Annotated in this window: 44 protein-coding genes, 1 tRNA gene and 4 pseudogenes (2 of these 49 running past the window's edge); 22 read left to right on the top strand and 27 right to left on the bottom strand. The window is 61.5% G+C overall.

Going from position 1 to position 57671, the window contains the following annotated elements; genetic code table 11:
* From SINAR_RS0124615 to SINAR_RS0124595, 5 genes are all read right to left on the bottom strand, one after another.
* Positions 1 to 1857: the 5' portion of a glycogen/starch/alpha-glucan phosphorylase gene (locus SINAR_RS0124615; RefSeq protein WP_419761331.1), read on the bottom strand. 621 nt of this gene lie to the left of the window's left edge; the window shows 1857 of its 2478 coding nt (coding positions 1–1857); it begins with the start codon at positions 1855 to 1857; the stop codon falls past the left edge of the window.
* 191 nt (positions 1858 to 2048) lie between these two features.
* Positions 2049 to 3278 carry a vWA domain-containing protein gene (locus SINAR_RS0124610; protein ID WP_028001549.1) on the bottom strand — a complete coding sequence of 410 codons (1230 nt, stop codon included), beginning with the start codon at positions 3276 to 3278 and terminating at the stop codon, positions 2049 to 2051.
* Between the two features lie 210 nt (positions 3279 to 3488).
* Entirely contained in the window at positions 3489 to 4367 is an 879-nt protein-coding gene (locus tag SINAR_RS0124605; protein ID WP_028001548.1) for a transglutaminase family protein, read from the bottom strand.
* Between the two features lie 13 nt (positions 4368 to 4380).
* A complete protein-coding gene (locus SINAR_RS0124600) occupies positions 4381 to 6780 on the bottom strand; it encodes a circularly permuted type 2 ATP-grasp protein (RefSeq protein WP_028001547.1) in 2400 nt (799 codons plus the stop codon).
* A 179-nt stretch (positions 6781 to 6959) separates the two neighbouring features.
* Positions 6960 to 7994 carry an aldo/keto reductase gene (locus SINAR_RS0124595; RefSeq protein WP_028001546.1) on the bottom strand — a complete coding sequence of 345 codons (1035 nt, stop codon included), beginning with the start codon at positions 7992 to 7994 and terminating at the stop codon, positions 6960 to 6962.
* 105 nt (positions 7995 to 8099) lie between these two features.
* Between SINAR_RS0124595 and SINAR_RS0124590 the strand changes: the two genes are divergently transcribed.
* A complete protein-coding gene (locus SINAR_RS0124590; RefSeq protein WP_028001545.1) occupies positions 8100 to 9062 on the top strand; it encodes a LysR family transcriptional regulator in 963 nt (320 codons plus the stop codon).
* Between the two features lie 149 nt (positions 9063 to 9211).
* On the opposite strand, the gene SINAR_RS0124585 is transcribed toward SINAR_RS0124590, so the two are convergent.
* Together SINAR_RS0124585 and SINAR_RS0124580 are read right to left on the bottom strand one after the other, a co-directional pair.
* Positions 9212 to 9973: a VOC family protein gene (locus tag SINAR_RS0124585; protein WP_028001544.1), complete on the bottom strand. Its 762-nt coding sequence runs from the start codon at positions 9971 to 9973 to the stop codon at positions 9212 to 9214.
* A 91-nt stretch (positions 9974 to 10064) separates the two neighbouring features.
* Complete coding sequence (locus tag SINAR_RS0124580; protein WP_028001543.1) at positions 10065 to 10538, bottom strand: DUF1579 domain-containing protein; 474 nt, start codon at positions 10536 to 10538, stop codon at positions 10065 to 10067.
* A gap of 132 nt (positions 10539 to 10670) precedes the next feature.
* Here SINAR_RS0124580 and SINAR_RS0124575 point away from each other — a divergent pair, with 132 nt between their 5' ends.
* From SINAR_RS0124575 to SINAR_RS0124545, 6 genes are all read left to right on the top strand, one after another.
* Positions 10671 to 11120, top strand: coding sequence for a MarR family winged helix-turn-helix transcriptional regulator (locus SINAR_RS0124575; protein ID WP_028001542.1), 450 nt, complete (start codon positions 10671 to 10673; stop codon positions 11118 to 11120).
* Positions 11121 to 11323: 203 nt separating this feature from the next.
* Positions 11324 to 11860 (top strand): RNA polymerase sigma factor, encoded by a 537-nt coding sequence (locus SINAR_RS0124565; RefSeq protein WP_028001541.1) that lies wholly within the window; start codon positions 11324 to 11326, stop codon positions 11858 to 11860.
* Positions 11857 to 12630 carry an anti-sigma factor family protein gene (locus SINAR_RS0124560; RefSeq protein ID WP_028001540.1) on the top strand — a complete coding sequence of 258 codons (774 nt, stop codon included), beginning with the start codon at positions 11857 to 11859 and terminating at the stop codon, positions 12628 to 12630. Before SINAR_RS0124565 ends, SINAR_RS0124560 begins: the two co-directional genes overlap by 4 nt.
* A gap of 144 nt (positions 12631 to 12774) precedes the next feature.
* Positions 12775 to 13974, top strand: a complete 1200-nt coding sequence (gene sorT, locus SINAR_RS0124555) for a SorT family sulfite dehydrogenase catalytic subunit (RefSeq protein ID WP_028001539.1) — start codon at positions 12775 to 12777, stop codon at positions 13972 to 13974.
* A gap of 77 nt (positions 13975 to 14051) precedes the next feature.
* The gene (sorU, locus tag SINAR_RS0124550) at positions 14052 to 14393 is read left to right on the top strand and encodes a SorU family sulfite dehydrogenase c-type cytochrome subunit (protein ID WP_028001538.1); all 342 of its coding nucleotides are present in this window, start codon (positions 14052 to 14054) and stop codon (positions 14391 to 14393) included.
* A gap of 46 nt (positions 14394 to 14439) precedes the next feature.
* Positions 14440 to 14883, top strand: a complete 444-nt coding sequence (locus tag SINAR_RS0124545; protein WP_028001537.1) for a pseudoazurin — start codon at positions 14440 to 14442, stop codon at positions 14881 to 14883.
* A 155-nt stretch (positions 14884 to 15038) separates the two neighbouring features.
* Here SINAR_RS0124545 and SINAR_RS0124540 read toward each other — a convergent pair whose 3' ends face one another.
* Entirely contained in the window at positions 15039 to 15506 is a 468-nt protein-coding gene (locus SINAR_RS0124540; RefSeq protein WP_028001536.1) for a MarR family winged helix-turn-helix transcriptional regulator, read from the bottom strand.
* Between the two features lie 146 nt (positions 15507 to 15652).
* Here SINAR_RS0124540 and SINAR_RS0124535 point away from each other — a divergent pair, with 146 nt between their 5' ends.
* Entirely contained in the window at positions 15653 to 16057 is a 405-nt protein-coding gene (locus SINAR_RS0124535; protein WP_028001535.1) for a GFA family protein, read from the top strand.
* A 67-nt stretch (positions 16058 to 16124) separates the two neighbouring features.
* On the opposite strand, the gene ilvD is transcribed toward SINAR_RS0124535, so the two are convergent.
* The 5 genes from ilvD to cpdR1 all read right to left on the bottom strand — a co-directional run bounded on the left by ilvD (position 16125) and on the right by cpdR1 (position 19629).
* Positions 16125 to 17963 carry a dihydroxy-acid dehydratase gene (gene ilvD / locus SINAR_RS0124530; RefSeq protein WP_028001534.1) on the bottom strand — a complete coding sequence of 613 codons (1839 nt, stop codon included), beginning with the start codon at positions 17961 to 17963 and terminating at the stop codon, positions 16125 to 16127.
* A 238-nt stretch (positions 17964 to 18201) separates the two neighbouring features.
* Complete coding sequence (locus tag SINAR_RS0124520; RefSeq protein WP_028001532.1) at positions 18202 to 18447, bottom strand: hypothetical protein; 246 nt, start codon at positions 18445 to 18447, stop codon at positions 18202 to 18204.
* On the bottom strand, positions 18444 to 18653 hold the full coding sequence (locus tag SINAR_RS1000000135765) for an SEL1-like repeat protein (protein WP_084617623.1): 210 nt from the start codon (positions 18651 to 18653) through the stop codon (positions 18444 to 18446). Before SINAR_RS1000000135765 ends, SINAR_RS0124520 begins: the two co-directional genes overlap by 4 nt.
* A 256-nt stretch (positions 18654 to 18909) precedes the next feature.
* A tRNA-Val gene (locus SINAR_RS0124515) sits at positions 18910 to 18984 on the bottom strand.
* A 282-nt stretch (positions 18985 to 19266) separates the two neighbouring features.
* Positions 19267 to 19629: a response regulator CpdR1 gene (gene cpdR1, locus SINAR_RS0124510; RefSeq protein ID WP_003531148.1), complete on the bottom strand. Its 363-nt coding sequence runs from the start codon at positions 19627 to 19629 to the stop codon at positions 19267 to 19269.
* A gap of 191 nt (positions 19630 to 19820) precedes the next feature.
* Between cpdR1 and SINAR_RS0124505 the strand changes: the two genes are divergently transcribed.
* The gene (locus SINAR_RS0124505) at positions 19821 to 20702 is read left to right on the top strand and encodes an N-formylglutamate amidohydrolase (RefSeq protein WP_028001531.1); all 882 of its coding nucleotides are present in this window, start codon (positions 19821 to 19823) and stop codon (positions 20700 to 20702) included.
* A gap of 307 nt (positions 20703 to 21009) precedes the next feature.
* Positions 21010 to 21789, top strand: coding sequence for a histidinol-phosphatase (hisN, locus tag SINAR_RS0124500; RefSeq protein WP_028001530.1), 780 nt, complete (start codon positions 21010 to 21012; stop codon positions 21787 to 21789).
* Here the strand turns inward: hisN and SINAR_RS0124495 are convergent.
* Positions 21786 to 22769: an alpha/beta fold hydrolase gene (locus tag SINAR_RS0124495; protein WP_028001529.1), complete on the bottom strand. Its 984-nt coding sequence runs from the start codon at positions 22767 to 22769 to the stop codon at positions 21786 to 21788. The genes hisN and SINAR_RS0124495 overlap by 4 nt on opposite strands.
* A 385-nt stretch (positions 22770 to 23154) precedes the next feature.
* On the opposite strand from SINAR_RS0124495, the gene SINAR_RS0124490 reads away from it, so the two are divergent.
* Complete coding sequence (locus SINAR_RS0124490; protein WP_028001528.1) at positions 23155 to 23616, top strand: Hsp20 family protein; 462 nt, start codon at positions 23155 to 23157, stop codon at positions 23614 to 23616.
* Between the two features lie 122 nt (positions 23617 to 23738).
* Here the strand turns inward: SINAR_RS0124490 and SINAR_RS0124485 are convergent, their stop codons facing one another.
* The 5 genes from SINAR_RS0124485 to SINAR_RS0124465 are packed head-to-tail and all read right to left on the bottom strand — an operon-like array spanning position 23739 to position 29700.
* A complete protein-coding gene (locus tag SINAR_RS0124485) occupies positions 23739 to 25253 on the bottom strand; it encodes an ABC transporter substrate-binding protein (RefSeq protein ID WP_028001527.1) in 1515 nt (504 codons plus the stop codon).
* A 15-nt stretch (positions 25254 to 25268) separates the two neighbouring features.
* A complete protein-coding gene (locus tag SINAR_RS0124480; RefSeq protein WP_028001526.1) occupies positions 25269 to 26975 on the bottom strand; it encodes a dipeptide ABC transporter ATP-binding protein in 1707 nt (568 codons plus the stop codon).
* Positions 26972 to 27823: an ABC transporter permease gene (locus SINAR_RS0124475; RefSeq protein ID WP_028001525.1), complete on the bottom strand. Its 852-nt coding sequence runs from the start codon at positions 27821 to 27823 to the stop codon at positions 26972 to 26974. Before SINAR_RS0124475 ends, SINAR_RS0124480 begins: the two co-directional genes overlap by 4 nt.
* On the bottom strand, positions 27820 to 28758 hold the full coding sequence (locus tag SINAR_RS0124470; protein WP_018096760.1) for an ABC transporter permease: 939 nt from the start codon (positions 28756 to 28758) through the stop codon (positions 27820 to 27822). Before SINAR_RS0124470 ends, SINAR_RS0124475 begins: the two co-directional genes overlap by 4 nt.
* A 51-nt stretch (positions 28759 to 28809) precedes the next feature.
* On the bottom strand, positions 28810 to 29700 hold the full coding sequence (locus SINAR_RS0124465; protein WP_028001524.1) for a proline iminopeptidase-family hydrolase: 891 nt from the start codon (positions 29698 to 29700) through the stop codon (positions 28810 to 28812).
* 125 nt (positions 29701 to 29825) lie between these two features.
* Between SINAR_RS0124465 and SINAR_RS0124460 the strand changes: the two genes are divergently transcribed.
* Both SINAR_RS0124460 and SINAR_RS0124455 read left to right on the top strand, forming a co-directional pair.
* Entirely contained in the window at positions 29826 to 30608 is a 783-nt protein-coding gene (locus tag SINAR_RS0124460) for a helix-turn-helix transcriptional regulator (RefSeq protein WP_018096762.1), read from the top strand.
* Positions 30609 to 30661: 53 nt separating this feature from the next.
* Positions 30662 to 31585: a proline iminopeptidase-family hydrolase gene (locus SINAR_RS0124455; protein WP_033057556.1), complete on the top strand. Its 924-nt coding sequence runs from the start codon at positions 30662 to 30664 to the stop codon at positions 31583 to 31585.
* A gap of 30 nt (positions 31586 to 31615) precedes the next feature.
* Here the strand turns inward: SINAR_RS0124455 and SINAR_RS0124450 are convergent, their stop codons facing one another.
* Positions 31616 to 32611 carry a bile acid:sodium symporter family protein gene (locus tag SINAR_RS0124450; protein WP_028001522.1) on the bottom strand — a complete coding sequence of 332 codons (996 nt, stop codon included), beginning with the start codon at positions 32609 to 32611 and terminating at the stop codon, positions 31616 to 31618.
* A 154-nt stretch (positions 32612 to 32765) separates the two neighbouring features.
* On the bottom strand, positions 32766 to 33812 hold the full coding sequence (locus SINAR_RS0124445) for a threonine aldolase family protein (protein WP_028001521.1): 1047 nt from the start codon (positions 33810 to 33812) through the stop codon (positions 32766 to 32768).
* 575 nt (positions 33813 to 34387) lie between these two features.
* On the opposite strand from SINAR_RS0124445, the gene gltB reads away from it, so the two are divergent.
* Positions 34388 to 39112 (top strand): glutamate synthase large subunit, encoded by a 4725-nt coding sequence (gltB, locus tag SINAR_RS0124440; protein ID WP_028001520.1) that lies wholly within the window; start codon positions 34388 to 34390, stop codon positions 39110 to 39112.
* 100 nt (positions 39113 to 39212) lie between these two features.
* Entirely contained in the window at positions 39213 to 40670 is a 1458-nt protein-coding gene (locus tag SINAR_RS0124435; protein ID WP_028001519.1) for a glutamate synthase subunit beta, read from the top strand.
* A gap of 98 nt (positions 40671 to 40768) precedes the next feature.
* On the opposite strand, the pseudogene SINAR_RS0124430 reads toward SINAR_RS0124435, so the two are convergent.
* Positions 40769 to 41062 (bottom strand): annotated as a pseudogene (locus tag SINAR_RS0124430) (DUF459 domain-containing protein); the annotation flags it as partial.
* 174 nt (positions 41063 to 41236) lie between these two features.
* Positions 41237 to 41494, bottom strand: a pseudogene (locus SINAR_RS1000000138510) (ArsR family transcriptional regulator); the annotation flags it as partial.
* 197 nt (positions 41495 to 41691) lie between these two features.
* Between SINAR_RS1000000138510 and SINAR_RS01000000133835 the strand changes: the two are divergent.
* Positions 41692 to 42603, top strand: coding sequence for a DMT family transporter (locus SINAR_RS01000000133835; RefSeq protein WP_050577543.1), 912 nt, complete (start codon positions 41692 to 41694; stop codon positions 42601 to 42603).
* Positions 42604 to 42629: 26 nt separating this feature from the next.
* Here the strand turns inward: SINAR_RS01000000133835 and SINAR_RS1000000134735 are convergent, their stop codons facing one another.
* Entirely contained in the window at positions 42630 to 43409 is a 780-nt protein-coding gene (locus SINAR_RS1000000134735) for a 4'-phosphopantetheinyl transferase family protein (RefSeq protein WP_158500204.1), read from the bottom strand.
* Between SINAR_RS1000000134735 and SINAR_RS0124415 the strand changes: the two genes are divergently transcribed.
* The 5 genes and pseudogenes from SINAR_RS0124415 to SINAR_RS1000000138340 all read left to right on the top strand — a co-directional run.
* On the top strand, positions 43401 to 48689 hold the full coding sequence (locus SINAR_RS0124415; protein WP_158500203.1) for a type I polyketide synthase: 5289 nt from the start codon (positions 43401 to 43403) through the stop codon (positions 48687 to 48689). The two genes, SINAR_RS1000000134735 and SINAR_RS0124415, sit on opposite strands and share 9 nt — an antisense overlap.
* Before the next feature lie 21 nt (positions 48690 to 48710).
* Complete coding sequence (locus SINAR_RS0124410; protein WP_028001516.1) at positions 48711 to 49766, top strand: glycine betaine ABC transporter substrate-binding protein; 1056 nt, start codon at positions 48711 to 48713, stop codon at positions 49764 to 49766.
* 34 nt (positions 49767 to 49800) lie between these two features.
* Positions 49801 to 52815, top strand: a complete 3015-nt coding sequence (locus tag SINAR_RS0124405; RefSeq protein ID WP_028001515.1) for an AMP-binding protein — start codon at positions 49801 to 49803, stop codon at positions 52813 to 52815.
* A gap of 136 nt (positions 52816 to 52951) precedes the next feature.
* Positions 52952 to 53236, top strand: a pseudogene (locus SINAR_RS0124400) (Ros/MucR family transcriptional regulator); the annotation flags it as partial.
* A gap of 69 nt (positions 53237 to 53305) precedes the next feature.
* Positions 53306 to 53485: pseudogene (locus SINAR_RS1000000138340) on the top strand (Y4oE-related protein); the annotation flags it as partial.
* Positions 53486 to 53621: 136 nt separating this feature from the next.
* Here the strand turns inward: SINAR_RS1000000138340 and SINAR_RS0124395 are convergent.
* Together SINAR_RS0124395 and SINAR_RS0124390 are read right to left on the bottom strand one after the other, a co-directional pair.
* Positions 53622 to 54884: an SGNH/GDSL hydrolase family protein gene (locus SINAR_RS0124395; RefSeq protein ID WP_028001513.1), complete on the bottom strand. Its 1263-nt coding sequence runs from the start codon at positions 54882 to 54884 to the stop codon at positions 53622 to 53624.
* A 103-nt stretch (positions 54885 to 54987) separates the two neighbouring features.
* Positions 54988 to 56205 carry a lytic murein transglycosylase gene (locus SINAR_RS0124390; RefSeq protein WP_028001512.1) on the bottom strand — a complete coding sequence of 406 codons (1218 nt, stop codon included), beginning with the start codon at positions 56203 to 56205 and terminating at the stop codon, positions 54988 to 54990.
* Between the two features lie 299 nt (positions 56206 to 56504).
* On the opposite strand from SINAR_RS0124390, the gene galU reads away from it, so the two are divergent.
* Complete coding sequence (gene galU, locus SINAR_RS0124385; RefSeq protein WP_028001511.1) at positions 56505 to 57392, top strand: UTP--glucose-1-phosphate uridylyltransferase GalU; 888 nt, start codon at positions 56505 to 56507, stop codon at positions 57390 to 57392.
* A gap of 87 nt (positions 57393 to 57479) precedes the next feature.
* On the opposite strand, the gene SINAR_RS0124380 is transcribed toward galU, so the two are convergent.
* A protein-coding gene (locus SINAR_RS0124380; RefSeq protein ID WP_028001510.1) for an outer membrane beta-barrel protein crosses the window boundary here: on the bottom strand, positions 57480 to 57671 show its final stretch. 1245 nt of this gene lie beyond the right edge of the window; only the last 192 of its 1437 coding nucleotides appear in the window; its start codon lies beyond the right edge, outside the window; the stop codon is at positions 57480 to 57482.

Below are 57671 nucleotides of genomic sequence, written 5' to 3'. Positions count from 1 at the left end.
AAGTTTGATGATCAGCTTGGCGTTATGATAGCTCGGTGCCGCCTTGCCGGCGAAGAGCTTGACGCGCGGCACCCAGTCGAGTTCGGGATGCGAGCGGATCTGATCGTAAAGCGCCACCGCCTCGATGAGGTTCAGCAATTGCCGCTTGTATTCGTGGATTCGCTTGATCTGGATGTCGAACATCGCCGAGGGGTCGAGCCGGATTCCGAGATTGGCCTGGACCAGCTTAGCCAGCCGCACCTTGTTGGCACGCTTCACGGCTGCGAACTGCTCCTGGAAATCCGCCTTGTCTGCAAAGGCGTCGAGGGCCTGAAGCGCCTCGGTATTGTCCATGAACTCGTCGCCGATCGCCTCCCGGATCAGGCCGAACAGGCCCGGATTGCACTGCATCAGCCACCGCCGCGGCGTGATGCCGTTGGTCTTGTTGTTGATGCGGTCCGGATAGAGCCGGTGCAGGTCGGCGAAGACCGTTTCCTTCATCAGTTCGGTATGGAGAGCCGATACGCCGTTGATCGAATGCGAACCGACAAAGGCGAGATTGCCCATGCGCACGCGCCGATCGCCGGTTTCGTCGATCAGCGAGATGTTGCGGATCGCTTCATCCGTCGCATGCTTCTCCCGCCGTGCCTCGATCAGGATCTTGGCGTTGATGGCGTAGACGATCTGCATGTGGCGCGGCAGCAGCCGCTCGAAGAGCGGAACCGGCCAGCTCTCGAGCGCCTCGGGCAGCAGGGTGTGGTTGGTATAGGCGAAGGTCCGCCGCGCGATGTTCCAGGCGTGCTCGAAATCGAGCCCGTGGACATCGGTCAGAAGACGTACGAGCTCGGCCACGGAGACGGCAGGATGCGTATCGTTGAGCTGGATGGCGACGGCGTCCGGCAGTGACGTAAAGTCCGGATATTGCTGCAGATGTCTGCGCAGGATGTCCTGGAGCGAAGCGGAGGAGAAGAAATATTCCTGCCGGAGCCTCAGTTCCTGGCCGGCCGGCGTGGCGTCGGCCGGGTAGAGCACACGGGTCAGGCTTTCCGCCTTGTTGCTTTCGCGCAGCGCCCCGATATGGTCGCCTGCATTGAAGGCGTCGAGCAGGATCGGGTCGATCGGCTGCGCGGTCCAGAGGCGAAGCGTGTTGACGCGCGTCGCCCGCCAGCCGACGGCAGGCGTGTCGAAGGCGGTGGCGATGACGCGCTCGGCCGGCTTCCAGACGTAGCGCTGCACTTCCTCGTCGATATTGACGGTTTCGACGCTGCCGCCGAAGCCGATCTCGTATGAGCTTTCGCGGCGCTCGAACTCCCAGGGGTTGCCGTGCGCCAGCCAGGTTTCCGGCAGTTCCACCTGCCAGCCGTCGGCCATCTGCTGGCGAAAAAGGCCATGCATGTAGCGTATGCCATAACCATAGGCAGGCACGTCGACGGTTGCCATGGATTCCATGAAACAGGCGGCGAGCCTCCCGAGACCGCCATTGCCGAGCGCCGCGTCCGGCTCGAGGGCGGCAATCACGTCGATATCGACTCCGAGCGAGCCGAGCGCATCGCGCATCTCGTCCATAAGCCCCAGATTCGTCATCGCGTCGCGCATCATGCGGCCAATTAGGAACTCGAGCGACATGTAATAGACGCGCTTGGCGCCGGTCGCATAGGTCTTGCGGGTGGAGTCCATCCATTTGTCGGTGATGCGGTCGCGCGCCACGAGAATGGCGGCGGTAAGCCAGTCATGCGGCTTGGCGACTTTCGGATCCTTGCCGATACGGTATTTCAGGCGCTCGAGAATCTCGACTGCAAGCTGACTGGGTTCCGAGGATCTGGGGGCGGGTTGCGGCAGTTCGGTTGTTGAGAGCCGATTCATCATGAGAACTGTCATACCCTTATTGCATTTCGGAAACCCCCAGGCCGAACCCGGTTCAATGGCAATTTATGCATCGATCCGAAGCGCTTGCAACAGGTGTTTTTAAAAGGATTAAAACAGCAGATGCTTGTCGGCGCCGCTCCCGGCAGCAGTTGAAGCAAAAGGCCGCCCGAAGGACCGGGCGGCACTTCAGCCGGACTCCCGGCTCATTTCGTCAGGCGGGAAGCCAATGCGGCTGCGCGCTCGCCAATCGCCTTGAAGGCGGCGACAAGATCGGACGCTTCGTCCGCTTCGAAATAATGGGAGGAGGATGAGGCGCAATATTTCAGCAGCTTCTGGCCGCGATCCGGCGCCATGAAGGCAACGCTATAGATCTGGACCTTGTTCGCCTTGGCGGTGTCGCACCATTGTTTGGTGACGGAATCGTCATTGGCGTAGTTGTTTTCGCCGTCGGTCATGAAGACGATGTATTTCGTAGGCACCTGGCCGTTCTTGGCGCTGTGCGCGCTGTCTTCCGTCCCGGCGATCACTTTCTGATAGGCCGTCTTGAAGGCGCCGCCGGAGGCCGTCCCGCCCGTGGCCACCAGGGCGTCGACATAGTCCGCCGCCCCTTTCGTTCCCCAGGAGAGATTGCTCGCGGCGTCCTGAGCGGAGTTGTACGAAACTGCGCCGGTGCGAACATAGGTCGCTTGCGGGTCCGCCGTCACCAGCTGTGCCAGGAGATCGCCGACGGCCGCCTTCAAGGCGTCGACCTTGGTGACATAGCAGGGGCTGGTCGCACCGAGCTTCGGAAATTTGCTCCAGTTCGCTTCCGTGTAGTTGGGGCAGCTCGCTTTAGCCGTGTTGACCGTGTTGGTTTTCCACGCCATCGAACCGGACCGGTCGAGCACCAGATACATGGACAGGGCGTTCTTGCTCTCCGTCGCACTTTCGGCGACCGACCGGGTTTCGAGTTCGATAGAATCCTGACCGAGCAGACGCGTCATGGCATTGAACTGGAGCAGGTGTTTGTTGGCGACGGCAACCTGGAACGTCTTTCCCTTCGCACCGTTCGGCGTTTCGGTGATGACGATTTCGGTCGTGTTGGTGTCGTCCCATTGGGGCGCGGCGGCCGCCGCTGCCTCGCCGTCCGGCGCCCGGCGCGTGGCCGTTCCACCCTTTTCCTCGCCTGGCAGATCCGTCCCGGATGCCGTCGCAGCCTGGCTCTTCAGAAATTTGCGCGCGAGCGCCTTCGCCTCTTCGATATCCGGCTTCGCATCGGATACGAGCGCGGAAGCCGCCGCGAGCGCTGCCGCGTCGGTTGCGTCCTGAAGCTGGCTCTTGGTCATCAGCATGTTGGCGACGTCGACGGAAACCCCGCCGACGGCCAGGAGCAGCGGCGCGACCAGCGCCGTCATCATCCCGAAATTTCCGCCCCGATCCCGCAGCATCGTCATCAAGGATCGGGTCATGGTGGATCGTCTGCGCATCTCTGCATACCCCAGCAAATACATTGCAAGCCCGGGGCCACAATTAGCGGCGATACCTTACCCGCATGTTCAGGAAATCGGTTCAATTTTAGCGAAGTGCCGGAAAAACCAATGGCTTCTATGGGGATTCCGTCGGGCGCGGACTGTCCGGAATCGGGATATGTGTGCCGTTTCGGCTCAGCCGACTGGAACGACGTCGACGGCCTGTTCCGTCGTGTGACGGCCGTAGCCTTTCAGCACGCCGATCACGGGCGCCACGTCGCCGTAGTCACGGCCATGGCCGACGACGATGTGGTCGGTGCCGGCCGGAATATTGTTCGTCGGATCGAGCTCCCTCCAGCCGCCCGTGGCGCCGCACCAGAAGCGGACCCAGGCATGCATGGCGTCGGCACCTTCCAGCCGTTCCTGGCCCGGCGGCGGCAGGGTCCTCAAGAACCCGCTGACGTAGCCGGCCGGAATGCCGAGGCTGCGCAACGCCACGATCATCACGTGGGCGAAGTCCTGGCAAACGCCGCGCTTGAGCTCGAAGGCCTCGGCGGGGGTGGTGCTCACGGTGGTCGCTTCGGCATCGTAGGCGAAGTCGCGATGGATGCGATCGCAGACGGCGGCTCCGATCTCTTCGACCGTCATGGTCTCGCCGGCGATCGCGTGCGCATAGGCCGCGATCTCCGGTACGGCCGGGAGAAGCGGGCTCGGACCGAGGAAATGATGCGGGGATTCGGCGCCGACCGACCAGCAGGCGGCAAGCTCAGACGCAAGATTGGCGAGCGGAGGCGACAGGTCGGCCGTGAGCGCCGGCACCTCGGCCTGAACACGCGCCTGCATTCGGATGACGAGATTGTCGTGCACCGAGCGGAACAGGATGGATGTCATGTGATTGGCGAAGAAATCCCTGCCTTCCCGGCGCTCGAAGGGCGCCGGCTGGCACGTCACCGATCCGGCCACAAGACGTTGTCGCCCGGGAATGGATGCCGGCAGGACACGCACGAGATGCCTTCCGCCGCTTACGGGAGCCTCGTAGCCGTAGGTGATCTTCAGGCTGACGTCGTAGAGCACGGCAGCGCCTCCTTCAGGCGAGATAAGTCTGCGCCAGCAGGTCGGACAGTCTTTCGAGGTCCTGCCCCAGCCGCCTGTAGACGCTCACGTCCATCGCTTCCGGCGTCATGACCGCAAGCCCCGAGTGGAGCCGCATAGTCTCGCGGTAGAAGGGCGACATCTGCCCGTTGACGAAGGCGTTCGGCAGGAGCTCGACCTCCTTCTTGATTTCGTTGAGCTGATAAAGGACCGAGCGCGGATTGAGCGGATCGAGCGCCAGGAGATCGGTGACCGTTGCTGCCGCCGTGCTGACGTTATAGCGGCGGCGATGGGTCATGACGCTGTCGCCGATTTCCAAGAGCATGTCGTAGGCCCCATCGGGTGCCTGCGGTCCGGACATGTGGCCGAGCAGCCCGGTCATATGCAACCCGCGCTCGAGATAGCGCCCGATCGACAGGAACCGCCAACCGGTGAAGCGGTACATGTTTTCGTGCACCAGACCCGCAAAGCCGGCGAGCTTTCGCAGCAGGATCGTCATCGCATGGGTGGCGTCGTCGCCCGCCTGTACGGTCGCGTGGAACTGCTGCGCCGTTTTCGACAGGTCCTTGAGCGCGAGCCAGCCGTCGGGCGAAAAGCGGTCGCGGATGTTCCCGGCGCTGAAAAGGGCGCTGTCGATACTGGAAAGCAGGCTGTCGGGCACCGGCTGGCGCGTGCTGACACCTACGGCGGCGAGATAGTCGCTCACATCTTTCAAGAGGGGGGTGTTCGGGTCGGCGGCTTCGGCAAAGCGCCCATGCCAGGCGCGCAGCACCCGAAGGGCGCCTTCCGCCCGTTCGATATAGCGACCGAGCCAGAAGAGGTTGTCGGCAGCCCGGCTGGGCAGGCTACCGGGCAGGTTGCGGGTGAAGCTTTCCTCCGCCGGAAGCAAGGTCGTGCGGTCGACCGGCCTGTCGCTCACGATCCAGACGTCGGCGGCAGTGCCGCCGGCCTGCATGGCGATCGCCGCCACGTCGTCGCCGGAGCCGATGCGAGCGAAGCCGCCCGGCATGATCTGCCAGCCGTCGCGCGTGCGCGCGGCGAAGACCCGGAGGCTCATCGGTCGGGGTGTGAGCCGGCCGCGCACCCATGCCGGCGTCGTCGACAGCGTGACGACCTCCTGGCCGACCAGCTTGCCGCCGTCCGCGGCGAACCATTCGCCGATGGAGGTTCCGGCGCTCTCGCGGAGGGAGGTGCCGAGGATCGACTGGCCGTCGTCGTCGAAGAAGGGACGCGTTGAATAGGCCGGGCCGATGACCATGCGCTCGATATTGCCGGCGACATGCCGGCGTTCGGTTTCCTGCCCGCACCACCAGGTGGCGATCGACGGCAGCTTCTGCTCCTCGCCGAGCAGGTGACGGCAGATCGCCGGCATGAAGGCCATGAAGGCGCGCGTTTCCAGGATTCCGGAGCCGAGTGCATTGACGATCGAGACGGAGCCGGCCCTCAACGCCTCGACGATCCCCGGTGTGCCGATATGCGAGGACTGATTGAGTTCCAGCGGATCGGCGAAGGATGCGTCGAGGCGGCGCCAGAGCACGCCGACCGGTTTCAGGCCGGCCACCGTACGCACCATGATCCGTCCCCCGACGACCGTCAGGTCTTCGCCCTCGAGCAGCATGAAACCGAGATAGCGGGCGATGTAGGCATGCTCGAAATAGGTTTCGTTGGCGATGCCCGGTGAGAGCACGGCTATGCGATCGTCTGCATGCCGCTTGCGCGCCTGCAGCGTGTCGCGGAAAGTGCCGAAGAATCCCGCCAGGCGATGGACATGGCTTTCGGCATAGAGGTCGGAGAAGGCGCGCGTCGTTGCCACCCGGTTCTCGAGCGCGAAACCGGCGCCGGAGGGGGCTTCGGTCCGGTCGGAGAGCACCCACCAATTGCCGTCGGGGCCGCGCCCGATCTCGAAGGAACAGAAGTGCAGATAATGTCCGTCGGCAGGGTCGACGCCGACCATCGGGCGCAGGAATTCCGGATTGGAGGCGACGAGGGCGGGAGGCAGCAAGCCCTCCCTGACCAGCCGGTTCCCACCATAGATGTCGGCCAGCACCCGCTCGAGCAGTTCGGCCCGCTGGACGAGACCCTCGGAAACGGTGGCCCATTCCGCCTCGTCGATCAGCACGGGGATGTGCGAGAGCGGCCAGCTCCGCTCGGAGCTCTCCTTGCCGTAAGCGCGGTAGAAGACTCCCGCGTCGCGCAGATACCGGTCCGCCCGGGCGAAGCGGTTGGCCAGCTCCGCCTCGTCCATGCGGCCGAGCGTCGCGAGCAGTCGCTGCCATACGGGCCGGACGCCTCCGCGCGCGTCGAGCATTTCGTCGGCGACGCCCGGCAGGGCGCGATAGCCCAGGGCCGGAGCGTCGTCGAATCGACCCATCTGTTCTGCCTGCTTCTTCGCCATTCGAACTCCTGCCGGACGCCCCCGACCGTGCAACATCATCGGCTGAGCTGCCGATCCCCGATTCGATCATGTATCATAAATCTCGGATGTTTCGCTGGCGAAGCTTTCGGCAGATGGCCGGCAGGCTCTTTTTCAAGGCACTGCCGGCTTCGGTCGCTTGCGTGCATATCTCGCCGGTTTCAGACGACCGGCGGGTTGATCCGCGCGAAGCCTTCCTGCCGGTAATAGGGGAAGTAGGGGTAGGGAGCAGTCGTCACACTCGCAGCGTCGAGCCGGGCGACTTCCTCGGCGGTGAGGGACCAGCCGACGGCGCCGAGATTCTGTCGTAACTGCTCTTCATTGCGCGCGCCGATGATGACGCTCGAAACGGTCGGCCGCTGGAGAAGCCAGTTGATCGCGATTTGCGGCACGGTCTTGCCGGTTCCCTGCGCGATGGTTTCGAGAACCTCGACGATATCGTAAAGCTTCTGCTCGTCGACCGGCGGCCCGAATGCGGCAGTGTCGTGCAGGCGGCTCCCCTCGGGCCAGGGTTCGCCGCGGCGAATCTTGCCGGTGAGGCGCCCCCAGCCGAGCGGGCTCCAGACCAGCGCGCCGACGCCCTGGTCGAGGCCGAGCGGCATCAGCTCCCATTCGTAGTCACGGCCGACCAGCGAATAATAGACCTGGTTGGCGACGTAGCGCGGAAAGCCGTGACGGTCGGCGGCGGCGAGGGATTTCATCAGCTGCCAGCCGGAAAAGTTGGAAACGCCGACATAGCGCAGCTTGCCCGAGCGCACCAGCGTGTCGAGGGTCGACAATACCTCTTCGACGGGTGTTCCGGCATCGAAGGCGTGCAGTTGCAGCAGGTCGATATAGTCGGTTCCGAGCCGTTTCAGCGCTTTTTCCACACCGCTGATCAGGCGCGAGCGCGACGATCCGGCGGCGTTCGGTCCGTCGCCGACGGGAAGCGACAGTTTCGTCGACAGAATGACGTCGTCGCGCCGGCCCCTGATCGCCGCCCCGAGGACCTCTTCCGAAGCGCCGTCGGAATAGACATCCGCCGTGTCGAAAAGATTGACGCCCGCCTCGAGGCAGATGTCGACGAGGCGGCGCGCCTCGGCCGCATCCGAGCTGCCCCAGGCGCCGAAGAGCGGCCCCTTGCCGCCGAAGGTGCCCGCTCCGAAGCTGAGGACCGATACTTTCAGTCCAGAGGAACCAAGCCGTCGATATTCCATAGTCGCAACTCCACTCTTGCTCATGAATTGGTCACCCGAAGATGGAGCTGTAGCCGCTTTGGATATAGACTGCAGCCGGGAATATTAACTGTGAGCTGAATTCATATGTCGCGACCCTTGGCCAATCGCTCGGGTGAAATGGAGATCTTTGCGAAGGCGGTGGAGCTGGGCGGCTTTTCGGCGGCTGCCCGCCATTACCGCATGACGCCTTCTGCCGTCAGCAAGCTCGTGCTGCGTCTCGAAGAGCGGCTCGGCGTGCGATTGGTGAACCGCTCGACGCGCAAGCTGCAGCTGACGCCGGAGGGACATGCGTTCTACGAGCGTACGCTGCGCATCCTCGCCGATATCGACGAGGCGGAGCGCTCGGCATCTGCCGGCGAGAGCCCGACCGGCCTGGTCCGGCTGAACGTCAACGCCTCGTTCGGCACTCACGTCCTGATGCCGCTTGTGCCTGAATTCCGGGTGAGCTTTCCCTCCGTCAACCTCGACATCGTGATGACCGATGCCGTCGTGGACCTGATGGAAGCGCGCGTCGATGTGGCCATCCGCGCCGGGCCGTTGAAGAGCTCTACGCTGATTGCGCGCGAGCTCGGTGCGACGCGAATGATGATCGTGGCGGCACCGTCCTACATCGAACGATTCGGAATGCCGTCGTCACTGGAAGATCTCAAGGGCCATGAGCGGCTCGGCTTCTGCTACGTGCGCGCCGTCGACGGCTGGCCGCTGAAGACGGAAGGGCAAACGATCGTGCTGCCCGCCTCGGGTGCGGTGCAGGTGAGCGACGGCGAGGGGTTGCGTCACTTGGCGCGTGCCGGCGCCGGGCTGGCGCGGCTTGCCGAGTTCACCGTAAGAGAAGACGTTCGCGCCGGGAGGCTCGTGCCCGTTCTGGAAGACCTCAATCCGGGTGATCTCGAGGAGATTCACGCCGTCTATCTCGGTCAGGGCGGCGCGCTTCCCGCGCGTGTGCGCGCCGTCCTGGATTTTCTCGCCCGCCATGCCCGCGTCACGCCGCAGCAGGACGGGGGCGAGCGCCTGATTTCGCCTGCCGGCGAGCGGACACCGGCATGAGGATGTTCGCTTCCGGAGCGGGATGAGGAAGTGTGCGCGGTTTTTCGCCCGCATCCCGCGCCAACCCATTGGTGTCGACCACGATCATGATTTCAGGTCGACCCGACCTGAAATCAGCGTGACCTATCCGCACCTGAGAGGCGTCGATCTCAGCGTTTCGGTGCGACCAGCGCGAAGAGCGCCCCTTGAGGGTCGGTGAATTGCGCGATCCACGCTCCGCCGGGCACTTCCATCGGACCCGTCAAAAGCTTCGCGCCGCCGGATTGCGCCCGGTCGATTGCCGCGTCGATCGCCTCGACATTGAAGTAGTACAGCCAGAAAGGATTGGGGACCTCCCTCGGCTTGGTCATCATCCCGCCTGTCGGCTGGCCATTATGGGCGAAGATCTGGTACACGCCCATGTCGCCCATATCCATGGCCTGATCCTTGGTCCAGCCGAACAGCTTGGAATAGAACGCGAAGGCCGTGTCGAGGTCGCCGGCCATCAGCTCGTGCCAGCCGACATTGCCCGCAGCCATCTGCTCCATTGCCGGTGGCGGTTCGCCGTCGCCCTTGAAGAGGGCGAAGGCAGCGCCGTGAGGGTCGGTGACGATCGCGAAGCGGCCGATATTGGGAATGTCCTCCGGAGCGCGATGGACCGTTCCGCCCTCGGCGGCAAGTCTGGCGGCGGTCTGGTCGACATCGTCGACCGCGATATAGCCGAGCCAAGCCGGCGGTATCTGCATGTCGAGCGCGCCTTCCGGCATCGTCATCAGGCCGGCTATCTGGTGGTCGCCGGCGGAAAAAAGCGTGTAGTTCATGCCGGGCATTCCCGCGTCGCGCGCGCTCCAGCCAACAATGTCCTTATAGAAGGCCTCAGCCGCCTTTGTGTCGGTCGTCATCAGTTCGTACCAGACGAATTTCCCATGCATTGTCGGTCCTCCGTTTTTCTGGATGTGTCGTTGCGGTCGGCGACGCACGGTCGCATGAGGGTACGCGAACGCAATCGAACTTTGGCGTGCGCTAGCGGCGGTGGTATTCCGCCCTCATCATTTCTTTCCAGTCGCCGCGTTCGGTCTGGACGCGGGCAGTCAGGAGCCTGCGATTCGCGTCGATAAGCGTTATTCTATCCTGATACCGGGCCGTCTTGCCGGGATTTTCGAAGTCGGGCCCTTCACAATTGAGGGCAAGCGTCTTTCCGTCGTCCTCGATAACGCCGTCATAGACCCACATATGCGTCATCATGGAGCCGATCCACGTACCGAGATAGCGCTTCGTCTCGGGATTGTAGCCGAGCGTCATCAAAGTCTGGCCGGGGCTGCCTCCGGGCATGATGCCTTCTCCCTCGCACACGACCCAGAGGCCTTGCATGGAGCGAACACTTTCGATCCATGGCTGGCTTTCCTCGCCGCTTCCCGTCGAATCCCCGGAGGTGACCGTCCACTCGCCGAGCAGCTGCTCCAGCCATCGGTGCTCTTCCTGCGGCTCTGCTTTCATTGATTCCCTCCCGTGGTCGTGTGAAGCCATCCCTCGCGGCCGCCGTGAAACGCCGCGCAGCGCTCGGCGGTTCCTCCGCGCCCGCCTCAGGTCGCGCTTGACTAATTATGTTGATATCAACATTACTATTTTATGTCAAAGCCGCCACCAATACCCTTTTCCACCACTCTCTTCGTCAGGGACACCTGCCTTTGCCTGCACGTCCAGCGCGCCGCCCGGGCGCTAGCCCGTCGTTTCGACGAGGCGCTGAGGCCGCTTGACATTACCAACGGTCAGTTTTCGCTGATGATGTCGCTCAACCGGCCGGATTCACCGAGCATGAATGCGGTGGCCTCCGTGCTCGCCATGGACCGCACAACGTTGACGGCGGCATTGAAGCCGCTTGAACGACGGGGCCTTGTAGAGTCCTTCGCCGATCCCGGCGACAGGCGTCTGAAGCGCCTGCGGTTGACGGCAGAGGGCGGCCGGCTGATCGCCGAAGCCCTGCCGATCTGGAAGGCGACCCACGAAGCGCTTGACGACCGTCTTGGCGAAGGCGGCGCGGATCGCTTGCGTGCGGGTCTCGTGCCCCTAACCTTTTGAAACTATGCGCTTCCGAACGAAAGCCGTTAAGCATATTTCCCGGAAGCGCTCCGATCAGGCCCACGAAGCGGGCCGGAAAATCTCAAGCGAAGGCACGAAGATGGAATAAATGAGGCAAGCCGCTCGTCTCTGCGTTCGCGGAGGGAAAATGGAACGAACCGGAGGCAGAGGCGCGGGAAGGCATGCATTCCCCATTGGGTATCATGTTGGGCATCATGCACTCGCGCATTGAACGGAGACTGGAGCCCCACTATGCGCGGCTTTTCGCTTATGCCGTCGCATTGTCGCGCGATCGGGACGGTGCGCAGGACGTCTTTCAGGAGTGCATCGCTCGCGCCCTGGACGCGCGAAGCGTTCCTGACACGGAGCCTGCCTTCCGCGCATGGCTGTTTGCCATTCTTCGCAACATCTGGATCGACCAATCGCGCTCGCGCCGCCGCCGGTCCGACCTGGAACAGGAGTTCGTCGCCGACCTGGTGCCCGCGCCGGTTGCTCCGGAACCCGTGCTGGTCGATGCATTCTCGGTTCGCCAGGCGTTTACCCGCCTCAGCACCGAACACCGGGAGATACTCGCGCTGGTCGACATATCCGGTTTCAGCTACGAGGAGGTGGCGATGATGATCGCCGTGCCCAAGGGTACCGTCATGAGTCGGGTCAGCCGTGCGAGGCGGGCTCTGGCGTCGCACCTCGGCGATGCCAATGTCGTAGAACTCGCTCGGCATCGAGAAGGCCGAAAATGATAGAAAACGAAATAGATCCCGATATTTTGAGTGCCTATATCGACGGCGAGCTCGAGCCGGGGGAGGCTTCGCGGGTCGCACGGCTGATCGCCTCCGACGAGGCGGTTGCGCGGCGCGCGGCCAAGCTGTCCGAGATGAAGGCGGCAGTTGCGGGAATGGCTCCGGCCATCGTGGTGGTGACGGTGCCGCGCCCGCGGCCGGCCAACAGATGGATGCTGTCGTTTGCCGCGGGTGCGTGTGCCAGCCTGCTGGTCTTCGCGGTGGCATGGTTCGGCCTGGCAAGGGCACCGGTGTGGGTGCCGGCGGGGCTGCCGGGGGACGCGGCGGTTCGCGATGCCGCGCTGGAGCATGCGGCCTGGCTCGGAGGTTCTTTCACGCCGCCCATGCTTCCGGCCTCCGCACCCGCTGATGTGTTCGCACCGGAAATGATCGCGGCCGGATTGACGCCCGCCTTTGCGCGCGAAACCTCCGTGAATGGCGAAGCCGCATTGCATACAGGCTATGTCGGCAGCTCTGGCTGTCGGCTGAGCCTGTTCCGGATCGGTCGCCCGGAGGCTGAGCACGGTTTCGAAATGTCGATCGATGACGGCCTGCTTCATGCCTCCTGGTCGGGCGACGCCGCAAGCTTTCTGCTTGTCGCCCGAGGGATGGACGAAGCCCGCTTCGCCCTTCTCGCCAGCGCTCTGAAACTGGCGAGCGAAGGGGATGGCGGGGGAAAGCAGAAAATAATCGCAGGACTCGGCGCAATGCGTGAGCCGTGCATCGGCTGACGTTGCGCCGGATCGGACGCGCGACGCTGCCGGTTCAGAAAAATGATCGGCGCGAGGGAATTTTCCGAGGCGTCAGTCGTCTCTTCCAGTCATTTCGAGGACGATCGGATCGGCATGCTGCCATCCGGGAAAAGGAGACGCGACTTGACTGAGATGCTGACCCTGAAACGGCGGAGTTTTCTGACCGGGAGCGCCGGAGCTGTCGTTGCCGCCGGAACCGGTGGGCTTGCAGAGGCCAAGGAGACGAAGCCTCTGCCCGACTACATCGCCTGGAAGGACGCCGATGCGCTGATCGTCCATAGCGACAAGACGCTGGAGACGAAGCGAAGCGAATTCGGCACGAGCATCATTACGCCGGAAAAGAAGCTTTACATCCGCAACAACGTCAACACGCCTCCGGAATCGATTCTCGCCGACCGCGACGGATGGAAGGTGGAGATATCAGGCGTAAAGGAGCCCCGGACGCTCACTGTCGCCGAACTGAAGACTCTGGGTCTGGTGACGGCGGCGACTGTACTGCAATGTTCGGGTAATGGCCGCAAATACTTCAAGGATCAGCTGACGGGTGACCAGAAAATGAGCGGCACGCCCTGGACCGTCGGCGCCGCGGGCTGCGTCATCTGGAGCGGCGTACCTCTCAAGGCGGTCATCGATGCTCTGGGCGGTCCCGCCGAAGGCGCCCGGTTCATTACCGGAACGGGAGGTGAGGAGCTTCCGGCAGGGCTCGATCCCAAGCTTCTGGTGGTCGAACGTTCAGTACCGATCTCGAACCTCGACAATGTGATTCTCGCATGGGAAATGAACGGGAAGCCTCTTTCTCTCGCACATGGGGGGCCGCTGCGCATGGTCGTCCCCGGCTATTCCGGCGTCAACAACATCAAATATGTCAAGGCCGTCGCCCTGACCGAGGCCGAGACGGACGCGAAGATCCAGAAGACCAGCTATCGCTTTCACGCGCTCGGAGAAAAAGGCTCTCCCGACCAGCCGTCGGTCTGGGAACAGCCGGTGAAGTCATGGATCACCGCGCCGCATGAGGCCGCAAAGGCGGGGCCGGTCCAGATTGCGGGCGTCGCCTTCGGCGGCATGAATGCCTGCAAGAGCGTAGAGGTTTCGGTGGATGGCGGTCAAACGTGGCAGGAGGCCGAATTCATCGGGCCCGACCTTGGCCGTTTTGCCTGGCGCGTCTTTGTCCTGCCGGCCGAGCTGGTGCCGGGCACCTACACGCTTGTCAGCCGTGCGACCGATACGGAGGGCAACGTACAGCCCGAGGAGACCGAAATGAACGGAGCCGGCTATGGCCATAACGGCTGGCGTGCGCCCGCCGTCAAGCTCACCGTCGCCTGATCGCTACCGAAGGGTTCCGCTGCGCCTGTCGCGGACCCCTGTCTCACGATCTTCTCCCATCAGTTTCGGATCAGAACATGACCTATGCTTCAACCCGCCGGATCGCGGCCGTGCTCACCGGTGTAATCATCTTCCTGTCGCCGATCCCGGCATCCGCCGACGAAGACAAGCTTGCGCTCGGGAGAGAGATATTCCTCGAACGGTCGGAACCACAATGCGCGCTCTGTCATACGCTGGCGGATGCTGAGGCTGTCGGGGAGGTTGGACCCAATCTCGACGAACTCAAGCCCGACGCGGAAAGGGTCGCTACGGCTGTCACCAACGGCATCGGGCCGATGCCGGCCAACGAGATCCTTACGGAGAAAGATATCGAAGCCGTCGCGCTTTATGTCTCGACGGTTGCCGGAAGGGCCGAGTGATCGGCGTTACGCGAGCGTTGACGCTCGCCAAGGAGAGGAGAATGCGTTGAAGAGGAAAACGATGCTTTTGGCGATGTTGTGCATGACCGCCGCAGGTCAGGCGCATGCGGAGGAATATCGTATCGAAATGCTGAACAAAGCCCCTGATGGCCGCGTAATGGCATTCGAGCCCGCCGTCGTCCGCGCCCAGCCCGGTGACACCGTTACCTTCGTGGCCAAGAATAAGGGTCACAATTCCGCGCTGATGAAAGATGGCGGCCCCGAAGGGGCGGAGAACTGGAAGGGCAAGATCAACGAAGAGATCAGCGTGACGCTGAGCAAGTCCGGCGTCTATATGTATCAATGCACGCCGCATGTCGGCATGGGCATGATCGGCGCCATCGTCGTCGGAGACCCGACGAATCTCGAAGCCGTCAGAGGTCTCAAGTTTCCCGGAAAATCGAAAGCGGCCGCGGAGAAGATCTTCGCGGAAATCGAAAGCGGCGGCTGACAGAGCCGTGTCTGCGGCCGAGGCCTCTTCCAGCCCAAGGAATTGGGCTGGACGAAATCTTTTGACGGGCACAGGAACGAGGAAAGCGTCGCGATAGCGCAGCCGGCGAGGTTGCGACTGTCTTGCGCCCGCAGGATGCCTTGCCCGGACGTCGCTTACGGCGGGGACGCCGTGACGCGCTCGCGGAAGAGGGCGATCGTCTCCGTGACGAGCACAGTCGCCTGCCGCAGCTTTTCCTCTCCTATGGCGCTGCCAAGCTCATTCGCCCAGACCGCCTGGCGCGCGCTGATCTCGGCGAGAGCCGTCTCCCCGCGTTTCGTCAGCACAATCAACTTAGCGCGCTGATGCGCGGGATTGTCCCGATACTCGATCAGGCCCTCGGCCTTAAGGGCGTCGGCAATGCGTTGCACTCCTTGGCGCGCGAGCCCAAGCGCACGGGCCGTATCCGCGACCGACAGTCCGGCATGCCGGGCAGCGGCCAGAACCTGCCAGCGGGCGCTGGTCTGGCCGGATGGTTGCGCGAGCCTATCTCCTTCGGAGGTCAGGTGCCCGGCGAGACGAAGGACGGAAATGGCGAACTCGGCGAAAGCATCGCCTGACGGTGTGCGAGAGCTTGGACCCATATTGACAACATGTTGTCGTACTGTTTATTGTGACAACACGTTGTCATATTGGGCGACATTTGGCAAGCCTGCGACCTTGAACACCTTCCAGAAAAGAAGTGCATAGTTTCGTAGGTTTAGGCTAGATCTGAACGGGAGAAACGAGGATGAAAAAGACCCATAGGGGTAGCTGCCACTGTGGACGCATCCGATTCGAAGTCGATATCGATCTCGAAGCGGGAACCAGCCGCTGCAACTGCTCATACTGCTCGAAATTGCGTTATTGGGGCGCAAGCGTGAAGCCGGAGGATTTCCGGCTCCTGTGCGAGGAGGCAGGCATCGGCGACTATCAGTTCGGCACGTTGAGCGGCCATCACCGGTTCTGCACGGCGTGCGGCGTGACGCCCTATGGCCACGGCTATGTCGAAGAGATCGGCGGCGCCTTCGTTTCCATCAACGTCGCATGTCTCGACGATACGGATCCGGCCGAGCTTGCGGCCTTGCCGATCCAATATATGGATGGGCTCCACAACAATTGGTGGAATGCACCGGCCGAGACGCGGCACATGTGAATGCACAGCTCCGAAACGAAAAGGCTCCCGTTGCGGCGGGAGCCTCTTTCGACGGCTGCTGTTCTGGTTAACGGTCGCCCAGATCTCTCACGGCGCCGCGGTCGGCCGAAGTCGCGAAGGCCGCATAGGCCTTGAGCGCGGTCGTCACCCGGCGCCTGCGCTGCTCGGTCGGCTTCCAGCCCTTGGCATCCTGCTCTTTGCGGCGAGCGGCAAGCTCGGCCTCGTCTACACGCAGGCTGATGGTGCGGTTCGGAATGTCGATGTCGATCATGTCGCCCTCGCGCACGAGCCCGATCGTTCCGCCATTCGCCGCCTCCGGCGAGACATGGCCGATCGAAAGACCGGAGGTACCGCCGGAGAAGCGCCCGTCGGTGATCAGCGCGCAGGCTTTGCCGAGACCCTTCGATTTCAGGTAGCTCGTCGGATAGAGCATTTCCTGCATGCCCGGCCCGCCCTTCGGCCCCTCGTAGCGGATGACGACGACGTCGCCGGCCTTGATCTCGTTGGCGAGGATGCCCTTCACGGCTGCGTCCTGGCTCTCGAAGACGCGCGCCGGACCCGAGAATTTCAGGATGCTCTCGTCCACGCCAGCGGTTTTCACGATGCAGCCGTCGAGCGCGATATTGCCCTTGAGGACGGCAAGACCGCCGTCCTTCGAGAAGGGATGTTCTACAGAGCGGATGACGCCGTTTTCACGATCGGTGTCGAGTTCGTCCCAGCGTGCCTCCTGGCTGAAGGCGACCTGCGTCGGAATGCCTCCGGGAGCGGCGCGGAAGAAGTTTCGGACCGTGTCGCTCGACGTGCGGGTGATGTCCCAGCGGTCGATGGCGTCGCCGAGCGTCTCGGCGTGGACTGTCGGGCAGTCGCGGTTGATAAGGCCGCCCTTGTCCAGTTCGCCGAGGATCGACATGATGCCGCCGGCCCGGTGTACGTCTTCCATGTGCACGTCGGCTTTCGCCGGAGCGACCTTCGACAGGCACGGGACCTTGCGCGACAGCCGGTCGATATCGTCCATGGTGAAGTCGATCTCGCCCTCATAGGCGGCGGCAAGGATGTGGAGCACCGTGTTGGTCGAGCCGCCCATGGCGATGTCGAGCGCCATTGCGTTCTCGAAAGCCTGCTTGGTGGCGATACTGCGGGGCAGCACCCGCTCGTCCTCCTGCTCGTAATAGCGGCGAGCCAGGTCTACGATGAGGTGCCCGGCCTCGACGAACAGGCGCTTGCGGTCGGCATGGGTCGCGAGCGTCGAGCCGTTGCCGGGCAGCGACAGGCCGAGTGCCTCGGTCAGACAGTTCATCGAGTTGGCCGTGAACATGCCGGAGCAGGAGCCGCAGGTCGGGCAGGCGGAGCGCTCGATGATCTTGACGTCCTCGTCGGAAACCTTGTCATCCGCGGCCGCGACCATCGCGTCGACGAGATCGAGCGCATGCGTCTTGCCGTGCAGCACCACCTTGCCGGCCTCCATCGGACCGCCGGAGACGAAGACGACGGGAATGTTGAGGCGCAATGCCGCCATCAGCATGCCCGGGGTGATCTTGTCGCAATTGGAGATGCAGACCATGGCGTCGGCGCAGTGGGCGTTCACCATATATTCGACGCTGTCGGCGATGATCTCGCGCGAGGGCAGCGAATAGAGCATGCCGTCATGGCCCATGGCGATGCCGTCGTCGACCGCGATCGTATTGAATTCCTTGGCGACGCCGCCGGCCGCCTCGATCTCGCGCGCGACCAGCTGGCCGAGGTCCTTCAGATGCACATGGCCCGGCACGAACTGCGTGAAGGAGTTCACCACCGCGATAATTGGCTTGCCGAAGTCGCTGTCCTTCATGCCCGTCGCGCGCCAGAGGCCGCGGGCGCCGGCCATGTTGCGGCCGTGGGTGGTGGTGCGGGAGCGATAGGCAGGCATGAACGGATTCCTTCACGGACGAATGTCATTGGGCGGAATATGGCGATCGCAGAGCGCCATCGCAGGGGTAGTAGCGCAAAATTGCGCGCGCGTCATCTTCCGCGCCAGATTATTTCCGGCGGCGCAACTGGCGCCGGCGCGGCTCCGCGCAAGAAAAAAGGCCGGGCTGAACCCGACCTTCCTCAACACCTTCAGCCAATGCCAGTACATCCGTGGTCAATGGCGAGGTGGGTATCTCCTAACAGGCGAACATGAAGAACGCGTGACAACGCTTCGGAAAACCCGCGCGCACTTTCGACAGGCCAGCAGAATCGCCGCCGTTTATAGGTTCCGGTCTCGGCTTCGGTTGCGCGTGCCGGCCGGGCGCGTGCAGCGGAACGCCCGCCTTTTCGATGACAAACTCTACGCCAGCCTGCTGACCGGCGGACGCGGCGATCAGGCGGCGCGGACTGCCTTGCTTGATCCCACATCTATTCTCCGTCATCCCCGGGTTCGAGGGGGGGACGGATGCCTTGCCGATAGGAGTTCCCGGACGGCATCCTTTTCGTCGTCGGACAATTTCCGCCAGCGTGAATGATAGAGCGCATCACCTGCCACGTGTCCGGCCTCACAGCTTAGATACATCCAATAGAGCGCTTCTATGCGATCCTTAGGCACCGAAATTCCGAGTTCGTAGCATAAGCCCACCATCGATTGCGCACCGGAATGGCCTTGCTTTGCCGCCGCGTTTCCGGTCCTCTCGGGCCTTTCGGTCATAACACTTTATGATTGTGATGGTGCCCGCGCATTTACGTCCGAAAGGAGACCATCGGGCCGATATGCCAGGGCGGGTCGGTCGGAGTCCAAGGACAAGGAGGCACGGCAGAAAATGCTCTGCTCGGAGCAGCGGGGCCGGAGAAATTGAAAAAGGGCTTGCGGTCTCCCGCAAGCCCTTTTGAAACTGGGATGGTGGGCGTGACAAGGATCGAACTTGTGACCCCTACGATGTCAACGTAGTGCTCTCCCGCTGAGCTACACGCCCATCCGATGCGGCGCATAGACCACAAAACCGGCGCCCGCGTCAATAGGCTATTCGAAGGTTTTTTGACAGAAATATCGCAAGGTCTGAGCGGCGTGATTTCAGGCGTATCGGCGTCTCTTCGGACATTCCGAAGTTCCGGCGAGCGCGCTAACGCGTTGAAATAACGAAGCCGCCATCGATGCTTGGCGATCGAGGGCGGCTTCGAGGCAATGCTTGCGCGGAGCGGGTCTTAGGCCTCCGGCGAAGGGGCGCCGAAGGCTGCGGCGCACATATGTTCGCTGCTCAGGCGGCCAGCATCTTGTTGACCTCGTTGACGAGGTCGCGCAGGTGGAAAGGCTTGGAAAGGACCTTGGCGTCTTTCGGCGCCTTGGAATCCGGGTTCAGCGCAACGGCGGCGAAGCCCGTGATGAACATTACTTTCAGGTCGGGGTCGAGTTCGGTCGCGCGGCGCGCGAGCTCGATGCCATCCATCTCCGGCATGACGATATCGGTCAGGAGAAGCGAAAAGGGTTCTTCGCGAAGCCGGTCGTAGGCGCTGGCGCCGTTGTCATAGGAAAGGACCTTGTAACCAGCCTTTTCCAGCGCCTTCACAAGAAACCGGCGCATGTCGTTGTCGTCTTCGGCAAGGAGGATTTTCGCAGTCATTATGTGGCCGTGGCTACTTCTTCTGGATGCTGGTGAATTGCGGCAGCTCAGCAAACCGCAACATGGTAAATTTCTGGTGAACGGGCGCGATCAAGTCCCATAACCCAGCGGGCGGCCACTATGGACACAGAGGCGACCAACTGGCAACATGATCTGAATAGCAAGAACCGGACATGGTAAAAAGGGTTCCGATGGGGGAAGCGGTTAAGTGGGAGTTTTTCGAGGTTCTGGAACCTGCAAGCCAGAGGATACCTTTCGTTTTCAACTCTCCGCATAGCGGCCGGTATTATCCCCAGTCCTTTCTCGACCAGTCGCGGCTCGATCCGCATTCCATCCGCCGCTCCGAGGATCATTTCGTCGACGAACTGTTCCGCAGCGCCACGTTTCTCGGGGCGCCCCTGCTCCGGGCGCATTTCCCTCGCGCCTTCCTCGACGTAAACCGCGAACCCTACGAACTCGACCCGCGCATGTTCCAAGGCGTCCTGCCGCCGCACGCCAACATCAGTTCGATGCGCGTCGCCGGCGGGCTCGGCACCGTGCCGCGCCTGGTGGCCGAGAACATGGAGATATATCGCGGCCGTTTTCCGGTCGAGGAGGCGCTCGAGCGGATCGAGACGATCTACAAGCCCTATCACGCGACGCTTAGAAAGCTGATCGCCCGCACCCATGTCCAGTTCGGAATGTCGATCCTCATCGACTGCCACTCGATGCCGGGCAATGTGCACCTCCCGGGAAGCGGCCACCGCCCGGACTTCATCATCGGCGACCGCTACGGAACGAGCGCAGCGGCGGAACTGTCCCGGGTGGCGGTGGAACTTCTGGAACAGCTCGGCTATGCGGTCGCACGCAACAAGCCCTATGCTGGCGGCTTCATCACCGAACATTATGGCCGCCCGACGCGCGGGCTGCATACGCTGCAGATCGAAATCAACCGCAGCCTCTATGTCGACGAAGCGACCCTGATCAAAAAACCGGGATTCGCGGCCCTCGAAGCCGACCTCGCGACCTTCATCGCGGCGCTCGCGCGGCATGTCGAGGATTTCGGCGCCTATCTGCCGCTGGCTGCGGAATAGCAACCCGAAAGGGGCTTTTGCGCGCCCGGCCGCGGCGGAACGCTGCTCAAAAAGAACCGCGCCAGCGGCGCGGTCAAGTCTAGGGAGGAAACACCCAAGGAGGGTATTTGCAGCCACGAATGACTGCAGACAGATCGTAATGCTGCGGTGCACAATTGTCAAGATTCGCAGATGCAGACTTTCGTATCGGTGCAGGGCGCCGTCCTTCCGGCATGTGTCGTTCGACGTTTGCTGACGTGAGCCTGGTCGTTGCCTTTCCCTGAATTTCGTCTATTCAGATCGAACCTCCTCCTTCGCAGAGAGCGACATGCTGCCCGACCGTTCCTTTTTCGACCGCCTTGCCGACGCCGCCAAAGCCGAAACCATGCCGCGCTTCCGGGTCGGCACGAGTGTCCTCAACAAGCTCGAAGGCGGCTTCGACCCGGTTACGGAAGCCGACAAATCGGCGGAAGCCTCGATCCGCGCGCTGATCGAGGACGCCTTTCCGCAACACGGCATTCTCGGCGAAGAGCACGGCAATATCGGTCTCGACCGCGAGCATGTCTGGGTCATCGACCCGATCGACGGCACGCGCGCCTTCATTTCCGGGTTGCCGGTGTGGGGCACGCTGATCGGTCTCTATCGCAACGGCAAAGCCATAATGGGTCTGATGGACCAGCCCTTCACCGGCGAGCGCTATTTCGCCGACGGCGAGAAGGCGCTTTATCGCGGCCCGGACGGAGAAAGGGTGCTCGCCACGCGGCCGTGCCGTGCGCTTTCGGATGCCGTCCTGTTCACGACATCGCCGCACCTCTATACCGGAGAGCTCAAGCAGCGCTTCGAGAGGTTGCAGGAGAAGGTGCGGCTCTTCCGCTACGGTTGCGATTGCTATGCCTTCGCGTTGCTTGCCGCCGGCCATGTCGATCTCGTCATCGAATGCGGTTTGAAGCCCTACGATGTCGGCGGGCTTATCCCGCTGATCGAGCAGGCGGGTGGCATCATCACCGACTGGCAGGGCGGGTCGGCGGAAATGGGCGGCGAAATCATCGCCGCCGGCAGCCGCGAAGTGCACGCGCAGGCGCTGGAGATGCTCCAGGGCCGAGGTTAAGCCTCTTCCAATTGCCGCGGCAGGGAGGCGGGGTCCTCAGTATCGGCACCGGGCAGGAAGGCGAGGATCGCCGCCATCGCCTGGGCGCGATAGCGGTCCGCCTCCTGCAGGAGTTCGTGCCGCGCGCCGTCGATCGGGATCAGATGCCCCGCACGGAAATTGCTGGCCAAGCGCTCCACCGGGAGATACGGCACGAGCCTGTCGGCCGTCGGGGCGAGGATGACGGCCGGTATGGTGATCCTCGTCAGATGATCGTGCTGAAGAACGCGCCGGATGGTGGCGAAGGCCTCGCTCAGCCAACGCGCCGTCGGCGGTCCCACCCGCAGTTGCGGACGCGTATCGATGAGTGCCAGGTTGCGGGCGTAGCGTCGCTCGTCAGCGGTCAGAACATTGCCGTTGAACGGGGTACGATTGCCCTTGTCGGCACTCAGCGGAAGCCTCCCGAGGCCGAGCCAGCGCATCGCAGCCGCGATCGCCGCAATGCCCCGTTCGCCGATCGCCTGGCCGCCCAGACCGACGAAGGGGGCAAGCAGCACCATCCGGTCGATGCGGCTCGCGAGCAGGGGGGCGAGCGAAAGGGCGACGAGCGCCCCCATGGAATGGGCGAGGATCGAGAAGGGCAGGCGAGTGTCGGGCAGGACGATTTCATCGAGGAAAATCGTCAGGTCGCGCTCGTAATCGGCGAAATTTTCCACATGGCCGTGGGTCCATCGCGGCGACAGCCGCTCGGAGCCGCCCTGTCCGCGCCAGTCGAAGGTGGCGACCCAGAAACCGGCCGCCATGAGGTCGCCGATCGTTTCGAAGTATTTTTCGATCGACTCGTTGCGGCCCTGCAGCAGTACGATCGTGCCGCGAATGACCGGCTCCTTCGACTTGAACACCGCATAACGGATCTTGCGGCCGCCGGCTCCGTCGAAAAAGCCGGCCACGGGATCGCCCGGCATCGGATTTTCCGGCATCGAATGAAGGAGCGTGGTCATGGAGCGCGAGCCAGAAGGAACATGCAGTAGGGATAGGCGGCGGCCCGCCGCCCGTCAAAGAAAAAAGCCGGAAACGGTGGATGAAATCCGGACGATCACCGTTTCCGGCCGCTGAAGGGAGAAGGGACATGTCACTTCAGCCCTGGGGAAACCCAGTGTCTCCCTTCTACCCCACGGCGGCTGAATGGCGGCCGAACCCGCCGTTCATCCAACGTTCAGGAAACGCTTGACGCATCCAGCGCCGGCTCCCTCTTGAACTCGTGCGCGGCCGTTCCCATGTCTTCGGCACGGACGCCGACGAAGGGTCCGTTCGCCGGTCGAGCCACAGCCGGAACGGGGTGGCAGGCCAGACATCGCAACCGTTGCTCTTATGGAGGACGACACTATGCGTCACTTTGATTTTTCTCCCCTCTACCGCTCCACGGTCGGCTTCGATCGCCTGTTCACCATGCTCGATAGCCTTGGTCAGCCGGATCAGTCGCAGACCTACCCGCCCTACAACATCGAGCGCACCGGCGAAAACGCCTATCGCATCACCATGGCCGTTGCCGGTTTCGACGAAAGCGAGCTTTCTGTCGAAGCGCGCGAAAACACGCTGACGATCAAGGGCGAGAAGAGCGAGGAAAAGGGTGAGGAGACCCAGTTTCTCCATCGCGGCATCGCCAAGCGCGCCTTCGAGCGCCGCTTCCAGCTTGCCGACCACGTCGAGATCAGGTCCGCTTCGCTGAAGAACGGCCTGCTCCACGTCGATCTCCTGCGCGAGATTCCGGAAACGGCCAAGCCGCGCCGCATCGAGATCACCGCGGCGGCTTCGCAGCCGAAGCAGATCGAGGCGCAGACCGCCTAGAGCGCTTCCATGTTTCATGGAAGCATTGAAAGGCTCTAAAGTCTTTGAAGCTGCGCACTAATGAAAAGACGGCGTCCAAAAGGGCGCCGTCTTCGTTTTGCAGGGATGCCTGTGACGGGCCGTCAGTTCTTCACCGTATCTTCCAGGAAAAATCGGCCGAGCGGATTCTGGTAGAAATTCTCGATGTTCTTGCGCGAAACGTTGAGATAGGGGCTGTAGTAAAGGTCGATCCAGTGGACGTCGTCCTTCGCCGTCTTCTGGATTTCGACATACATGGCCTCGCGCTTCGCCGGATCGAGTTCCAGACGTGCCACTGCGACAAGTTCCTTCACTTTCTCGCTGTTGTAGCGGGTCATGTAGTTCATATTGGTGTCATGGCCGAGCACGAAGGTGGTCTTCTGGTCCGGATCGAGGACGTCGTTCGTCCAGTACATCACCGAGATATCGTAGTCCCCGGCGACGAGCATGTCCCAGCTCTGGCTCGCGTCGACCTTCTGCAGATTGACCGTGACGCCCGCCTTTGCAAACTGCTGCTGCAGCAGCACGGCGATCTGCTCGTCGACCTCGTTGCCCGCGTTTACGACATAGTTCAGCGTCAGGTCCGATGCCCCCGCCTCGGCCAGCATCGCCTTGGCCTTCTCCGGATCGTAAGGATACTGGTAGTTGGCGTCGTAGTGATAGAGCGAGCCCTTTGGGATGTAGGAATTTGCGACCGTGCCGATGCCGAACGTGACCGTGTCGACGATCGCCTTCTTGTCGATCGCCATATCCAGGGCCTGGCGCACTTCCTTTTCGGCAAGCATGCCGTGCTCATGGTTGATGAGCAGATGGTCCTCGCGGGTCGAGGTGTCGATGTGGACCGTTAGGTTCGGGTCCTTCTTCAATTCCTCGACGCGCGAGAAAGGAACGAAGATCGCCGTGTCGAGCTGGCCGGCCTGGACGTTCAGCATGCGCGTGTTGTCGTCCGGAACGGAAATCCATTCGACGCCGTCTAGTTTCACACGATCCGCCTGCCAGAAGTTCGGATTCTTTTCGAGGATGACCCGGTCGCCGCGCCGCCATTCCTTGACGGTGAACGCGCCGGACGATGCCGTTGGCAGTTCGGCGAAAGCGTCCTCGCCAGCCTCGACGGCTTTCTTGGAAAGCACCGAGACGTTCGGAAGGGCAAGCGTCGACAGGAAGGGTGCGGAGGGCGTCTTCAGCTTGACGACCAGTGTCTTCGGATCGGCCGCCTCGGCGGTTTCGACGATCTTGTAGCTGTCGCTCCACAGAGAGCCTTCGTGGTCGCGTATGCGCAGCAAGCTGAAGGCGGCATCCTCGGCCGTTATCGGCGAGCCGTCCGAGAACTTCGCGTCGCGGATCTTGAACGTGTAGGTCAGGCCGTCGTCGGAAAGGGTCCAGCTTTCGGCGAGGCCGGGCTCCAGCTTGGTGCCGGTCTTGTCCACCCGGACAAGCACGTCGAAGACGTTGGAGAACACCCAGTTGTCGACGTTCTGGGCCGACTTGATCGGATCGAAAGTCGTCGAATCTTCGCGACGGCCGATGGAGAGGATACCGGCGGCCTCCGCATAACCGGCACTGAGCATAAGGGCGGCTGCGAAAGCGGCCCGGCCGATATTGTTCCACCTTTTGATCATTGTTTGTTCCCTTCGTTATTGTGGCAGGCGTTTGACGGACAGGATCGGTTCCACTGGCGCCGCATCGGTATGGCCGAGCAACGACCTGTCGGGATCGATGTCGGGGATCGCAGCGATCAATGCGGCGGTGTAGGGATGTTTCGGCCGGGAGAAGACGTCCTCGGAGCGGCCCTCCTCGACGATCTCTCCGCGATGCATCACCACGGTGCGTTCGCACAGATTGCGCACGATCGCGAGGTCGTGGGCGATGAAGATCAGCGTGAGGTTAAGGTCGCGGGCGAGCTTGCGGAAGAGGTCGACGATCTGCGCCTGGATCGTGACATCGAGTGCTGCGACGCATTCGTCGGCGATGATCAGCTTCGGATCGACGGCAAGCGCACGGGCGATGCCCGCCCTCTGGCACTGGCCGCCGCTCATGCTGCGCGGCTTGCGGTGGGCGAATTCGCGCTCGAGGCCGACAAGGTCCAGCAGCTCGCCGATGCGTGCCGGAATGTCGGCTCCGCCGATCTTTTTCTGCACTCTCAGAACTTCAGCAAGAGTCTGGCCGATGGTCAGACGCGGGTTCAGTGCATTGAACGGATCCTGAAAGACCATGGCAGACTCGTGTCGCAGCCTGGCGAGACCCGCACCCCTCTGCTGAGAAAGATCGATACCATCGAAGCTGACGTGACCGGCGGAAATCGGCGTCAGGCCCAGCATGGCGCGGGCAAGCGTACTCTTGCCGCTGCCGGATTCGCCGACGATACCGACCGTTTCGCCGGGCATGATCTGCAGGTTGATCCCTGAAACGGCGCTGACGGTCCTGGCGTTCTTACCCTTGAAAAGACTGCCGCCCGACGGGAAGCGCACATGCAAGTCATCGATCTCCAGAAGCGGCCTTGTCGTTTCATGCAAGGGCGTTGGGAGACCGATGGCGGGGGGCACCGCATCAGGCATGGATGGATGGCTGTGGATGAGGCGAACCGTGTACGGGTCCCGCGGTGCGGCCAGGATCGTCCGTTTAGAACCCTGTTCCAGCAGCTTTCCGCCGCGCATCACGGCAATGCGGTCGCAGGTCTGCGCCACGATGCCGAGATCATGGGTGATGAGAATGATCGACAGGCCGCGTCTGTCGCGGATGTCCATCAGGAGTTTCAGGATCTGCGCCTGGATCGTGACGTCGAGGGCGGTGGTCGGTTCGTCGGCTATGAGGATTTGCGGATTGCAGGACAGGGCCACCCCGATCATGGCCCGCTGACGCATGCCGCCGGAAAGCTCGTGCGGGTAGCTGTCGTACTGGCGGGCGGGGTCAGGGAATCCGACCTGCCCCAGTATCTCGGCCGCTGCCGCCCGCGCATCGCGGCCGCTCAGGCCCTGATGGTAACGGATGCCCTCGGCGATCTGGTCGCCGATGCGCATGACCGGGTCGAGGTGGCTGGTCGGGTTCTGGAAGATCATGCCGATCTCGGCGCCGCGTACCTCCAGCATCTCGGCGTCGGTGACGGCAGTGAGGTCGCGCTCTCCGAGGAGAACCGCACCGCCTTCGATCTTCAGCAAGGATGATGGCAGGAGGCGAACCAGCGCGCGACAGAGCAGGCTCTTGCCCGATCCGCTTTCGCCGACGAGGCCGAGGATCTCGCCCTTGGCCAGGTCGAGCGAGACTCCATCCAGCAGCGTGCGCGTCTCTCCCTGGAGATGCGCCTTCACGGTCAGGTCGCGGACAGACAGGACCGAGACGCTCATTCGTGCACTCCGAGCAATTCTCCGAGCGCGTCGCCCAGCATGCTGAAGCCGAAGGCAAGGCAGACGATGGAAAGGCCGGGAAACAGCGTGATCCACCAGGCCGTGGTGATGAAGCTCTGGCCCTCCGCGACCATGATGCCCCATTCGGCGACCGGCGGCTGGACGCCGAGACCGAGATAGCTGACGGCCGCCCCGCTCAGCAGCACCAGGACGGCATCCGACATGGCAAAGACGATCGAGCCGGCAATGGCATTGGGCAGCAAGTGCCGGAACATGATGCGGAAGCGGCCGAAACCAAGGCTGACGGCGGCCACCGCATAGTCGCTGTTCTTCAGAACGAGAATCTGTGCCCGGATCAATCGGGCATAGGAAACCCATCCGACCAGCGCCATGGCGATATAGAAGCTGCCGAGGCCCGGACCCAGAATGGCGATTATCGCCAGCATCAATACAAGGAATGGAAAGGCGAGGATAATGTCGACGAGGCGCATGAACAGCGCGTCGACAATGCCGCCGAAGAAGCCGGCGACGGTGCCGACGATCGTTCCTATGACGAAGGGGAAGGCGACGCCGATCAAGGCGATCTGCAGGTCGATGCGTGTGCCCCAGATGACGCGTGAAAGGAGGTCGCGGCCGAAATTGTCGGTTCCGAACGGATGCAGAAGCGACGGCGACTGCAAGCGGGCTGCGCCGTTCTGCAGGATCGGGTCATAGGGGGCGAGGACGGGTGCGCCGATCGCCACCAGCAGGAAAAACAGCAGGATTCCCGCCCCAATGACGAGGGCCGGCCGCCGGCCGAAGAACAACCGCCAGCCGGCCGGCGACGAGGACACCGCACCGGCGCTCATAGTTTCACCCGCGGATCGACGGCGACGGTGACGATGTCGGCGACGAAATTGACGAGCACAGTGGCGCAGGCAAACACCATGGCGACACCCTGCACGACCATGTAATCGCGCGAGAAGATGGCGCGTACCAGCAATTGTCCCATGCCCGGCAGGGCAAAGACGCTTTCGACCACGACCGTGCCGCCGATCAGCCAGCCGATGTTGACCGCCAGAAGGTTGATGGTCGGCACCAGCGAATTCGGAACGACATGCCGCCAGAAGACGATGCGCTCAGGCATGCCGCGCGCGCGGGCGGCTGTCGCCACGTCTGACTTCAGGGACTCGATCATTGCCGCGCGCAGGCTGCGAACCAGCACCGTCGACAGGGAAAGAGCGACCGTCAGGCTCGGAAGGATCAGATGGGCGAGCTTGTCGCCGAAGGTCGCCCCATAGCCGGACACCGGCAGCAGATCCAGTTTGACGCTGAAAAGGATCATCAGCATCAGGCCGAGCCAGAACGGCGGAAAGCCGATGCCGAAAGTGGAAACAATCCGGACGATATGGTCCGGCGCCCTGCCGGAATTACGCGCTGCAAGCGCCGCCATGGGCACGGCGATGAGAACCGCCAGAACGACGCTCGACAGCACGAGCGCTACGGTCGGCTCGATACGGGTGGCGATAAGCTTCAGGACATCGATCTTGTAGAGGATCGACTTGCCCATCTCGCCATCGGCGAGATTCTTCAGAAAGTAGAAATATTGCTGCCACATCGGCTCGTCGAGCCCGTACTGGGCGCGGATCTTGGCGATGGCCGAAGGGGTGGCGCGGGCTCCGAGCAGATTGCGCGCCGGATCGCCGGGGATGAGCCGCACCAGAATGAAGGTTATGATGCTGATCCCGAAGATGACCGGCAGGAACTGCAAAGGTCGAGTGAGGACGAACCTATAGCGATGCATCGCGATGCGCGCGCCTCCGTCTCGTTCGGATGTCTCTCGCCAGGTTCTGCATCAATTCGGCCTGTGCCGCGACAGGAAATCGATCAGCGCAGGATAATAGTCCGCGGGGTTCTCGTAAAACGGCATGTGGCTTGCATTGGCAAAAACCCTGAGCTCGGCATCCGGGATGGCGAGCTTCATCTTCAACGCGCAGGCCGGCGTGAGCTCGTCGTGTTCTCCCGTGGTGATCAGCGTCGGCACCTTGATGCCGGGGAGGTCGGGGATGCGGTTCCAGTCCTTGAGGTTGCCGATATAGAGAAACTCGTTCGGGCCCTGCATCGTGCCGTAGGGACCCATGTTCCAGTCGTCCAGGGACCGGCGTACCGGTGCGGGCCATTCCGGCAGGCGGCAGACATGGCGATAGTTCAGGATGGTGATGGCAGCCAAATATTCGGGATGATCGTATGTGCCCTGCGCCTCGTGCTTCTGCATCATGGCGACGGTCTCCGGGCCGAGGGCGGCGCGCAGCCGCTCAAGCTCGGTGACGAGGTGCGGCATGTCGGCGACCGTATCCTCCAGGATCAGCGTCTGCAGATTTTCCTGGTATGTCAGCGCGTAGTCGATCGCCAGCCAGCCGCCCCAGGAATGGCCGAGCATGTGCACCTTGCCGAGCCCCAGCGCCTTGCGAACCGTTTCGGTTTCCTCGACATATCGGCCGATCGTCCAGAGCGAAGGATCGGTCGGGCGGTCGGAGGCGCCGGTGCCGAGCTGATCGAAGGCGACGACGCGATAGCCCTTGTCGATGAGGCACGAATGGCCCTCGCGCAGATAGTCACAGGGGAGTCCCGGCCCGCCATTCAGGCAGAACAAGGTCTCCGGGCCCGAACCGAAGCTGTAGGCCACCACCTTGTAGCCATCGACTTCGATTTCGTGTCGCGCCTCCGGCTCGATATCACGCCACATTGACCGCCCCGGCAAAGAAACTGCTTGCTCAATATTTGAGCACGGCTAAATTTTATCCGAAAGGCCAACCGGCGCCCAGCTATAAGAAGTGATAGGTTGGCGAGTGACCGGGACCGGAGACAAGGATGTTTGACGAACTCGGGACGATCAGGAACCAGTTCACCGCGCACGACACGCTGGATGGCCGTATAGACCAGGTGTTCGAGGCGATGAAGGCGATCGGCTTCGAGGCGCTGATCTACGATTATACGCCGGTGCCCCGCGATCTCGACGGTACGATCATGGTCCCGTCGCTGCTGAAACTTCGCAACATCTCGGAGGATATGCACGACTACTGGTTCGATCGCGGCTATTTCCGCATCGATCCCGTGCAGCAGGTGGCGCTGCGCACGTCAACGCCGTTCTTTTGGAACTATGATCCCGATGCGGACACGCTGATCAGACGCTTCATGAGCGATGATACGGCGCCCGTCGCCCGCTATCTGAGCGAACGGGACATGTCGACCGGCGTCACCGTGCCGGTCCACATGCCGCGCGGCGACTATGCGACGGTCACGGGTGTGCGTTTCGGCGGCAACCGGGCATTCGAGCGGCATGCGCTGCGGTACATCGCCGATTTCAACCTGCTCGCCCATGTGTTTCACGAGGCGGCCTATTCTCTGTTCGACGCGCAGGCCTTCAACGCCGGCACCGCGAGGCTCACGGAGCGGGAGCGCGAATGCCTCCGCCATTCCGCCGAGGGTCACTCGGCCAAGGAAATTTCGCGCATCATCCACCGTTCTGTGCCGACCGTGGTCATGCATCTCAACGCCGCGGCCAAGAAACTCGGCGCTAAGAACCGTACCCAGGCGGTTGTCCGCGCCACGCACTACCGGCTGCTCGAAGAGCGCCCATCCTATAACTTGTGATAGCTGCCACGGCTTGAAACCCCGCGTTATGTTCCCTCCGTTGTCCGTCAGACATGGAGATGCATGTGGCCGCCGTCGCGTCGAAGGAAGCCTTCCTGCCCTTTCGCGAGTACCAGACCTGGTATCGCATCACCGGTTCGCTCGACAGCGGCAAGCTGCCGCTGGTCGTTGCCCACGGCGGACCGGGCTGCACCCACGACTACGTCGATTCCTTCAAGGGGATCAGCGAGATCGACGGACGCGCGGTCATTCACTACGACCAGCTCGGCAACGGCAACTCCACGCGCCTTCCGGACAAGGGCCCGGATTTCTGGACACCTGACCTGTTCCTCGGGGAACTCGACGCGCTGCTGAAGCATTTGGGCATCCAGGATCGCTATGCCTTTCTCGGACAGTCCTGGGGCGGCATGCTGGGCGCGGAACACGCGGTTCTAAAGCCCACGGGTCTGAAGGCGCTCGTCATCGCCAATTCGCCGGCCAACATGCATACCTGGGTGGCGGAAGCCAATCGCCTGCGCGGGGAACTGCCGAAGGCGGTTCAGGATACGCTGCTCAGGCATGAGCAGGCCGGGACGATTACCGATCCGGAATACATCGCCGCCTCGCGCGTCTTCTACGACCGCCATGTCTGCCGCGTCACGCCGTGGCCTGCGGAAGTCGCGCGCACCTTTGCGATCATGGACGAGGACAATACGGTCTATCGCAACATGAACGGCCCGACCGAGTTCCACGTAATAGGCACGATGAAGGACTGGACGATCGAGGACCGGCTGATGCGGATCGAAGCGCCGACCCTTTTGATTTCCGGAAAATACGACGAGGCCACGCCGCTCGTCGTCAAGCCGTATGTGGATCGCGTGAAGGGCTGCGAATGGGTGCTGTTCGAGCATTCCAGCCACATGCCGCATGTGGAGGAGAAGGACTTGTGCCTGGAAACGGTCTCTCGTTTCCTGTCATCCCACGATACCGACGCTTGATAAGGCGACGCGCCGTTTCGTTCATGCTCTTCAGGTGGGCGTAGCCGGGACGGCGTTTCCCTCGAGCTCTGCCGCCTTGGCGGCATAGCGCTGGGCAATGACCGCACAGGCCATCAACTGGATCTGATGGAACAGCATGACCGGCAGGACGATCATGCCGATGTTCTGTCCGGCGAAGATCGCGCTCGCCATCGGAATGCCGCTCGCCAGGCTCTTCTTCGATCCGCAGAAGGTGATGGCGATTTCGTCCGGCCGGTCGAACCCGAGCAGCCGGCTGCCGAATGTGGTGGCCACCAGAATGAGCGCGAGGAGGACGATCTCGATGGCGATGAGGATTGTAAGATCGCTCAGCGTGAAGGAGCGCCAGAGGCCGGCCGTGACGGCTTGGCTGAAAGCCAGATAGACGACCATCAGGATCGAACCGCGATCGACCGGCGCGAGCAGTTTTTTGCGGGCGCGAATCCAGCGCCCGATCCAGGGCTGCAGGATCTGGCCTGCGACGAAAGGAGCGAGGAGCTGCAGGAGGATCTGTTCGATTGCGTCGAGCGATACGCCTCCGTGTCCGCCGGCCGAGAAGATGACGCCGACGAGAAGCGGTGTCAGGAACACGCCGATGATGTTGGATGCCGATGCCGCGCAGACGGCTGCCGGTACATTGCCGCCGGCCATCGACGTGAATGCGATCGACGATTGTATCGTCGAGGGCAGAACGCAGAGAAAGAGGATGCCGGTATAGAGCGACGGCGGCAGGATCCAGGGCGGGACGAAGCCGACGAGCAGTCCGAGGAGCGGGAAAAGGGCGAAGGTCGAAAACAGGATCGCCAGGTGCAGCCGCCAATGCAGGAAACCGGCAACGACGACCTCGCGCGAAAGCCTTGCGCCGTGAAGGAAGAAGATCAGGCCGACCCCCAGCTTCGTCGCGAGGGCGAACCAGGCTGCGGCGGCACCCTCGATGGGCATGACTGCTGCGAGAGCGACTGCCAGCAGCAGGAGGATGGTAAAGGTGTCGGGGAGGAAACGGCGCATGATTGCCGTGTAAGCCCATCCGGAAGCCGGATGCAAGCGTTATCGGCCGCGGCGCGCGTCGCATTCAAGCGATTTCATGCGACGCGCCAACGCTTCGAAGCCACGCACTTCCGCACGCAAAACACACTTTTCCTGGAGGCCGTGCCCGCCCGTTTCAGCACGCGGCGACGAAGCGATCGACGTCCTCGGCGCGTGTGGCGAAGCTGGTGACCAGACGAAAGAGCCCTTCGTCTTCTGCGAGGCTGCCTTCGAGATCGTGCGGAACTTCCCAATCGTAGAAGAGCGCGCCCTGCTGCCGCAGCCGGCTGGCGGCCTCCCGTTTCAGCACGACGAAAACCTCGTTGGCGTCGGGCGCCCAGGCCAGCCGACTCTCGGCCGAAGCGGTGATCCCGTCAGCGAGACGGCGCGCCATGGCGTTGGCGTGGCGGGCGAGGTCGAGCCAGAGGTCTCCGGCGAGATAGGCGTCGAACTGGGCGGCGACGAAGCGCGATTTGGAGAAGAGCTGGGCCGAACGCTTACGCAGGAAATGCATCTCCTGCGCCCTGGAGGGATCGAAGAGCACCAGCGCCTCGGCGCACCAGCAGCCGTTTTTGGTTCCGCCGAAGGAGAGGAGATCGATGCCGCGCTTCCAGGTCATCTCCGCCGGTGTCGTCCCGAGACTTACCAGGGCATTGGCGAAGCGGGCGCCATCCATGTGCAGCGGCAGTGTCTGGGATCGGGCGATCGAGGCGATCGCTTCGATCTCGCCGAGCGAATAGACAGTGCCGCTCTCGGTCGCCTGCGTCAGCGTCACCGCCATCGGCTGACCGCCATGGACGTTCTCCTTTGGGAAACGGCGAATTTCCGCCTCGAGCTTCGCCGGATCCATCTTGCCGCGCGCGCCACCGACGGCGGACAATCTCGCGCCGTGCGAAAAGAACTGCGGGGCACCGCACTCGTCGACGTTCACATGCGCTTCGCGATGGCAGAAAGCGATACCGCCCGCCCGATTGGCGATGGAAAGCGCAAGAGAATTCGCGGCGGTTCCGGTGCCGACGAAGAATACGGCGACGTCCCTTTCGAACACCTCCGAAAATCTCTCTTCCACCTTCCGGTCGAGCTCGCTCGTGCCGTAGGCGGAAGCATAGCCTTTGGCATGCGTGACCAGACTTTCGGCGATCGCCTGATGGGCGCCGGCCCAATTATCGGAGGAGAAGATCATCGTGAAGCTACCCTGTTCGTGTCGAGCCAAGCGCCGGGACAGGCGCGTCGGCGCGACCATAGCGGAGTCGCGCCGGCAGGCAAGCGGTGCCCCAACGATGCGGGCGCCGTAGAGCCAACCGGAGACCAGTTTGAAACCAAAGCGAAGAAAGCGCCGAATGCGGGTAATTAAATTTCAAAACCGCGAAATTTCCGGCAATGTTCGGCAAAATCTCTGCCATTATTTGCGGTGAAGGCCCTTGCGAAGGGGGGCGCTTTCTGGCATAGAGCGCATGAAATAGGACAGGTTTGCTGTCCTATTTCGGTCTAGGGGCCGGAACAATCGCCGGAAGCGTAGTGAAATGCGACAGCCGGCGTGGAGCGCGAGGGGTTTCGCCGGATTTCATCCGGTTGTTATTCCCTGCGAACAGGATGGTCGCGGACATCAGTGCCTGACGCAGCCGCGCTTCATTTGCGACCTGATCAGGATCATGCGACGATAATACCCCGGCTTGCCGCAGTGCGAAGAGCGCCATGCGGCAATTGCGTGCGGGCCGCGTTACGCCCGGAGTTCCCGGGTTCAACAGGAGGGAAAAGATGACGGATCATTCGCCATCACGACAGATTGGGCTCAACCTCGCGCAAGACGCTGCGACGGCTGTGAAAACGCCCGTATTTTCCTCCGGACTGCCGCGAAAACAGGGGCTCTACGATCCACGAAACGAACACGATGCCTGCGGCGTCGGCTTCGTCGCCCATCTTAAGGGCGAGAAGTCGCACCAGATCGTGCGTGACGGCCTCTTCATGCTGGAGAATCTGACGCATCGCGGTGCGGTCGGTGCCGATCCGCTGATGGGGGATGGCGCCGGCATTCTTGTCCAGATCCCCGATCGCTTCTTCCGCGAGGAGATGGCGAAGCAGGGCGTTACCCTGCCCAAGGCGGGCGAATATGCCGTCGGTTATCTCTTCATGCCGCGCGACGAAAAACTCATTGCGCATTTCAAGGAAGTGATCAGCGAAGTCGTGGCCGAGGAAGGCCAGGTTCTGCTCGGCTTCCGTGACGTGCCGGTCGACAATTCGTCGCTCTCCAAGGCGCCGGACATCGCCGCGACCGAGCCGCACCATGTCCAGGTGTTCATAGGGGCAGGCCGGGAGGCGGCCGCCAACGACGAATTCGAGCGGCGCCTGTTCACGCTCCGAAAGGTGATCTCGAACCGCATCTATGCGGAAGCCGACGGCGGCGATCTCGGCTTCTATATCGTGTCGCTGTCGACCACCACCATCGTCTACAAGGGCATGTTCCTCGCCTACCAGGTGGGCGCCTATTACAAAGACCTCGCCGACGAACGCTTCCAATCGGCCGTTGCGCTCGTGCACCAGCGCTTCTCGACCAACACCTTCCCGTCCTGGAAGCTCGCGCACCCCTATCGCATGGTTGCGCATAACGGCGAGATCAACACGCTGCGCGGCAACGTCAACTGGATGGCGGCACGGCAGGCTTCCGTTTCCTCGCCGCTCTTCGGCGACGACATCTCCAAGCTCTGGCCGATCTCCTATGAGGGCCAGTCGGATACGGCCTGTTTCGACAACGCGCTCGAATTCCTCGTGCGCGGCGGCTATTCGCTCTCGCATGCCGTCATGATGCTCATCCCCGAGGCCTGGGCCGGCAACCAGCTCATGTCGCCGGAACGCAAGGCTTTCTACGAATATCATGCGGCGCTGATGGAGCCGTGGGACGGGCCGGCGGCGGTCGCCTTCACCGACGGCCGCCAGATCGGCGCCACGCTCGACCGCAACGGCCTGCGCCCGGCGCGTTATATCGTCACCAGCGACGACCGCGTCATCATGGCGTCGGAGGCCGGGGTGCTGCCGGTCGCCGAGGACAAGATCGTCAGGAAGTGGCGGCTGCAGCCGGGCAAGATGCTGCTGATCGACATGGAACAGGGCCGCATCATCTCGGACGAAGAGGTGAAGTCGTCGCTCGCCGGCAAGCATCCCTACCGCCAATGGCTGGACAACACCCAGCTGATCCTCGAAGAGCTGAAGCCGGTCGAGCCGCGGGCGCTACGGCGCGACGTGTCGCTGATCGACCGCCAGCAGGCCTTCGGCTACACCCATGAGGATACGAAGCTCCTGATGTCGCCGATGGCGACCACCGGCCAGGAGGCGATCGGCTCGATGGGGACCGACACGCCGATTTCGGCGATGTCCGACAAGCCGAAGCTGCTCTACACCTATTTCAAGCAGAACTTCGCTCAGGTCACCAACCCGCCGATCGATCCGATCCGCGAGGAACTGGTGATGAGCCTCGTCTCCTTCATCGGTCCGCGGCCGAACATCCTCGACCACGAGGGCATGGCGCATGCGAAGCGGCTGGAAGTCCGTCAGCCGATCCTGACCAATGGCGATCTCGAGAAGATCCGCTCGATCGGGCATACCGAAGACCGTTTCGACACGAAGACGCTCGATTTCACCTACGACATTTCGCGCGGTGCCGAGGGCATGCCGGAAATGCTCGATCGGCTCTGCGAACGCGCTGAGGCCGCAGTCAAGGGCGGCTACAACATCATCGTGCTTTCCGACCGTCAGATCGGTCCTGACCGCGTCGCGATCCCGGCGCTGCTCGCGACCGCGGCCGTCCATCACCATCTGATCCGCAAGGGTCTGCGCACGTCGGTCGGTCTCGTCGTCGAATCGGGCGAACCGCGCGAGATCCATCATTTCTGCCTGCTCGCCGGCTACGGCGCGGAAGCGATCAACCCCTATCTCGCCTTCGACACGCTTATCGACATGCACAAGCGCGGCGAGTTTCCGAAGGAAGTTGACGAGAAGGAAGTCGTCTACCGCTACATCAAGGCGGTCGGCAAAGGCATCCTCAAAGTCATGTCCAAGATGGGCATCTCCACCTACCAGTCCTATTGCGGCGCGCAGATCTTCGACGCGGTCGGCCTTTCGTCCAAGCTGGTCGGCAAGTACTTCTTCGGCACGGCGACGACGATCGAAGGCATCGGCCTCGAAGAGATCGCCGCCGAGACCGTGGCGCGTCACAAGGCTGCCTTCGGAAGCGATCCGGTACTTGCCAATACGCTCGACATCGGCGGCGAATATGCGTTCCGGATGCGCGGCGAAAGCCATGCCTGGACGCCGGACGCAATCGCGTCGCTGCAGCATGCCGTGCGCGGCAATGCCGAGGACCGCTATCGCGAATTCTCTGCGATGATGAACGAGTCGGCGACCCGCATGAACACGATCCGCGGGCTCTTCACGATCAAAGGGGCCGAGGCGGTTGGCCGCAAGCCGATCCCGATCGAGGAAGTCGAGCCGGCGGCGGAGATCGTCAGACGTTTCTCGACGGGCGCCATGTCCTTCGGCTCGATCAGCCGCGAGGCGCATACGACGCTCGCGGTCGCGATGAACCGGATCGGCGGCAAGTCCAACACGGGCGAAGGCGGCGAGGAAAGCGATCGCTACCTGCCGCTGCCGGACGGCTCGACGAACCCCGAGCGGTCGGCGATCAAGCAGATCGCCTCCGGCCGCTTCGGCGTCACCACCGAATACCTTGTCAATGCCGACGTGCTGCAGATCAAGGTGGCGCAGGGGGCGAAACCCGGCGAAGGCGGCCAATTGCCGGGACACAAGGTCGATGCGACCGTCGCCAAGACGCGGCATTCGACGCCGGGTGTCGGCCTCATCTCGCCGCCGCCGCATCATGACATCTATTCGATCGAGGATCTGGCGCAGCTGATCTACGATCTGAAGAACGTCAATCCGCAGGCCGACGTCTCGGTCAAGCTGGTGTCCGAAGTGGGTGTCGGCACGGTTGCGGCCGGTGTAGCCAAGGCGCGCGCCGACCACATCACCATTGCCGGCTTCGACGGCGGCACCGGCGCTTCGCCGCTGACCTCGCTGAAGCATGCGGGCAGCCCATGGGAGATCGGCCTTGCCGAAACGCAGCAGACGCTGGTGCTCAACGGTCTGCGCTCACGCATCGCGCTGCAGGTCGATGGCGGTCTCAAGACCGGCCGTGACGTCGTCATCGGGGCGTTGCTCGGCGCCGACGAATTCGGCTTCGCGACCGCACCGCTGATCGCGGCCGGCTGCATCATGATGCGCAAATGCCACCTGAACACCTGTCCTGTCGGCGTCGCCACCCAGGACCCGGTGCTCCGGAAGCGTTTCAAGGGGACGCCGGAGCATGTCATCAACTACTTCTTCTTCGTTGCAGAGGAAGTGCGCGAGATCCTCGCATCGCTTGGCGCCAGAAAGCTCGACGACATCATCGGGGCCTCGGATCTTCTCGACCGCGACCGGATGATCGAGCACTGGAAGGCGAGGGGCCTCGACTTCTCGAGGATCTTCCACAAGGTGGAGGCTCCGAAGGAAGCGACCTACTGGACGGAGCGCCAGAACCATCCGATCGACGACATTCTCGATCGCAGGCTGATCGAGAAGGCGAAGCTGGCGCTCGAGACCAAGGTGCCGGTCGCCTTCGAGGCCGAGATCAAGAATGTCGACCGCTCGGCCGGCGCGATGCTTTCGGGCGCGCTTGCCAAGCGCTGGGGCCACAAGGGGCTCAAGGACGATACGATCCACGTGACCCTCAAGGGCACGGCGGGCCAGTCCTTCGGCGCGTTCCTGGCCCGCGGCATCACCTTCGATCTCGTCGGTGACGGCAACGACTATGTCGGCAAAGGGCTCTCGGGCGGGCGCATCGTCGTCCGGCCGCCGGAGAACACGCGGATCGTGCCGCACCAGTCGATCATCGTCGGCAATACCGTGCTTTACGGCGCGATTTCCGGGGAATGCTACTTCAACGGCGTCGCCGGCGAACGCTTTGCGGTTCGCAACTCCGGCGCAATCGCGGTCGTCGAAGGCGTCGGCGATCACGGCTGCGAATACATGACCGGCGGTGTCGTCGTGGTTCTCGGGGGTACGGGCCGCAACTTCGCGGCCGGCATGTCCGGCGGCGTGGCTTACGTGCTCGACGAGGAGGGCGACTTTGCCCGGCGCTGCAACATGGCCATGGTCGAGCTGCAGCCGGTGCCGGAGGAAGACGACATGCTGGAGAAGCTGCATCACCATGGCGGCGACCTCATGCACAAGGGCATGGTGGACGTCTCGGGCGACATGACGCGCCACGACGAGGAGCGGCTCTACCAGCTCATCTCGAACCACCTGCACTATACGGATTCGACCCGCGCCAAGGAGATTCTCGATCACTGGGCGGATTATCGGCCGAAGTTCCGCAAGGTGATGCCGGTCGAGTACCGCCGCGCGCTCGAGGATATGGAGCGCATGAAGATGGCTGAAGCGGCCGAGTAACCGGCCCTCGTGAAAACGGCTCCCGCCCGGTACCGGATTCGGGAGCCATCACGCGCGCTTGAGGCGCGCCTGTTGAGATTGAAGATATCAGGATCATAAGATGGGCAAGGTTACTGGGTTTTTGGAGATCGACCGGCAGGTGGCGAAGTACCAGCCGGCATCCGACCGCATCCGCCATTTCCGCGAATTCACCATTCCGATGTCCGATCAGGAAGTGCAGAAGCAGTCCGCTCGCTGCATGGACTGCGGCATTCCCTATTGCCACGGGCCGACCGGATGCCCGGTGCACAACCAGATTCCGGACTGGAACGATCTCGTCTATAACGGCAATTGGGACGAGGCGATCCGCAATCTGCATTCGACCAACAACTTCCCGGAATTCACCGGCCGCGTCTGCCCGGCGCCCTGCGAGGAAGCCTGCACGCTGAACCTCGAAGACGTCCCGGTCGCCATCAAGACGGTCGAGCAGGCGATTGCCGACAAGGCCTATGAGATGGGCTATATCGTGCCGCAGCCGGCCGTGACCAAGACCGGCAAGAAGGTTGCGGTGATCGGGTCCGGGCCGGCCGGCATGGCAGCTGCCCAGCAGTTGGCGCGCGCCGGCCACGAGGTGCATGTCTACGAACGCGAGTCCAAGCCCGGCGGTCTGCTGCGTTACGGTATCCCGGATTTCAAGATGGAGAAGAACTTCATCGACCGCCGCGTCGAGCAGATGCGGGGCGAGGGCGTGACCTTCCATTGCGGCGTCAATGTCGGTGTCGATGTCGCCGTGCAAAAGCTTGCCGATGAGAACGACGCCGTGCTCTATTGCGGCGGCTCCGAGACGCCGCGCGACGCCGGCATTCCGGGCGTGGAGCTCGTCGGCGTGCACGACGCCATGCCATATCTGGTACAGCAGAACCGCCGCGTCGGCCGCGAAAACATCGACAGCGTGGGTTGGCCGTCCGAGCCGATCCTGGCCGGCGGCAGGCACGTCGTGGTCGTCGGCGGCGGCGACACGGCATCCGACTGCGTCGGAACCGCCTTCCGCCAGGGCGCCGTCAAGGTGACGCAGCTCGACATTCGCCCGCAGCCGCCCGAGAAGGAAGACAAGCTTGCCGTCTGGCCTTTCTGGGCGACGAAGATGCGTACCTCCTCCAGCCAGGCCGAGGGCGCGGTACGCGAATTCCAGGTCGCGACGCTCGAATTCATCGGCGACGAGGACGGCAATCTCATCGGCGTCAAATGCTGTCAGGTCGACGATCGCCGCAAGCCGATTGCCGGCACCGAGTTCATCATCAAGGCCGATCTGGCCTTCATCGCCATCGGTTTCCGCGGCCCCTTCACCGACAGCGTTCTCAAGGACCTCGGCGACAAGCTGACGCTCAATACGGATCGCCGCGGCTCGACCAATGTCGTCGCCAACGAGCGCGACTACAGGACTTCGGTCGACAAGCTCTGGGCGGCCGGCGACATTCGCCGCGGCCAGTCGCTGGTCGTATGGGCGATCCGCGAAGGCCGGCAGGCGGCGCGCGCGATCGACGAGGCGCTGATGGGCTCGACGGTGCTGCCGCGGTAGTTCGCTGCGGCACAGCCCTCGCCTCCGGGAGGAATCCCGTCGCAAGGGCGGCCGGATGTGTGGGGCGAGGCGGTTTCCCGGCGAGCCTCATTTCCGCATCAGCGTGTGGTGCTGCCGGGTTGGCCCTGCTTCGTCAGCCGGAAATCGTCGATGCGTCCGGGCGGCGCGGCCACAACCTCGCCCTTTTCGATGAGCCGGTCGCGCGGGCTCTTGCCCGTGCTTTTGAGGGGCGTATCGCCGCCGAGAAGGGCGGTCGCTCCGTCCAGTTCCGGGTCGATAAGGCTGATCGGCTGCGTCTTCACGATATCCTCGTTGGCAAGCGGCTTGCTGACGACCAGGTCCTTCAGACCTTCCGCGCCAGGAACGTCCGTGGTCGCGGCCGCTTCGCCCAGTTCGACCTGCCGTCCCCACTCAGCGGGAATACCTTTTTCCGATCCCCCGGCCTGCCGTCCACGCTTCCGTTTGGCAAACTTTGGGTCCATTTGACCCATGGATTGACAGATTTTCCCAGCGAAAACAGGGTTTGGAAATCGTGGATTAGACTAATCCCCTGAACACACGAACCCCTATGCTACCTGCAAGATGATCGTAGCAAGCTCTCGCCCTCCGCAACGGCTCCGGCGTGGGCATGGTTGTACTGGCCTGAGCTCCCGTCGCCGCCTAAGACAGGAGGCAATGACTTCGGCAACGGCTGGAGAGGCAACCCGGTATATGACAAGACGTCCGCGCTTCTCAGACTCTACAAGGTCGTGATTCCGCTTGCGCAGGTGATTTGAGACATTTGGTTGGGAAGCACCTGTCAACTCCACCAGTTCAGCGACAGAGCAAGGCCCTCGTCAGCCTCGGAGCCTGTAGCTTTTTTGGCTGGGGGTACCAGGTAAGATATTGGAGCATTTGCAATCTGCGGGGATCTGCCCGCATGCCAGCGATAGCTTCTGCTACTTCTAGTTATCCAGTCATTGACATCGCCTACGTAGAGGTGTCACATATCACTTTGTGATGATATGTGGATTTTGAGCGAATGGCGAAGATTGCGAATTTGCCTGCATTCAATCTCGCTTTGTCCAATGTCATTTTTGGCACTATCGGTCTTTTCGCTGTGCAAGGCGCTCTGCCGCCCTTTGTGACCGTCTTCTGGCGGTGCGTCTTTGCAACCCTGTTCCTCCTGGCTTGGTGCGCGACCTTTGGCTACCTGAAGCCGGCCAAACTGTCCGCCAAGTTGCTGCTGTTGGCCGCCGTCGGAGGTATCGGAAACATCGGCAGCTCGGTCGCTCTCTTCAGCGCCTACGGCTATACGACGATCGGTACAGCGACGATCATATATCACATTCAACCGTTTTTCGTCGTCCTCATTGGCACTGCTCTCTTCAGGGAAACAATAAAACCCACGGAGATATGCTGGATCGGCCTCGCATTCGCAGGACTGGTTCTCTCGACCGGCTTCGTTGGCACTTCAGTACCGGAAGAAAATTCCTGGTATCTCGGCGTCGGGCTGTCGCTCATCGCTGCCTTTTTGTATTCGGTCGGAACGGTCATTGGCAAAGGCTTGGGCGAACAGCGGCCTGAGGTCACGACGCTCATGCAGACGTTGGTCGGCGCGTTGATACTCTCCCCTTTTGCAGAGCTTCTTCAGCCTGTCCCAAGTGCGTCCTGGAAATGGCTCGTATGCCTCGGTGTCTTGCACACGGGAATTGCGTATGTGCTGATGTTTTCGGCGTACCCACACCTTCGGACGCCGGTCATTGGCGTTCTCGCATTTCTTTTTCCCCTCGTCTCGATCCTCGTTGATTGGCTCGCGTACGGAAAAGCGCTTCAGCCGGCACAATGGGCTGGGTTGGCCTTGATTATGTTGGGAACCTTAGGAGTTCAGTTGGGGTGGCGACCGCGCCTTCGTCGCCACCCTATCGCAGCACAACCCCCTGCTTTGGAGTGACGAAACACAAGCTGAGCCGATCTACGTCAGAGGTGCCACGAAATTGCAGCGGAGTAACCGATGGGTGCAACGATGGAACATACTCTCCAACTGCCTTCGATGACGTCATCTCGAACCACCGAAACGCTGTCGAGGAGGCGACTGAACCCGGTTCCCATAGCCTTCAAAAGCGCCTCCTTACGGGTCCACAGCGAAAAGAACGTTTCCATTTGGCTGCTGACGTCGGTTCCGAGGAACAACTGATGCTCGTCTTCACAAAAATATCTGTGCATCAAGTCGCCGGCGTCACTTACGAGACGATGCCTCTCGATGTCGATGCCAAGCTCAGTGCGGCCCGTTGCGGTCGCTACAAAATCACCGGAGTGCGAAAGGTTAAATCGAAGCCACTGAAAGCGCTGGGTGGAGAGAAATGGCTTGCCCGTTGGCCCCCGGCCGAAGACAAGCGAAGACGGCTCAACGTCGAGAATGTTGGCAAGGTTCCCCCTCAAGATCGCTTTGGCCACCAACCGCCTCGTTCGTTCGGCGGCATCGACCACCAAGCTCGTCTCGCGAAGCTCATCGGCCGGCAAACGGACCCGCAGTCTTTCAGGGATTGGCTCCTTGCCGGATACGAAACTTCCGATGTCATAGAAACTATAAACACACTCATCTCCAACAACACCCTTTTTCAACGGGAGCATCTTCTCTCCAAAAAGCGTCTGCTGAGCACACTTCTTGCGACTTGAGCCGCGGGAAAAGCCTGCCGTTACATCTCCTGAAGCTAAACGAACTCTCACTTGATGAAAATGAGCGACGTCATGAAACATGATTTTCAAGGCAACGAAGTAGCGGTTGTGGGTATTGCATGCCGGTTTCCGGACGCCGACACAACGCATGCCTTCTGGGAAAATCTGATCGCAAAGCGCGAAAGCATCGTCCGCATATCCCAGGAACGACTGCGGCAACATAGCGTGCCAGACGCCACGCTAAAAGGCGCCGATTATATTCCGGCCGGAGCCGCCTTGGAGAATTTCGACAAGTTCGATGCAGACCTCTTCAAGATGACAGCAAAGGAAGCGGAGACAACCGATCCCCAGCACCGTCTATTCTTGGAATGCGCATGGGAGGCACTCGAAGCGGCCGGCGGACTACAAAGGCGCGACGATCTTTTGGTCGGCGTTTACGGGGGAGCAGGTCCGAATACCTATCTGCTCCATTATCATGCCCAGGAGAATGCGGACGGCGAAACCAATCGTTATCTCGACACCGCGTCCGGTTTCCTCACGATGCTGGGCAACGACAAGGACTATGTCTGCACGAGGACATCTTTTAAACTCGACCTGCGCGGACCGAGCATCAATGTCCAGAGCGCCTGCTCGACGGGACTTCTGGCGGTTCATCTTGCCTGCCAGGGTCTCCAATTGGGAGAGTGCGACATCGCGCTTGCGGGCGCATCATCGGTTCTCGTACCTCACGGTATCGGATATCTCCACCAACCGGGCGGAATAGTGTCGAGCGACGGGCATTGCCGCGCTTTTGATGCATCGGCGGACGGCACCGTATTTGCAAGCGGTGTTGGTGTGGTCGCGTTGAAGCGCCTCGAGGATGCCATCGCCGATGGTGATTTCATCCATGCGGTTATCAGAGGTTCCGCAGCCAACAACGATGGAGCGGACAAGGCCAGTTTTGGAGCGCCGAGCGTACGCGGGCAGGCCGACGTTATCAGGCAAGCCCTTTCAAATGCGGGTGTCGCGCCCGACAGCATAACGTATGTCGAAACTCACGGTACCGGGACACCTTTGGGAGATCCGATCGAGGCGCGGGCTCTGTCCGAAGTCTTCGCAGGTCCGCGCGTAAAGCCGGCGACCTGCGTCTTGGGCGCGGTCAAGACGAACATCGGCCACCTTTCGGCAGCCGCCGGAATTGCCGGGCTGATCAAGGCCGTCCTCAGCCTGCAACATCGAACGATTCCCCCCACCCTCCACTTCGACGGGCTTAATCCCGAGATCAGCTTTGAAGGAACACCGTTTTTCATCAATACGGAGCCGTTGGACTGGATAAGTGATGGGCCTCGTCGCGCTGGCGTGACCTCGTTGGGAGTTGGCGGGACCAACGTCCACGTCATTCTTGAGGAGGCCCCGCCGCGAAAGGCATCCGGCGAACTTGCCGAAGCTTCGAAACCAGAAGTTCTCGCCCTATCAGCGCATTCGGAACAGGCGCTGCGCGATTTGGCGTCCAGATACCGTGATTTCCTGCTCTCTTCCGGAACCGCCAAGCTGCCGGACATCGCTTACAGCGCAAACACAGGGCTTGCGGCATTGCCACATCGTCTCGCTGTTGTTGCGTCAGATCGCTCAAAGATGGCTGAGCATTTCGACCACCTGTCGAAGACAGTTAGCAGCGTAGCGAAGACCGGTACCGGCAAGATCGCATTCCTGTTTCCAGGGCAAGGTGCTCAGTATGTCGGAATGGGGCGGGTGCTTTACGACTGCGAACCCGTCTTCCGTCATTGGATTCAGACCGCTGCCCCGCTTGTGGAGCAAGCCTGCGGCACAAATCTCTTCGACATCATCTCTCCAGCTGCTTCCGCCACTACACTGATTGATCAGGCGCGCTACGCGCAACCAGCGCTGCTGGCCTTTGAATATGCGCTTGCCCAACTCTGGGTGAGCCGCGGCATCAAACCCGATGTTCTGATTGGACACAGTCTCGGGGAATACACCGCCGCGTGTCTTTCAGGGCTTGTCGATTTTCGCGATGCACTGCGCCTGGTCGCAACTCGCAGCCGGCTCATGCAGGAGGCTCAACCCGCCGGATCCATGTTGGCGGTCGCGCTTAACGCCGAGGAGGCCACACGTCTCATCGCAGAGCGCGGTGGCAAGCTATGGATTGCGGCAATCAACGCGCCGAACAGCGTCGTCGTTTCCGGGGCTGCCGGCGAGATCATTGCCTTGCGGGAAGATTTAAGCGCCCGAGAGATTACCAACACCATCGTGAATGCTTCCGTTGCTTCTCATTGCCCATTAATGGAGCCGATCCTTCCAGCATTCGCCGGTGTAGCAGAAACCGTGATATTCTCGCCCGCGAAGGTGCCCATAATCACGAATGTAACCGGCACGATCTCGCCACAGGAAATATCAAGCCCGGCATATTGGTGCGATCATCTCCGCAAGCCGGTATTATTTGCGCAAAGCGTAGAAGCAGCACTGCAGAGGGGGGTGGAAATTTTCCTCGAAATCGGCCCCCGTCCGATTCTCTCAAACCTTGGGAAGCTCTGCCTTAGCGACCATTCAGAAGGCGAAGAAACCACCTGGGTCTCTGCACTGAACGATACGGTCGATGATCGCGAGCATGACGCCGTCGCATTGGCGGAGCTGTACAAGGGCGGCGCCAATCTAGCGTGGCGGGAAGTATATAAGGAGAAGAAGCGGAGACGCGTTCCGCTTCCGACCTATCCTTTTCAACGTCGTCGGTTCTGGCCGGCGCCCGATACTCCGGCGGAACCGTGGTTCCACAGCACCGTCTGGGTCACGGAAGAAAACATCCCACCACCACGACAATTTGCGCCGGATGTCTTGCTGCTGTGCGGCACCCGCCGAAGCTCCGCAACTGAGTTAACAACGGTCATTGAGCAGCAGATCGGCCGGACAACGGAAAGGAGATGGCGAGATCGACGGCCGATCGTCATGTATGTCGATGAGATGAAGGTCGAGCACGTACAATACCTAATCCGCAACGCCACGGAAGGCGAAACGCCTCCCAAGTGCGAGGTAATATATGTGGCCTGTCCGCGCGAGATTGCCGAAGCCGCGGACGAAAACGCCGCCCTGGAATCGATCTTTGAGACGGCAGAGTTTCTTCGCGAGATGTCTAGATGGGATGGCTCGCTCGATTTCCGTGTGCATCTCGTCACTCGAAACGCCGTCAGCGTCGGCGAACAGGACGTCTCCACCGACGCTGCGCAGGCAGCCATCTGGTCCCTAGGCACGGTGTTCGCAAACGAGCATCCCGACATCTGGGGCTCCCTCGTCGATTTAGACGATGTCTCGACCAAAACGGCGGTAAACCGTCTGTTGAAAGGCGAAGTCGGAGACCAGAGCGCATTTCGCGCAGGCCGCAGCTTCGCGGCGAGACTACAAGATATTGAACTCGCGGAGACGTCGCCGATCGCGATTGACGGCGACGCGACCTACGTGATCACAGGCGGACTTGGCGGCATAGGAAAGTCGGTCGCGCGATGGCTCGCGAATGAAGGAGCCAAAAACATTGTGCTCGTCGGTCGATCGGTGGACCACGATGTGAAGCGGCGCGAGCTTGCATCGCTGCAAATGGCAGCACCAAATCTCCGATTCGAGCCTGCCGATGTGGCGTCTGATACGGACATTGCGCTACTCTTCGAGAGGATCGACGCCTCCGGCTTTCCTCTGAAGGGAATCTTCCATGCTGCGGGCGTCAACGAGAGCAGCATGTTCCCCGACGTTTCGGATGATTCTCTCGGCAGGGCTCTGAGGCCGAAATTCCAAGGCACGATCACGCTCGACCGACATACGCGAGGGCGCGATCTCGATTTCTTCGTATGCTTTTCGTCCCTCTCGTCGATGCTGGGTTTCAAGGGCCAATCTGCCTATGTCGCCGCCAATGCGGCCATGGAAGGCATAGTGACAAGGCGGGTTCGAGAAGGTCTCCCCGGCCTTGCCATATGCTGGGGTCCCTGGGAAGGCGAAGGAATGTCCTCAACGCTCAGCGGACCACAAAGAGCGCGATTGTCGGCGATGGGGGTTCGATCCTTCTCCCCGGAAGAGGGCCTGGCGAGACTGGGTTCGCTCCTCGGCCGCTCGGGTGTGTACGGCGCATTTCCGATCGATTGGACCAACTATCTCGCTCAGTTCGGTGGACGGATGCCACCGCTGCTATCGCAGGTAGCGGTCGACGGGAAGGTCCACGAGACGCCGCGGCAGATGAAGCGACATTTCAAGGAAGAGGCGGCTGCGCTTCAGAACGGAGAGCGGGAGAAGTTCGTCACCGCCGCCGTGTCCTTGGTCGTTGCAAAAACAATCGGAGCAGCGCAGGAAACCATTGCGACAGACGTACCAATTAATCGCATGGGTTTCGATTCGCTCACCACACTGGAACTGCGAAATGCCTTGAAATCACTGGATGTGACCCTTCCCCTTGGGCCGCTGTTCGCGGGAGCCTCCGTCAGCGATATTGCACAGTTCGTTCTGGACAAAATCCAAGCCGATACGTCCTTGAAGACACAAAGAGTCGCGGCAGTGCCTGCCACGCGGGAACCTCTTGTCGTCACGAAGAAAGGCGTCGATCCGCGGCTCAAACTGGTCTGCTTTGCCTATGCTGGCGGTGGCCCTGCGGTCTTCAACGGGTGGGCTGACGGATTCGGTTCAGACATCGAAGTCGCGATCGTTCAGCTTCCAGGGCGAGGATCTCGGCTCGGGGAATCTCCACACAAAACGATGGAGGAGCTTGTTGATGAGATGGTGCCGGTACTGGCGGACTACCTCGACAGGCCATTTGCCTTCTTTGGACATTGCATCGGAGGGGTGCAGGCCTTCGAACTGACCCATCATTTACATCGTGCATGTGGCCTGCTGCCCCTACACCTCTTCGTGGCAGGCTCGAGAGCCCCGCAAATCTACACTGAAGCCCAGGCTGCGATCGATGCCGTTCAGTTCGGTGCCACGGCCGCACGTTCCGGCCTAGCGACCGATCAGGACTTCATCGACATGCTTCAGGATGTAAACTTCGCGAATAACAAGGCGCTGTTCAGGGATCCCGAGCTTCTTTCCCTGATGCTGCCGGTGATAAAAGCCGACTACCAGCTGAACAACACATACGTTTACCAGCCCAAGTTACCCCTCGCCGTACCCATTACTGCACTGGGGGGGCGGGCCGATCCCTATACAACCGGTCAGCACATTCTCGCATGGCAGGCGCACTCAACCACGCACCTCACCACTCATTTTTGCCCGGGCGACCACTATTTTATGGAAACCCAAAGTCAATTCCTCATCGAGATCGCCTCGCGCACGCTTGCGAAGCATCTCAATGAGGCCCGCAGAACGGAATTCAAGGTCTCTTCTTCCATCTGAGAGTCTATAACGGAGATTGCCATGCATTCGACGATGAAGGCCCGTATTCACGCGACCCTCTTCGCAATCGGGATGAGTTGCATCCTGCATTCTCAGGCAGCCTGGGCGCATGATGGGCGTAAACCCATCACCTTCTACGACGGTGGTTGGGAAAACATACAGATCAGCAATGCGATAGCCATCTACATCATCAGCAAAGGTTTTGAGCGCGACGCTGTCAATGTCGAATCCAATGTCCCAAAAATGCAGGCAGCGATGGAGAACGGGACCATGGACGTCAACCTCGAAATGTACAACAACCTCATGGCCGAATGGGTTAATGCACAGGTCGACGCTGGCGCTATTGTCGAACTCGGGCAAACCTATGAAAGCGCCTCCCAAGGGTTCTATGTTCCCACCTACGTCATCAAGGGCGATTCCGCGCGCGGCATCAAGGCAATAGCGCCAGACCTCAAAGGTGTTGCCGATCTCGCCCGCTATGCCGAGGCGTTCCGACAAAGCAATCCGGATAAAGAAGCGATGCTTGTAAATTGCATTCCCGGATGGGCCTGCAGGGAAATAAATCTCATCAAGCTTGCAACTTATGGCTTGGATAAGGAGCTAAATTCGATCGAGCCAGCGACCGAGAATGAACTGAACAAGATCGTTCTCAAGGAATACGAAGCCGGACGTCCTTTCGTCACCTACTATTGGGCGCCCAGCGCCATTCCGAGCATGATCGATCTCACGCTGCTGGAGGAGCCGCCTTACGAATTAGCTTGCTGGGCCTCGATCGAAAAAGTGCTGACGCCGTTCCAGCCCGGAGTGCCGGCGGAGCGCGCATGTGCCTACGAGACGATACCAATCCTGAAATATGCCACGCGGAAAATGGTCGAGGATAATCCCGACATCGTCAGCTTCCTGCGTTCGATGTTCATTGGCACGCAAACCATGGGTGAACTCGCTGCCTATATGCATCGAGAAAGGGCCAGCCCCGAAGAAACGGCGCTCCACTTCCTGAAAAACTACCGGAGCAACTGGGAAAAATGGGTGCCCGATTCGGTCGAAACTCGGGTTTCGAAAGCATTGACTCAATAGTTCGCTGCGACGCCGACCTCGGAGAGGGAAAGATATGAGCGACTTGAGCTTCCTGCACAGAATCCACGAGGCTGGTCTGCAAGACCCCCGTGCAATCGCCATCGAGTTTCATGGTGAAACCATCAGTTACGGTGCCCTCGCCGAGCGCATAGCGGCACTCTCGGCGACCTTCCTCGCGGCTGGCGTCTCGCACGGATCACGTGTGGGACTTCATCTCAGGCGCTCGCCCGACTTGGTTGCCACTCTGCTGTCCGTTCTCACCCTTGGGGCCACCTTTGTTCCCTTGCCTGTCGACTCGCCAGCTGCACGAAACAAACTCATAGCCGAAATGGCGGATCTCGATTTCCTGGTTGTGGATGACGACGATTCGGAAAGCTTTCCAGCTCCCGCACGGGTTACGCTCCGCTCGATCGCCGCACAGGATGTTTATGCTCTACCAATAGCGGCGATCGATGACGAAACGCTGGCCTATATCATGTTTACGTCCGGATCGACGGGTCGTCCCAAAGGCGTAATGGTCCATCGCCGGAACATCGCCTACTTCGTTGACGCCGTGGATCAACTCATTAACTTTCGCGATTGGGGCAAAATGGTTGCGGCTACGACATTTGGCTTCGACATATCCGTTCTTGAGCTGCTTCTCCCGCTAGCCCGCGGTGGAACGATTCTTCTCGCCGACGACCACGAGTCGAAAAGCAGCGAGGAATTGATCCGCCTTGTTGCAGGACAAGACCGATGCCTAGTCCAGGCCACACCCGCGATGTGGCGCATGATCGTTTCGTCCGGCTGGTTTGAGGATTGCGAAGTCGGCGTTCTTTGCGGGGGCGAAGCCCTTCCTTTCGATCTGGCCCGTACTCTCCACGATCGCTCGAGGGCTGCGTGGAATCTTTATGGGCCAACGGAAACGACGATCTGGTCGTTTGGCCACCGTCTTGCAGCCGAAGACTTTGTCGATCCCACCAAGTCCGTACCGATTGGCCGTCCCCTCTCGGGAACCGGTTACACCATCGAAGCGGCTTCCGAAGGTGACAACTCCGGAGAGCTCCGCATCACTGGCCCTGGTGTCGCCGCCGGTTACTTCCGCCGACCCGACCTCAATGCGGGAAAGTTCGTCGTGGCTGACGATGGCGATGCGCTTGAATATCGGACGGGCGACATCGTTGAAGAGCGCTCCGGCGGATGCTTGGCATATGTGGGGAGGAAAGACCGCCAGCTCAAACTGAACGGCTTCCGCATCGAGCCCGGTGAGATCGAGCACGTTCTCGAACGTTTGCCAGGTGTCATGCAGTCTGCGGTAAAAATCGTCGAAGGCGACGGAGGTTTAAAGCATCTGGTGGCGTACATTGTCGCTGACGAGCAAAGTCGTGCGCAGGCCATAGAGAGTTGGGGCTCCGTCTGGGACGCCACATATCGATTGCAAGAAGCTTCTGAGATGTCGGAAGGAACGGGATATACGTCCACCTTCACCGGAAGCCCTATCGAAGAGCAAGCCGTAAGAACTTGGGCGCGCGCAACCGCCGATCGCGTTCTTCGATCTTCTCCGGAAAGTGTCCTCGACGTCGGATGCGGGGTGGGTTTGCTCGGGGAACACCTGCTTTTGGCGGGTTTGTCAAAGTATCATGGATGCGATTTGTCTAGCACAGCCATAGAGTCAGCTCGCAACCGCTTGATGGATCGCGTCGGATCGTCGCCGCAGTGGTCACTGAGTTGCGCGGCTGCACATGATCTGCGCGCGCGCGTCTCCGAACCGTTCGACGTGGTGTTGCTGAATTCGGTCGTGCAATATTTTCCGGACAAGGACTATCTGTCCCTCGTTTTGCGAGAAGCCATCGCGGCGTGCAGAAACGGCGGGAAGGTCATCATCGGCGATATTCCGGCCACTTCCCTCAAATCCATCATGGCGGCTGAGATACGTTCGGCCAATGCCGTGCTCTCGGATACCGTTCTTGGCAACCGAGCAAAAGAGATTGGCCGTGGCGAACTGTGGCTCGATCCTGCTGAATTTGACACGATAGCGAGAGGGTTGAAGCGTGTTGCGGCCGTTGAAATCGATTTGCGGCTCGGCGACGGCAATGATGAGATGACGCGATTTCGCTACGATACTGTCTTGCATCTTGATTCAGACGACCGCCAACACCACGACGTAAACGAAGTATTTGACTTCATTGACATTGCCTCAAAAGGCCACCGCCTATCGCAGTGGCTGGATTCCGCCCCGAGTGCGTTCATCCTGAGAAAGATACCGAACCGCCGAATTCTGGAGGATGCTCCGGCTTTGAACTACGACGGCAGAGATGAAAGATCCGGCGTGGACGCGCTCGCCGATTTAGGTCCCCACGAGATCCGGATGTGGGCAAAAAACAAACATCGCTCTGTTTGCATTAGATGGAGCGAGCCGGTCATGGGCGCCGACATCGACATAGCCGTTACTCCGCTTGGAAGCTTCTCGCCAGCTTTTGAGCGATCACACCAGTCGATTCCAAGTGGCGGTAGAATCGCCGCGCCATTGACCTGGGCTGCCGACCGGGTGCGCGATGAACATTTTCGGAAGGCACTCAGCAACATTCTCCCGCACTACATGATCCCGTCTGAGTTCGTCTATCTCTCACGAATGCCGCTCACATATAACGGCAAGGTCGACTACTCAGCTCTGCCGGCTATCGCGGCTCGGCGGCCACCGGCGGCGATAAAGATAAGGAAGGCGGCAAATAGCAGTGTGCGCGACCAGGTAGCCGATGTCTGGTCTTCGATTCTGAACATTGCCGACCTGCCGTTGCAGCAATCATTCTTTTCAGCAGGTGGCTCCTCGATCTTGGTCGCTGAACTTGCACGACAACTGTCCGACCTCTTCGAAGTGAAAATTCCTCTCGTGGATCTCTTCGTCCATACAACGGTGACCTCGCAAGCTGCTCACATCGAGGCATTGATGTACGGGCATTCGGTGGGAGAATCAAAAGCGCCTGAAGTCAATTTCGCCGCACATTCGGACAGGCGGCGCCAAGTTCTCGCTAATACAAAATCAAGGCGAACTTCCACTCGAGAGATATAGACTATTTCCGCAGGTGTCGCTTGGCCCTGGCGCAAGGGGGGGCTGATAGGGGAGGACGGTAACCACCCATCTGCCACAGCCGCGCCGATGCTTGAGCATTCCATCAAATGCTCGGCCGGCGAAAGCCGAGCCCGCGCCCGAGGAGCAACGCCCCGCGGTCCCGATCAAGAAACCCGTGGCAGACGACTTCTGCCTGGACGACGGCAAGAAGTTCACATCTCTCAAGCGCCACCTCATGGCAAAGTTCGGTCTGACGCCGGAGCAGTATCGCGAAAAGTGGAAGCTTCCAGCCGACTACCCGATGACAGCTCCGAACTATGCCCGACAGCGCTCGGAACTCGCACGCGCGACGGGGCTGGGAAAGAAACCGGCATCAGTGCCCGCTGAAGCCCCACTCCTGCTCGCAAGAAGATCAGCCTGAAATTCGGCTGATGCCGCGGCCAGAGAGTGGTCATCGCAAGCGAGCATGTCGGCGAAGAAAGGAGAGCAAATGGTCGACTGGCGAGACCTACCGAAGAAGCTGCTATCGACGCAGCGGTGGACGAGCACGGCAAAGACGCCGCCAGCGGTCGCCTACTGCGCTCTTGAGGCGTACCGCGGCGTGGACACGCCAGAGTACCGTTTCTGGTTCGGGCTTTTCCGGAAGTTGGCGAAGCGCAAGCACGTTGGGCTTGAGCCCTGCGCGCTCACAATATGGGGGTCGCCCATTTCCTTCTCAAGCTCATGGTTTCCAAGTCCGAGTTCTGCCGAAAGGCTACCGTTTATGGACGGAAATCAGCTAGGTTTTCCGGGCGTCAACTCCGCAATCAGCGGGTATTCCTGCCCGCCGGCCCCTGCTTCGTCAGCCGGAAATCGTCGATGCGTCCGGGCGGCGCGGCCACAACCTCTCCCTTTTCGATGAGCCGGTCGCGCGGGCTCTTGCCCGTACTCTTGAGGGGCATATCGCCGCCGAGAAGTGCGGTCGCTCCGTCCAGTTCCGGGTCGATAAGGCTGATCGGCTGCGTCTTCACGATATCCTCGTTGGCAAGCGGTTTGCTGACGACCAGGTCCTTCAGACCTTCCGCGCCAGGAACGTCCGTGGTCGCGGCCGCTTCGCCCAACAGCTTGCGGATGTCCTTCTCGACATAGAAGGCCAGTTTGCGCTTGCCGGCCTTCGTCAGATTGATGCCGTCCGACCCCCTGAGGCGGACCTGCTGACCGTTGATGTCAGAGCCGGTCAGAACGAATTTGCCTTCCTCATCGACGAAGCCGTCCCAGATGTCGATGAACTGACCGCCAATCTTCTCCACCTCTTCGCGGTAGATGCCGTTGAACGTGACCATGTCTGCGGTCATGGATGTCGACTGGAAGGGCGGCATGCCCACCCAGAGCACCGGAAGATTGTCCTTGCGCGCAAGCGTCGCCAGCGCACTGACGCGCTTTCGGTATTCCTCCGTCCAGGCGTCGGTCCGGAACTTTTCCTGCGCGTCCCCGATCCGCATCATCTGGCGATCATTGGCGCCGAGGCTTACGACGATGACGGAGGGTTTGAACTCCCTGATGTAGTCGGGCAGCGCCTTCGGCCAGTCGAAATAGTCGTTGCGGACGATGCCCGAGGAGCCGTTGGCCCGCGTCTCGATCACGATGCCCGGCGTCGTTTCGAAAGCAACCTTCAAACCGTCGCCAAGGCTGCCCGCAACGAAGTCTCCGACAACCAGGACCTTTTTGGCGTCCGGAGATTTCTCGACGACGACCGGCGCCTGCGGCGGCGCCGCTGCGGGCTGCGGCTTGGCCCGGCTCGGGCGGGGCTGCCTTGCTTCCGACGGCTGCGCCCGGCGCCTCTGTATGCGCTGCGGCTGCGGCTGCCGGCGAAAATCGTACTGATCCTCATAGTAGACGCGTCTTTGCGGCGTGAAGACGCCGAAGAGTCTCTGCAGCACGTTGCGTCGGGGCACGCGCTCCTGCGCCTCGGCCATAGTGGCAAAGAAGCCGGCGATGACCATGGCTGCCGCGCCCACCCCGACAGGGGCCAGTCGAAGCAAACGCGAAAGCAGCGCCTTTCCCCGGTATCGGATCGTCAGCATGGTCATTTCACCGTCGAATGGCAGACATTCCCGGAAGCATACGCCAAATCACGGCGATTGGCACCGTTTGATCGGGAATCGCCGTGACCGGAGAGAGCCAGGGCTGCGGTCACCTGCGCAGCGCGCGCAAGAGACGCTGTGTCGGCTCGCCGTCCGGCGTCAGGCCGTTCTGCGTCTGAAACGCCTGAATTGCCGCTTTCGAGCCTGAGCCGAAATTGCCATCCACCTCTCCGTCGTAATAGCCGAGTTCCTTCAGGCGGCTCTGGAGCTCGAATTTCTCGCTGATGTCGAGGGAACCGTCCGGACGCGGCCAGCGCTGCTGCATGCCGGCATAGCCTGCGATCTGATCGGCGAGAAGCCCGACCCCGAGCGCATAGGAGTCCGAGGCGTTGTAGCGCTTGATGACGAAGAAGTTCTTGGTCATCAGAAAGCCGGGACCGTTGCCGCCGCCGGGCAGCTTCAACTCGGCCCGCATCTGCGGATTGCTGAAACCCTTGCCGCCGGGGCGGGCGAAACCGAGGGCCGCCCACTGGGCGAGCGTCTTCGTCTGGCCCGAATATTTCGCCGCATTGGCTGGCGGGACGACTTCGTAGCCCCATGTTTCGCCGGGGCGCCAGCCGTTCTTCCGCAAGAGGTTGGCGGCGGTCGCCAGCGCGTCCGGCACCGAGTTCCAGATGTCGCGATGACCGTTTCCGTCGGCATCGACGGCATAGAGCAGATAACTCGTGGGAATGAACTGGGTGTGCCCCATCGCACCCGCCCAGGAACCCGTCAGTTCCCGCGGGGTGATGTCGCCGCTCTGCAGGATCTTCAGTGCCGCGATGAGCTGGGTCTTGGCATATTTCGACCGCCTCGAATCGGCATAGGCAAGAGTCGCCAGCGCTCGCGGCACATAGTGCAGCCGGTCGTCCTTCTGGAGAATCGCGCCGTAGTTCGATTCCATCGACCAGATGGCGAGCAGGATGGATTTGTCGACGCCGTAGTGTCGTTCGAGGGCGTTGAGCGTGCGCGCATGCTTCGCCGCCATTTCCTGTCCTATCCGCTTGGTGTACGGATTGACACGCGCGTCGATATACTCCCAGATCTTGTGCTTGAATTCGGGCTGATAGGCGGCCTTTTCAAGCACGGCAGGGTCGGGCGTCCTAACACCGGCAAAGGCCTTGCGATAGGTCGCCTGAGTGATGCCGCTTTTGGCAGCCGTTGCATAGAAGTTATTGATCCAGTTCTGAAAACCTTGATCCGCACGCACAGGCGACGACCCAAAAGCGGCGGCAACAACGAGAGCGGCGGCGATATGTCGGAAGAACGTCCTGCGGTTTCTCATCATCTGCTGTCGGTTCCGTTTCTCGGTGGAGCGTTCAGCCGGCGTTCATGCCGGAGCGACTACTCCGAAGTTCGCAATTTGCCCGCACCAGGCCACCGGAAAGGGCGGTATGCGGCTCTTCCAGGGACCGGACGGCGCTAGCCGCATGCGGTCATGGAGAAGCCTACAGAAACGAAGTCAACAAAGTCTTTACCATGAAAAATCCGAGTCGTCTTCCTTCGCAAAAAATTGGCAATCGGCGACTAAACCCCATTCAATTTCCTGTCTCAAACTAGACTGAGAAGCACTGCAAGGAGGTGCCAATGACCGACAAGCGTAAAGTCCGCAAAGCCGTTTTCCCCGTCGCAGGTCTCGGGACCCGTTTCCTTCCCGCGACCAAGGCGGTTCCGAAGGAGATGCTGACGGTGGTGGACAAGCCGGTCATCCAATACGTCGTCGATGAGGCGCTCGAAGCCGGTATCGAGCATCTGATTTTCGTGACCGGCCGCAGCAAGGCGGTCATCGAGGACTATTTCGACATCCAGGTCGAATTGGACCAGACGCTGCGCGAGCGCAACAAGAAGGCGGAGATAGAGCTCCTCGAAGCCATGCTGCCGAAAGCCGGCACCACGAGCTTCACCCGCCAGCAGGCGCCGCTGGGCCTCGGCCACGCCGTCTGGTGCGCCCGCGATCTCGTCGGCGGCGAGCCCTTCGCTCTGCTCCTGCCGGACATGATCATGAAGGGTGAAAAGGGTTGCCTCAAGGGTATGGTCGAGCTTTACGAGAAGACCGGCGGCAACGTCGTGGCGGTCGAGGAGTGCGCGCCCGACCAGGCGCATAAATACGGGATCGTCGGAGTGGGCGAGACGGTCGGCGACGGTTTCAGAATCACCAGGATGGTCGAGAAGCCGGCCCGGGGGACGGCTCCGTCGAACTTCTTCATCAATGGCCGCTACATTCTGCAGCCGGAGATTTTCCCGATTCTGGAGACGCAGGAACGCGGCGCCGGCAACGAGATCCAGTTGACCGACGGCATGGTGAAGCTTGCCGAGACGCAGGCCTTCGCCGCCTATCACTTCCGCGGCGATACCTATGACTGCGGTGCCAAGGACGGCTTCATCCTGGCGAACGTCGCCTTCGCTCTCGAGCGCGGCGACATTCGCCCCACGGTCGAGGGACCGCTCAAGACGCTCCTGCAAGGGCTGAAATGATCCCGCTCAGATAACAAGGAGTGCGCCGCGCCACTGCGTGTCTCGCCGATTAAAGGACCAAGACATGTAACGGGCGCGGCCTTCCGATCAGCGCCGCAACGTCAGGCCGACGCCCACGCGCGCGGTGTCGCTGGAGGCGCCCTGATCCCTTTCCGTGCGCTCGTAGCTGACGTCTCCGGTAAGAGCGAGATAGCGGCTCATGTCCCAGGTGAGCCCCGCGCCGGTTCGCCAGGTTGTCTCGTCGGAGGCGGTGGCATCCGAAGGAAAATCGCGCAGAGT

The organism is Sinorhizobium arboris LMG 14919, from assembly GCF_000427465.1.
In the GTDB taxonomy this organism is placed as follows: Bacteria; Pseudomonadota; Alphaproteobacteria; order Rhizobiales; family Rhizobiaceae; genus Sinorhizobium; species Sinorhizobium arboris.
The sequence above is the reverse complement of the archived record's forward strand: the minus strand, read 5'-3'. Positions and strand labels throughout refer to the sequence as shown.

Bases quoted from the DNA above. Each gene is read 5' to 3' on its own strand.
- SINAR_RS0124560 (WP_028001540.1), top strand. From the start codon at position 11,857: ATGATAGAAAACGAAATAGATCCCGATATTTTGAGTGCCTATATCGAC.
- SINAR_RS0124450 (WP_028001522.1), bottom strand. From the start codon at position 32,611: ATGCGCCGTTTCCTCCCCGACACCTTTACCATCCTCCTGCTGCTGGCA.
- SINAR_RS0124405 (WP_028001515.1), top strand. From the start codon at position 49,801: ATGAGCGACTTGAGCTTCCTGCACAGAATCCACGAGGCTGGTCTGCAA.
- SINAR_RS01000000133835 (WP_050577543.1), top strand. From the start codon at position 41,692: ATGGCGAAGATTGCGAATTTGCCTGCATTCAATCTCGCTTTGTCCAAT.
- hisN (WP_028001530.1), top strand. From the start codon at position 21,010: ATGCTGCCCGACCGTTCCTTTTTCGACCGCCTTGCCGACGCCGCCAAA.
- SINAR_RS0124470 (WP_018096760.1), bottom strand. From the start codon at position 28,758: ATGCATCGCTATAGGTTCGTCCTCACTCGACCTTTGCAGTTCCTGCCG.
- SINAR_RS0124575 (WP_028001542.1), top strand. From the start codon at position 10,671: ATGTCAAAGCCGCCACCAATACCCTTTTCCACCACTCTCTTCGTCAGG.
- SINAR_RS0124610 (WP_028001549.1), bottom strand. From the start codon at position 3,278: ATGACGATGCTGCGGGATCGGGGCGGAAATTTCGGGATGATGACGGCG.
- SINAR_RS0124390 (WP_028001512.1), bottom strand. From the start codon at position 56,205: ATGATGAGAAACCGCAGGACGTTCTTCCGACATATCGCCGCCGCTCTC.
- SINAR_RS0124460 (WP_018096762.1), top strand. From the start codon at position 29,826: ATGTTTGACGAACTCGGGACGATCAGGAACCAGTTCACCGCGCACGAC.
- SINAR_RS0124485 (WP_028001527.1), bottom strand. From the start codon at position 25,253: ATGATCAAAAGGTGGAACAATATCGGCCGGGCCGCTTTCGCAGCCGCC.
- SINAR_RS0124600 (WP_028001547.1), bottom strand. From the start codon at position 6,780: ATGGCGAAGAAGCAGGCAGAACAGATGGGTCGATTCGACGACGCTCCG.
- SINAR_RS0124475 (WP_028001525.1), bottom strand. From the start codon at position 27,823: ATGAGCGCCGGTGCGGTGTCCTCGTCGCCGGCCGGCTGGCGGTTGTTC.
- galU (WP_028001511.1), top strand. From the start codon at position 56,505: ATGACCGACAAGCGTAAAGTCCGCAAAGCCGTTTTCCCCGTCGCAGGT.
- SINAR_RS0124590 (WP_028001545.1), top strand. From the start codon at position 8,100: ATGTCGCGACCCTTGGCCAATCGCTCGGGTGAAATGGAGATCTTTGCG.
- SINAR_RS1000000135765 (WP_084617623.1), bottom strand. From the start codon at position 18,653: ATGGTGGGCTTATGCTACGAACTCGGAATTTCGGTGCCTAAGGATCGC.
- SINAR_RS0124585 (WP_028001544.1), bottom strand. From the start codon at position 9,973: ATGCATGGGAAATTCGTCTGGTACGAACTGATGACGACCGACACAAAG.
- sorU (WP_028001538.1), top strand. From the start codon at position 14,052: ATGACCTATGCTTCAACCCGCCGGATCGCGGCCGTGCTCACCGGTGTA.
- SINAR_RS0124495 (WP_028001529.1), bottom strand. From the start codon at position 22,769: ATGACCACGCTCCTTCATTCGATGCCGGAAAATCCGATGCCGGGCGAT.
- gltB (WP_028001520.1), top strand. From the start codon at position 34,388: ATGACGGATCATTCGCCATCACGACAGATTGGGCTCAACCTCGCGCAA.
- cpdR1 (WP_003531148.1), bottom strand. From the start codon at position 19,629: ATGACTGCGAAAATCCTCCTTGCCGAAGACGACAACGACATGCGCCGG.
- SINAR_RS0124520 (WP_028001532.1), bottom strand. From the start codon at position 18,447: ATGACGGAGAATAGATGTGGGATCAAGCAAGGCAGTCCGCGCCGCCTG.
- SINAR_RS0124455 (WP_033057556.1), top strand. From the start codon at position 30,662: ATGGAGATGCATGTGGCCGCCGTCGCGTCGAAGGAAGCCTTCCTGCCC.
- SINAR_RS0124415 (WP_158500203.1), top strand. From the start codon at position 43,401: ATGAAACATGATTTTCAAGGCAACGAAGTAGCGGTTGTGGGTATTGCA.
- SINAR_RS0124565 (WP_028001541.1), top strand. From the start codon at position 11,324: ATGTTGGGCATCATGCACTCGCGCATTGAACGGAGACTGGAGCCCCAC.
- SINAR_RS0124505 (WP_028001531.1), top strand. From the start codon at position 19,821: ATGGGGGAAGCGGTTAAGTGGGAGTTTTTCGAGGTTCTGGAACCTGCA.
- SINAR_RS0124465 (WP_028001524.1), bottom strand. From the start codon at position 29,700: ATGTGGCGTGATATCGAGCCGGAGGCGCGACACGAAATCGAAGTCGAT.
- ilvD (WP_028001534.1), bottom strand. From the start codon at position 17,963: ATGCCTGCCTATCGCTCCCGCACCACCACCCACGGCCGCAACATGGCC.
- SINAR_RS0124395 (WP_028001513.1), bottom strand. From the start codon at position 54,884: ATGACCATGCTGACGATCCGATACCGGGGAAAGGCGCTGCTTTCGCGT.
- SINAR_RS1000000134735 (WP_158500204.1), bottom strand. From the start codon at position 43,409: ATGTTTCATGACGTCGCTCATTTTCATCAAGTGAGAGTTCGTTTAGCT.
- SINAR_RS0124490 (WP_028001528.1), top strand. From the start codon at position 23,155: ATGCGTCACTTTGATTTTTCTCCCCTCTACCGCTCCACGGTCGGCTTC.
- SINAR_RS0124595 (WP_028001546.1), bottom strand. From the start codon at position 7,994: ATGGAATATCGACGGCTTGGTTCCTCTGGACTGAAAGTATCGGTCCTC.
- SINAR_RS0124445 (WP_028001521.1), bottom strand. From the start codon at position 33,812: ATGATCTTCTCCTCCGATAATTGGGCCGGCGCCCATCAGGCGATCGCC.
- SINAR_RS0124535 (WP_028001535.1), top strand. From the start codon at position 15,653: ATGAAAAAGACCCATAGGGGTAGCTGCCACTGTGGACGCATCCGATTC.
- SINAR_RS0124480 (WP_028001526.1), bottom strand. From the start codon at position 26,975: ATGAGCGTCTCGGTCCTGTCTGTCCGCGACCTGACCGTGAAGGCGCAT.
- SINAR_RS0124410 (WP_028001516.1), top strand. From the start codon at position 48,711: ATGCATTCGACGATGAAGGCCCGTATTCACGCGACCCTCTTCGCAATC.
- SINAR_RS0124540 (WP_028001536.1), bottom strand. From the start codon at position 15,506: ATGGGTCCAAGCTCTCGCACACCGTCAGGCGATGCTTTCGCCGAGTTC.
- SINAR_RS0124580 (WP_028001543.1), bottom strand. From the start codon at position 10,538: ATGAAAGCAGAGCCGCAGGAAGAGCACCGATGGCTGGAGCAGCTGCTC.
- SINAR_RS0124435 (WP_028001519.1), top strand. From the start codon at position 39,213: ATGGGCAAGGTTACTGGGTTTTTGGAGATCGACCGGCAGGTGGCGAAG.